A 48,847-nucleotide genomic window follows, 5' to 3' on the forward strand; every position below is an offset into this window, starting at 1 on the left:
TATCCTGGCTGGTTTCCCGCCAGAGCTGGTTGATCGTGCGAAATCCAGTCTCGAAAAACGTGGCGTTAACTTCATCGTTGGCGTAGCGATTACAGAGATGAAAGAAAACGAAGTTCTGTTGAAAGACGGCAGCTCCATCCCTACGAACACACTCGTATGGACTGGTGGCGTTCAAGGTAACGCGGTTGTTGCTAACAGCGGAATTGAAGTGGATCGTGGCCGAGCTAAAGTTACGGAAGTTCTGCAATCCACATCCCACAAAGATGTGTTCGTTGCTGGTGACAGCGCAGTGGTCTTCCCTAGCGAAGGCGCTCGTCCATACCCTCCAACAGCACAACTCGCTTGGCAAATGGGTGAGACTATTGGTCACAACTTGGGCGTAATGTTCAAAGGTGGCGCAATGGAATCCTTCTCACCAATCTTCTCAGGAACACTGGGAAGCCTTGGACGTAAAGATGCTGTCGGCATGATCGGTGGCAACCAAACTCGTCTTAAAGGTCTGCCTGCAACAATGATGAAAGAAGCAAGTAACATCCGTTACCTGTCTCATATTCATGGTTTGTTCGCACTGGCTTACTAATCAACATATCTTTAAAATGCAAAAGGACGCTCCTACGGGAGCGTCCTTTTTGACATATTTGTTCGTGGTGCTTAAGGAAGAACCTTCATTTTGATATAGTGAACTTTGGGATACGCTGTGGTATCGGCAATCTGTTCAGGAACAATGCCGATGCTAATAGATGCATCTGAATAGGCCGAAGCGGAAATAATATATTCTTTCTCAGACAGGGTCTGTTCAAATACTTTAACGAGCCCTTTATGGGCAACGGTTTTCCTTTGAGGTAACGGACGGTATATAGACTTTTTCGAAATGACCCCTCCATTTGAATACAAGAACGTATAATAAGCATTCCCTCGATCTACATCGCTAAGAACGTTAATAACCATGTAGGGGGAAATACCGTCCGCATTGTCCACGATCTTATATCTACCCAAATCCTCCTGATGCGTAAGCTCTCCATAAGTGTACTCTTCAAATGAAAGCTCAACGGATTGATTAACACTGCTGAACTCAATGATAGAGTGGTTATCCGTCGTATTACTTAAAATCTGATTGACTGAATCCTGCGAAGAAATGTATGCCGTATCATCTGGTTTGAAAGAACATCCCTGTTGCAGTATCAACACTAGAGTAAAGATGATAAGCATAATTAACTTTCGATCAATTCTTTTTACCATAATTATGTACCCCGTCTGTTTGAAGAATGTAGAAAGTCAGATACTTAGAAAAATATTACATCTACTTACTAATTTTACATGAAATATATGCTAAGCAAAAGTGATTTTGAATCTTTTGTATCTTTTTATTATCTGGAGATGTGTGGAGAATATTAATATCCGAAGTGTGGCTTGTGTCCAGTGAGCTTCCAATCTAATCACTGATAACGTGTAACTTGGAATGACGTAGAAATTATAAGGGTACGTATGCAGCAGGTTAAATTTTTCGACTTTCGTTTAAATTAGAGATATATCGTATGACTGACAAATTACTAAAGGAGCGTGTGACATTATGAACGTATTAGTGATTGGAGCAAATGGACAGATTGGTAAGCAGTTGGTGGAACAGCTGGTGCAGGAAGGCAAGCATCAAGTCACGGCGATGATCCGCAAGCCAGAGCAGGCAGATGCACTGAAGGAGATCGGTGCGAGTGTCGTAATGGGCGACCTAGAGGGAAGTGTTGATGATCTGGCTGAGGCGATGAAGGATCAGAACGCGATTGTGTTTACAGCGGGATCAGGCGGCTCCACGGGACCAGACAAAACACTGCTGATTGACCTTGATGGTGCGGTAAAAACGATGGAGGCTGCTGAGCAACAAGGAATCTCCAGATACATTCTGGTCAGTGCATATGGCGCGGATCAGCGTGATAAATGGCCAGATGAGATCAAGCCGTATTACGTGGCGAAGCACTATGCGGATCGTGCGTTGTTCGCAAGTGAGCTGAATTACACCATTATCCGCCCTGGTGGTCTGAAGAACGAATCAGGTACAGGTCAAGTTGCTGTTGGCACAGATCTCAAACCGGGAAGCATTGCGCGTGAAGATGTAGCTCGTGTCATTGCCGCTTCCTTGCAGGAAGAAAAGACATACCGCAGAGCTTTTGATCTGATTGCAGGGAATGAATCTGTTCAGGATGCGTTAAGTGCGTTATAAAGCGATAAGGAAGGTTATTCTGTCATCGGAGTGGTAAGTGTAACTATTCTTTAGCTGAACGTGAATATGTTGTATTATACGGGAAAAGGAATGTGGGAAGTGAGGGGGAGCTCTGCATGAATGAAGCTGTATTGGTGATTGAGGATGAACCCAAAATATCGCGCCTGCTTGAACTGGAACTGAAATACGAGGGGTACCAGGTAGGTAAGGCGGGCAGTGGAACAGAGGGACTCGAAATGTATGCGGACAGGCAGTGGGATCTTATTCTCCTGGATATTATGTTGCCTGGTCTGAGTGGAATTGAAGTGCTGCGTCGTATTCGTGCGAAGGATGCGAGAATTCCAATCCTCATGCTTACCGCTAAAGATTCGGTGGAGGATAAAGTGTCGGGTCTAGATCTCGGGGCCAATGACTACATCACCAAACCATTTCGAATTGAAGAACTGCTTGCTCGTGTGCGGGCAGCACTGCGATTAAGTGCGGCGGCATCAACCGTCTCATCTACCTCTGCATCGACATCATCGGACATGAATCATAAATCTCCTGCGAGCTCCTCTGATCTCACTTCAGGTTGGCTTACTGCGGCTGGACTGAAATTAAATGAAGGTACACGGGAGGTATCCCGGGATGGCACACAGATTGAACTTACGCCACGTGAGTTTGATCTGCTTGTATATTTACTTCAGAATCAGCGTCAGGTACTGAGTCGGGAGCAGATTGTACAGGCGGTCTGGGGATATGATTATTATGGAGATACAAATGTGGTAGATGTATATATCCGATATGTGCGCAAAAAAGTAGATAACGGCTTCACGCCGCCATTAATACATACCGTTCGGGGCGTCGGGTACGTCCTGAAGGAACAGTTATGAGCTTGAAAAGTAAGATTTACGGATATTCTTCTGTACTGTTTGCTGTGCTTTTAATCGCTGTTAATTTGTCCGTATATATTGTATTTGAGCGAATGTCGATTAATAACGAGATTAAGCGGATTGAAGGAGAAGCCGAGTCTATTGTAAAAGGAGTGCGTCAGTCTGCCGGATCGATTCCGCCGGACGACTTGTTACGTGCCTACGCGCCGCTGGACGGCATGCTGCGGATCGTAAATGAAGACGGCACCAGCTCCGCACCGGTAACGGCAGAGTCAGGAGAGCAGCTAAGCAAGCTCTCCTATACGTATGAAAGTGAGAAGAGATCCGAGTACCTCCAGATCGGAAAGATCGGGTATGTCTGGGTATCACTACCTGTCATTTGGCCGGATGGTGAAGTGGTGAATGTGCAAGTAACCGAGAGCATCGCCGAGACGGAGCGTGGTTTATCTGTGCTTCGAACTGTTCTGGTTGCTGTGACAATCATTGCGTTGATTCCCGCTATCATCTCCAGCCGGATTCTAGCGAACCGGATGACTAGGCCAATCCAACAAATGACACGTACGATGGGAGACATCCAGTCTAGTGGTCAGTTTAAGCGTCTTCCACTGGATGCCAAATCCAAGGATGAATTGAACACGATGGGACAGACATTTAATCGCATGATGGATCTGCTGGAATCGAACTTTGAGCGGCAAGAACGCTTCGTTTCCGATGCCTCTCATGAATTGAAAACACCGCTGACCATTATCGAGAGCTACGCGAGTTTGCTCCAGAGGAGAGGGAAGGAACGCCCTGAGGTATTTGACGAAGCCGTTGAAGCCATTCTGTCCGAGTCGATCCGTATGCGGGAGATGACGGAGCAGCTGTTATTGCTAGCGAAGCAGCCAGAGCAGTGGAATGTGCAACTAGAGCGAGTGGATATTAACCGACTCGTGCAGGATTCCACGAGAGCATTCCGTGAAGCCTACCATCGTGAGGTGATCTGTCACGATGCAGGACATATATGGGCTATCAGCGATGAGAGTAAGCTGAAGCAACTCTTGTTTATTTTGCTGGATAACGCCCGAAAGTATAGTGAGGAACAGATTGAAGTTTATGTTAAGACACATCATCAGGAGAGCTGGATACAGATTGTGGACACAGGGATCGGCATGAGTGAAGCGGATCTAGCCAAAGTATTTGATCGATTCTACCGCGTTGATCCAGCGAGAACGCGTGGTAGCGGAGAGAGCGGATCGGGTCTCGGCTTGTCTTTGGCCAAGGATCTAGCCGGGGCGGTTGGTGCACGTATTGAGTTGACCAGCACAGAGGGTGTTGGGACGACGGCTACAATTATTTTGCCATCTTCTGTACAGCGTGGCTCACTCTCATGAAATTCTCATTCTTCTCTTATATACTGATGACAGGATAACGTCTCGGATAAATAGAGCGTATTGAAGGAGGGAAGAGCATGGAGGAATATCGTGAGGAGCCTGAAATGAAGCGAGAGGAACATCGTCTTTCAAATAAATCGAGGTTCCAGCGTCCGGTATGGTGGAGCCTGGCGGCACTCGTGCTGTTGTTGATATTAGCAGTTAGTTGGTGGAAGCCGTGGCAATCTGGCCGTGTAATGTTGACGGCAGAGGCTGCCGAGCAATCGGTGCTGGCTCAATATCCTGGGGGAGAGATTGTGAACTCTACGTTGAAGGATGGGACGTATCTCATGCAGCTTCGAACCGAAACGGGGTTATATGACGTTCAACTTGATGCGGTAACCTCTACGGTGAATTCCATTAAACGACTGGAGTCTAACCCACAAGCCGAAGAGAAAACCTTGTGGAGCCGCGAGCAAATTAAGACCGAATTACAGAAACAAACAGATGGTGAATTGGACTCACTTGAACTGGTTGAACAACAAGGTAGCCCGGTATATAACGCTATATTGATTATGAAGGACAACAGTCGTGAGCAATGGACGGTGGATCCCTATAACGGGCAGAAGCAGTCTTCAAAAGTATTGGATGCTCCTGCGGTAAACGAGCCGGCTCAAGAAAACAACAAGCCGCAGTTCTTGAGCGAGAAACAGGCTGAGCAGAAGGCACTTGCCAGAGTGCCAGGGGAAGTGGATGATATTGAACTCCGTGGCACGAATAGCGGTAATCCATATTATCTGGTTGAAATTGACCTGGAGGATGGCAGGGAAGCCATTGTTCAGGTGAATGCAATCTCTGGGGCAATCCGTTCTGTAACATGGGACGAGGATGAAGATTAACGGGTTCTCCTCATTTTCTCATCAAATTCTAATGTGTCTCTCGCTGAACTCTCATTCGCACAGGTTATTCTATAACTGTAGACGAGAACGAGAACAACACAACCGAGGAGATGAATGATGATGAACAAAACTAAACTATGGATTGGAAGCTTATCAGCAGCTGTATTATTGGGAGGATCAGCGGTAGCCGCGAGTGGAAGTGTGAACGGGCAATCCGTACAGACGACACCAACATCTACTTCACAATCAACAACCCAGAACCAGAGCAATACTGGAAAATTACTTACGGTGACACAAGCCAAAGCAGCGGCTCTAAAAGCAGCCGATGGCAATGGCAAAGTGGACGATGTGGATCTGGAACGTCGCAATGGACAGATTATCTATGAAGTAGAGATCGACAGACGAGGAAGCAATGACGTTATCGTTCGTTTAGATGCTTACACAGGTAAAGTTCTTGCGGTGGTAAATGACGACGACGATGATGACGATGATTATAACGGTGCTGTAACCAACAATTCATCCAGCACATCTGCATCGAATCAGGTTAAATTAACGGTAGCTCAGGCTTCCGACATCGCATTAAAACAAGTGACAGGTGCCAAAGTAACCAAAGTCGAGCTGGATCATGACGATGGTCGTTATGTCTATGAAATCGAGTTGAGAACTGCACAAGGTGAAGCTGATGTGGATATCGATGCAAACACAGGTAAAGTGCTATCATTCGATCAAGACTTTGATGATGAAGATTAAGAACTTTGATTCACTTTGATTTTTAGTTTAAATTAAATGCTGTGCAACAGAAGATACACTTGCAGAGGGCGCTTCGCATGAAGCGTCTTTTTGTTGTGTAGCGGCAGTAGCGTATGTTCACTCGCATTATGTAGCATGTTGTGCGATAAGATATTGGGTTCGCGGTGAGTTACTACCTGTCTATACATTATAGTATCGAGTATGTAGTGCAAACGCACATCGGTCTGATCATTTTTGTAATTTAATGTGCATTCGTACATATTCCGCAGAATTGTTCACTATTCAGCAATAAGAAATATGGATACAATTGGAAACTGGAGGTGAGCGCTAAACCCAACATATGGAGTAAGCTACGACATACTGAATTGAGGAATTGCAAAGGAAGAGGTGGCATCTTAATCTCTTTTGTAAGCGCTTCACTAAAATCATTGGAGGTGTAGCTGTATGCAAATTGCTCATCATCAACATAGTGATCATATGAATAAGAACGGTCGTCGTTTCTCCCATCATTTATGTTATCTACTTGCTCTAATTCTAGCATTCCAGGCATTAGGTGCTCTCCTTGTCCCGGGATCGTCTGCTTCAGCCGCTTCAGTCAGTATAACGAATGGGGTACAGTTCAAGGATACCAATGGTAACGTGATCCATGCTCATGGTGGCGGGATGATCCAAGCAGATGGCTTTTATTATTGGTTCGGAGAAAATCGCAATCCTAATGGAACATTTAAGGCCGTGTCCGTCTATCGTTCATCGGATCTGAAAAACTGGGAATATCGTAACGATGTGCTAACAAGTCAATCGGCAACAGAGCTGAACATATCCAACATTGAACGTCCCAAAGTGATTTACAATAGTGCGACAGGAAAATACGTGCTCTGGATGCACAAAGAAAATGGTCTCGATTACGGCGAAGCCAAGGTGGCTGTTGCCACCTCAAGCACAGTGGATGGGGAATACACGTATATAGGAAGCTACCGTCCACTTGGTTATGATTCCAGAGACATGACCGTATATAACGATAATGGAACAGCGTATCTCATCTCAGCTACTCGTGTGAATGCAGATCTAAATATATACAAGCTCACCCCCGATTTCCTCGGTGTGGAGTCATTAGTGACCACATTATGGCCTGGGCAATATCGGGAGGCACCAGCCATTTTTAAGAAAGATGGGGTGTATTTCCTCATTACGTCGGGAGCAACCGGCTGGAATCCGAATCAGGCTAAATATGCAACAGCCACAAGCATTACCGGTACATGGAGCGGGCTGAGTAACTTTGGGGATAGTACCACTTACGGATCTCAATCCACTTATGTGCTTCCAGTGGAAGGTTCGCAAGGAACGTCATATCTCTATATGGGTGATCGTTGGGCTGGTGCTTGGAGCGGCCCTGTGCAGGATTCTAAATATGTGTGGTTGCCGTTATCCTTTCCAAGCACAACGAGTCTAACGATGAATTGGGCAAGTAGCATTACGATTGATACAGCCGCAGGAACGATTACAGGTGCTAATAATCCCGACGTATGGGATGCGAATGCTTCCTACCAGTTCGTCAGTCGGAAGAGCAATAAATTGCTGAATGTCATCGGTGGATCATCTGATAATGGTGCTGATCTAGAGCAGCGTGCAGATCAAGGCAGCACAAGTCAGCAGTGGCAGATCACGGATGCGGGAGGTGGATATGTCAAAATCATCAATCGTGCCAGTGGCAAACTCATTGGTGTTGAGAATGGCTCTACAGCCGATGGTGCTGTCATTGAGCAATGGAATGACGGAGGCTGGGCGAGTCAGCAGTGGCAGCTCGTCAGCGTTGGTGGAGGATATTATAAATTGAAAAACCGGAGCACAGGCAAGCTGCTCGACATCTCAGGGCAATCGCTCGCTGATGGTGCAGCCGCAATCCAGTGGACTGATAATGGCGGTACGAATCAACATTTCCAAATTATCAAGGTTCAATAAATCATTACATCTTTAAATTGCCCAATCGCCAAATGAAAATTAACCAATGCCAGCCTCCGCATCCTATTCATATGCAGGATACGGAGGCTGGCATACAAGCATAACTATGTTATTAACGCACGATCACTTCCGCTATGGTGAGGTAGAATGACCGCGATTATATTAGATGGCACCGCACCTCTGCGATGACCATTCACTTGCGCTCTCTGCGAATCCAGAACTGGAATACATCACTTCTCAAGTAATCAAAGGAATACAATACTTCTCGATTTTGCTGATCATAATGCAATTGCTTCATGAGAAGCACAGGAGTCTCTTCCATATGATTCTGCAACCGTCCTACATACTTGTCTTTCTTCGGGGGAACCACCAGCTCCGTGTCTGCTCTAGCGATATGAATCCTGCGCGTATCCTCTAGAAACTTGAATAATGACCCCGAGAAGTCCGCACGTTCAAAAGCATCTCCTACCAATTCCTTAGGCATAATATTAATGGAGTAGGTTACAGCCTCCCCATCTGCATATCGGACTCGCTCAACCTTGATTACTGTAGAGCCTTCTTCGATATTTAGCGCCTCAGCCCATTCTTTCGTGCACGTTACTTCTCCGATCATTTCCTTCGTATCCGTTTCGGTTAAACCTGCCAGCTTAATCATCGTACCGATGCTCTGTAAGAACTCCAGCCGGCTAGGAATGCCCGGGAGTGGTTTAATGACAAAGGTACCTACACCATGCCTCACCAGCAGCTTTCCCTCTTGCTCTAATAGCTTGATTGCTGCACGAAGGGTCTCTCTGCTGACGCTGAAATGTTTAGCCAGTTCATACTCGGAAGGCAATTTTTCTCCAACATGCCATACCTTGTTCTCGATCATCATTTCCAGTTCATGCTTGATGTGCTGGTAACCACTCAATGAATCAAACCTCATCTCCTATAGTTTTATGCCGCCCGCTGCTTCTACTTAACAAGCTCTATCGTTCCTTCCATCACGTCTACTCGAATGATCCGATGCTCCGTGGATAGCCTCTCCGTGTAAAATAGTTGTGCATCGGAATGCTCGCAAATTAACGGCTCCATCGCTGCATGAGGAAGCTGATAAGTCCCCTGATCATCTGCGCTGATAACGACAGCGTGTGGTGACCATGCCCGAAGGTTATCTTCGGAGAGGTGGCTCGCGTCACCATGATGCGGGGCTTGCAGGGTGTGAACCGATCCGATCTCATCGGCATAAGGCTCCCAATAATCTAATCCTACATCCGAGGTGAGCAGTGCTACGGAGTCGCATTTGTTTTTGATGAGTACCGCTAATGATGCATGGTTGAGCATCCGGTCAATGGTGGTTAATCGCTCTTCCTGTTGATCCAGTTGGGTGAAATTTAATTGATCTAATTCCTCGGTGAGCTGTGTCCATTTGTGCTGGCTAGGCGTAAGGATTCGGAACTCCATATCCTGTTCAACAATCGTATGACGTTTCTTGATTTCCGTTTTCTTGATGCCCAGTTCATCTATGCGATTCAAAATGGCAGCATATAGCGTGAACGAGCCTAGAATTGGTGTGGAATAATCGTTTAATGCACTTTGTTGAACGTGCCCAGGCAGAGGTAGATGCAGAATGACCTCCTCGATAGGGACATGACCTAGAATAGGGAGTACACCGCCAACATGATCTCTGTGAAAATGCGTTAGAACGAGCACATCAATCTTCGTAATTTCATATTCTTGAAGATACTGTTCCAGACTACAACGACGCGGATTGGTCATCGGGTTCACATCTCCACCGTCTACTACGAGGCAGTAGGTGCAGTGTTCCTCCATCCGCCGAATAACCGTGGCTTCACCGAAGCCAACATTAAGGAAATCAATGAACCATTTCATGCTGTTCCTCCCATCGAACGTTTGATATAGAACACGGAGAACACCAGTACCAGCATCACCATAATCACCGATGCAGCCGCGCCATATCCAATTTGGAGATTGTACACGCCCTGCTTGTAGATATATTGAGTAATGGTCGTTGTTGAATTGGCTGGTCCACCACCAGTCAGAATGTTGACTTTATCGAATAACCGGAACGTATCAATAGTGCGAAGCAAAATAACCATGAATAAGGTCGGCATAATGTTCGGCAGTGTAATGTGGAAAAAGATGCGCAGCTTACCTGCCCCGTCTACTTTGGCTGCCTCGAATTGTGATCGAGGAATGGATTGTAGTCCTGCATATAACAATAGGAAGGCAAACGGTGTCCATTGCCAAATATCAATGAACAAGATGGCATTGAAGGCAATGTTGATGTCCATCAGGAAGTTAAATGGCCCCACACCGAACCAGTGAAGCAGATGGTTGACGATGCCGTTGTGATTGCTGAGCATCATTTGCCAGATCAAGGCCACCGTAACCGGAGGTAATAATGATGGAATAAGCATCGTGATCCGCAATACTTTCTGCCCGCGTCTCATGCTCTCGATGAGCACGGCAATGCCAAGCCCCAGAGCCGTTTCGATTGAAACGGCCAGGAACATGAATTTGAGCGTATTCCAGACGGCTTGACGGAACTGTTCGTCCTGAATGATTTTGACATAATTGCTGAATCCAATGAACTGCTTCGCATCACTTGCCAAATAATAATAGTCCGTGAAGCTGTTGGTCACGGTATAGATAAATGGGAATACGGTCACGCAGATTAACAACAACGTTACAGGAGCCAGCATCGCCCATTGAAAGCCTCGTTTACTTGCCAAGTTCATTGCACTCCTTTCCGATGAATGAACCTTATTGCATAATGTCATCCATTGCCTTATTGGCGTCTGTTAGAGCTTGCTCCACTGTCTTTGTTCCAGCAATAGCTGCGGACAATTCAGCACCGAGTGCTTCTTCAACTTGAGACCATTTGGCTGTTCTTGGTCTTGCTACTGAGTTTTGCAATGCTTCTAACATGACAGGGAAATGTTTATATTTTGCAGCAAGCTCTGCGTCCTGATAGACACTTTTGCGAGTAGGCACACCGCCGTGCTCAACCATCTGCTTCTGAGTGTCACTGCTGGTGATGAACGTCAAGAACTCAGCAGCCAGCTCTGGGCTGTGTGAATTGGCTGTTACGCCCATCATCCAGTTACCAATCATCCCTGTGGAGACAGATTCAGCGTCAGATGAAGCTTTGGATGGAATCGCAGTATAATCTGCACTAGCTGTTTCACCTTTGATGAACCAAGACGGCCATCCGAGTGCCATTGCAGCACGACCTTCCGATACGGAGCCGACAATATCGGTATTTTCATAGTTTTCTCCAACAGCAAGCAGTCCAACATAGGTGTCTAACGCTTTGCGGCCTGCCTCAGAGTTAATCTGTGCTTTCCAATTATCGTCGAAGATCTGTCCGCCATATGCCCAGAACAGAGGCAAGAAGTCAGAAACGATAGGATTACCCTGTTGACCACGGATCACGTAGCCTGCAGAACCATCTTCTGCTTTGATTGCTTTTGCGGTCTCAAGTACATCTGTCCAGTTCGTTGGAACTTCATGGTTATGACGTTCAAACAGCTCTTTGTTATAGAAGAACAACTGCACATTACCTGAGAAAGGCAAGGCATATAGATCTCCTGTCGCATATGGAGACTTACCAAGAGCAAGAGAGGACTCTTCAAAGTCGGAATCTTCTTGGACTCCAAGGTCGGATAGCTTAGCGAAAATTCCTGCTTCACTGAATTGAGGCATCCATGGATCGTCGGCCATAATCAGGTCATATGCACCTTTGCTGTTCTTCGCATCAAGAGAGATTTTCTGCTTCAAATCTGCCGCTTCCAGTCCAATAATATCTACTTTCACATTGTGTTCCTTCTCAAAGGACTCCTTCACGGCATTCATTGCATCCACATGAGAACCACCTCTAGCGGCAATGACCAGCTTGTCTGTCCCCTGACTAGAACCTTGTCCCGAAGCCTGCCCTTGAGACTGACATCCAGTGAACAATACCGCGGTTGTTAACAACATGCTCAGCATATACGACATCTTTTTTCTCATTTTCTCTCATCTCCTATTCTTTAACTGCACCGGCGGTTAAGCCGCTAATTAGATGTTTCTGTAGAAAGATCGCTGTGAGTAGTACAGGCAGTACGGATACGAGACCGCCACCCGCAACCTTACCCCACTCCGTTAACTCTTGCTCACTGTTCAGGGTGGCGAGTTTGAGTGGAATGGTGAAGCTGTCAGGGCTCTGAATGAAGATTACGCTGTACAGGTATTCGTTCCATGAAGCCATGAAGGATAAGATGGTTACGGCAGCAATGCCCGGTACAACCAGCGGCAACATTACTTTGGTGAAAATCATGAACTCGGATGCGCCATCCATACGGGCACTTTCCTCAATCTCACCCGGCACACCGTAGAAGAATGCCATCATGAACCAGATGACGAGCGGCAAATTCACCAGGACATGCGCGACAATAATCGGAATCTTGGTGTTCAGCAGTCCAGCATCGTTCATCATGATGTATAACGGTAGTGCAAATGTGATCGGTGGTAGGACACGAACTAACAAAATCCAGATCATCAGCGAGCTTTTGAATATTCGGTAATGGCTTCTGAACGTTCTGCGACCAAGCACATACGCCGAGGACAATCCGAACACAAGAACAATTAACAACGAGCTGACGGTAATGATAAAGCTATTGATTAACGGCCCCAGGTAATTGTCTTGCACAAAAATGTTAAATATATGTTCCAAGGTTAATGATCTCGGAAATATGGATACCTCTGTGAACAAATCAGACGATTCTTGCGTAGCAATGACGAGCATCCAATAGATTGGAAACAGCGTCCATAGGAGTAGAGTGATGAAAGTTCCATATTTTAGACCTGCGCTTAATCTGTTCAATCTGTTCTCCTTCCCCCTTATATGTCTAGACGTCTATACGACTACTATAAATTTGATTTATTTGCTGAATATCATCGAAATATTAAGCAGTGTTAATTTACGGTGGATTTCTTGCGCATCTGTGCCATAATCCAAACTGTGGTAAACTAGTAGAATTGTAGAAACTAATGATATAGATGATACCAATCAAGATGGGAGTGAGTAACAAGATGAGAGAAGAACAAGTGCTATCCATTGAAGGGTTACGAATGAGATATAATGGACGATATGTGTTGAATGGGATTGACCTTGAAGTGAAGCGTGGCGAGATGATTGGATACATAGGTCCGAATGGTGCAGGTAAAAGTACAACCGTTAAGATTTTGCTCGGTCTGGTCGAAGGGTATGTGGGCACGGTGCGTATTTTTGGCAAAGATATCGAAGATAGTGGTGTGGAGTATAAACGTAGAATAGGGTATGTCCCAGAAGTTGCTGAGTTATATGAACAGCTTACACCAGCAGAATATCTGACTTTTACAGGGGAATTGTACGGGTTGTCCTATGAAGATGCGGATTACAAAGCGAAGCAGTTAATGGAATGTTTCGGTCTAGCCCAGTCCTACAATGCTCGTATTGCCTCATTCTCCAAAGGAATGCGTCAGAAGGTGCTGCTTATTTCGGCATTATTGCATGATCCGGATCTATTATTCCTCGATGAACCGCTTAGCGGACTTGATGCGAATAGTGTGATGGTGGTGAAGGAGATTTTGTCTCAATTATCGGCAAAAGGGACAACCATTTTCTATTCATCACACATTATGGATGTCGTCGAGAAGATCAGTAGCCGCATTGTCCTCATTGCGGAAGGCCGCGTGATGGCAGATGGCACATTCCAGCAATTGCAGCAGCAGTCGATGGAGGGGTCACTGGAGGAAGTATTCAATCAACTGACTGGTTTCAATGAGCATAAGGCGATTGCAGAGCGGTTCGTCTCGATCGTACAGGAGGTGTATTGAGATGGCGGAATCCTCCGATTTCCGCTCGCTCAAGGTTCTGGATCGTTTCCGGCATGTGATCGCGCGAACCGGGGCGGATTACGATGTATTGCGACTCATTTTGCGAGTAAAGTTCCAGATGGATCAGCGCCGTGTACCTACAGTTTTGTCGTCTAGTTATGGGAACAAGAAACAAAAGGAGGGGAATCTATACCTTCGCTCGCTATGGTTATATGCCTTAATGGGATTGATTATGGTGCCTTTTATTGTCTGGGATACGGGACATTACATGCTTCAGATGAGTATTGTTACGGCGATGCTGATGTTCATGATTATGACATCTATGGTCTCTGATTTCTCTTCCGTGCTACTGGATATCCGTGATCGGAATATCATCATGACCAAGCCAGTCAACGCCCGTACCATCGGCATGGCTCGCGCCATTCACGCCGGAATCTACCTTTTGCTATTAACAGGCTCGCTATCCATTCTTCCACTGGCGGCAACGCTCATTCGTTATGGGATTGGATTCTTCTTATTATTTGCGGTGGCGCTTATTCTGATCAATATGTTAATTCTGGTGACCACCTCGCTGGTCTATCTGTTCATGATGAAGTTCCTGGATGGGGAGAAGCTGAAGGATATGATCAACATGGTGCAGATTCTATTATCTGTCGGCATTGCCGTGGGGTATCAACTGGTCATCCGTTCATTTAGCATCGTAGACTTCAACATGGTATTTACTCCGGAATGGTGGCAGTTATTCCTTCCTCCAGTATGGTATGCGGCTCTGTTCGAGTGGATCTTTGGCGGGGGTGGAAACGCATGGCTGTATATCTTCTCGGCGCTAGCCATTGTCGTTCCAATCATCAGTCTGATGATCTACGTGAAGCTTATGCCGTCCTTTGAATTGTATTTGGAGAAAATGGCTCACGCCGGTCAGACCTCAGGTCGCAGACGTGGAGGCTGGGATCGGATCATGGCTAGAATATTCTGTAGGACGCGGGAGGAGCAAGCGTGCTTCCGATTGTCTGCCAACATGATGCGTAACGAGCGTGAGTTCAAGCTTAAAGTGTATCCTAGCATTGGCTTGTCTCTCGTATTGCCATATATATTTTGGTTTACGTTTATGCAGGACTCCTCATGGGCTGAATTACGGGAGAGTGCACTCTTTTATACCTTATATATTATGTTGTTTGTCGTAGTAACTGTGGTGATGATGCTGAAATTTTCAGGACATTACAAGGCGTTCTGGACGTTCCGCGCGGCTCCACTTGCTAATGACCATGTACTTTATAGTGGGACGTTAAAAGCCTTTTTGTGCAATATGTTTATGCCTGTCTTTATGATCAATGCGGTTGTGTTCCTCTGGGCGTTTGGTTTGCGAATTGTACCGGACATTGTGATCATCCTATTGATAGGTACAGCGCTCATTCCGTTAACCAGCAAACTGTTATTACGTAAGCCACCGTTCTCGGAATCGTTCAGTATGGCACAGCAAAGTGATGGGTGGCTTGTGTTGCTGGCTTTGCCGGTACTGGGTTTGTTTGCGGGGATACATTTTTACGTTCAATCAATACCGGCGGGAATCTGGATATACATTACGTTGCTCGTTATAGCAAATGTGATGCTCTGGACGATGTTATATCCGGTGAAGAGTGCTCGTAAAGTGACAGCTCATTGAGATCACATTCGTAAAGAAAGAGAAGCCAAGGATGGATTGTTCGAATCCGCTTGGCTTCTTTTTGTTATATGGTGCGCTCAACGTATCATGTGTGCTGAAATTCCGATGGATAAAAATTGATGTAATATTACGGTTTGCGTTGGAACGCAAAAACTCTGATTCCACCGTCTCACCCTGAGTTCCACGATTCCCTCAGCAGTAACTCACCGAGCTGTAGATGTGATATGAAAACAAAGTAAATGAAATGATAGATACGGAATGCTTTGTGTTTGTGAATTTATCTCTGATCATGTGATCGAGCATTCGTTGAACTTCAAGCGTTTTATACGTCGTGTCCTCAGTAATGGGAGCATGGGGCTGCTACGCACGACGTGCCTACAACTTTCTGATTGAGTCTGTCTGGAACGTATTTTTTTCAAGCCAATGATATCTTTGGGTAGAAGTGCAACAGTCCGCTTTACATTTATCCGATCCCCATAGTTGGACGAACCTCACACACCTTATTCAACCTAATGTAGCCTCTTTTAAAATCTAACGAATCTCACACACCCTATCGAATAAAAAACAGACGTTTCTCGCCATTCTCAAGGTGATTTTAGTAAAATAACGTGCCTAGGATTCGTTAGATTTCAACGGGGAGCTATTCGCTCCATATAAGAGGTCTCAGGTTCGTTAGAGTTGTAGTAAAATTCTGAAGCTGTAATGCAAAACTACAACTCTAATGCAAAACTTACAACAGTAATGCAAACCTACGACACTAATGCAACCAAACTACTGTCATGCTACTGCTGTGATGTTACTAACTGTAATGCTACTACTATAATGAAAATATTACTAATTTAAGATCTCAGGTCAGCTGGAGTCGAGCAAAATAGGAGTGCTGATGAGCTCAATTCTGTTTTCACTTGATCCTGTATTAACAAAAGGAATGCGGAGATTATTTCCGAATGAGGAAGCTTCACGGAATTGGTTGGATGATGGCAGGGATAGGGGATGCCATGATTAGTAAAAGAACAAGAGAAGCCCGTCGACAATTCGTTGGAATCGATTGGCTTCTCAGTATTATGAAATTTATGGCTTGTGAAGGGTACCCGCCACAACGTATCTGAATCAACTTCTATTTATAGACTCAACATTGCGGGTTACAGACACAACGTTGCAGGATTTTTCTGACACATACCACTCTTGCCAAAGGAAGCTACACACATTAGAGGGATGGCTGCCGTGAACAGAGCCTTGAACCGGCGACCACTTTTAATATGCACCAAAGCGCCGTGTGCTGGTGTTTCACTTAGATTATGAACAGGGAGTTTTGCCGCTCAGTCTGGCTTCAGCCAGTTGATCTGCTGCATCAACAGTGGATATACCACTTGTTGCTGCGGCGCGGTATACGGCGGAGAGCGTATCCGCAATACCCGCCACCTTCTGGCGGATCATATCCGGCTGCGCGCCTTCCAGCTCGTAAGCAGTGCTGATGATGCCTCCGGCATTCAGCACATAGTCAGGCGCGTACAGGATGCCGCGCGCCTGCATCCGGCCAATAACCAGTTGCCGCTGGCTAAGCTGGTTATTGGCCGCCCCGGCAACGATGGAGCAGCGCAGCTCCTCCACCGATGCCGGGGTTAACACGCCCCCTAGGGCACAGGGGGCGAACACCTTGCAGTCAGCGGCGTGAATATGGGCCGGATCGGCCGAGGTGGCGCTGCTGAACTGCACAAGGGCACGTTGTACACGTTCCGGTACAACGTCTGCCACGATGAGCCGTGCCCCGGCTGCATGCAGGTGACGGCACAGGGCATACCCGACCTTGCCCAGTCCCTGGACAGCAATGGGAATGCCCTGCAATGTGGCGATGCCTTGATGGCGCAGCGAGGTCAAGATGCCGGTGTACACACCGTAAGCGGTCATCTCGGCGGTGAAGTCATCCTGCGCGCCCAGTGATCCAGTCATATCAGTCACATAGGCAGTCTCCAATCGGATCTGATCCATGTCAGTGGACGTGGTGCCTAGATCAAGACCGGTAATATAGCGACCGTTCAGTCGTTCAAGAAAACGTCCAAGGGCTCGGAAGATGTGGGCTCGCCCTGTGTTGTTGTTGGGAAGGGTGAGTTGATCGGAATCGGAATTTGGGACGTTCTTGACGGGGAAAGAAGGAATAGCTTGGGATTGAGACTGTGCAGGGGAACTGCCCACCTTCCACTCCGTAGGGATATTCCAGACCACCGCTTTCCCGCCGCCATAAGGCAGACCGGAAACGGCTGATTTATAGGTCATACCTCTAGCAAGCTGGATGGCGTCGCGAATTGCATCGTCTTCTGAGGCGTATGTCCAGCAGCGACATCCTCCGAGTGCTGGCCCGAGTGCCGTGCTATGAATCGCGACCACTGCTTTCAGCCCGCTACCTGGGTCGTGACAAAATAGGAGTTCTTCCATCCCTTCCTTCTCCATCTCCTGCCATAGCTGCATGGATGCTCCCCCCTTTGATTTATCGTTGATGGGTATCGATTGTTCGCATGATGTGTCCCATTGTATTCGGCGATTACTGATGCTTCAGCATATTCAACGATAGAGCCTTTCGCCCCTAGGTCTGTTGCCGGGTTGATAATCGCAGTAAACAATTCTATAATGGCAGTTCTGGCACTGTACAGATTGAAAGTAGACCGTTTAAAATGACCCCATAAAGTCCAATGATGAAGATAAGAGATAATAATACTTGGCTAGCATGAGAGTAAATGTTGGATCAGGAACTTAGGCTGGTAGCAATAGGTCTGATCATTAGGACGTGTCTCAAAACTCGCTGAAGTGCATCTTTCACCGCCTTTTCGCCCCCTGTTGTGTCAGTTTCCCTTGATGTGCCCCGGCACGCCTGCGGAAAACTTCCTGACTTGGAACGAAAATTCGGCAAAGTCTGTGTCCTTCGAAGCTTTCGAACACGCCCTAGGAAAGAGGGATGCAAATTGTTCAAAATACTCGTTTTTATTTTTCTGATTCAAATTGTATACGTATCGGCATACACGCTGCGTATGATACTGACGCTTAAGGGTCAGAAATACATCGCCGCACTGATCAGTACAGGAGAGATTGTGATCTATGTACTCGGATTGAATCTAGTGCTCAATTATCTGGATCAGACGATTGCACTCATTGTTTATGCGGTGGGATATGGGCTTGGTGTGTTACTAGGTGCTTGGATTGAGGAGAAGATTGCGCTTGGCTATGTTACCGTGAAGGTGATCTGTAATCAAATGGGCGGAGATGTAGCGAATGCGCTGAGAGACAAGGGATATGGTGTTACCGCTTGGGTAGGTAGTGGTCGTGATGGGGACAGGCTAGTTATGGAGATTTTGGCGAAACGCAAAAACCAAAAACTGCTCTACCAGACGATTCTCGGGTTAGACCCCAAAGCCTTCGTCATTACGGTCGAGCCGAAACAATTCCATGGCGGCTTCTGGACACGTTCTATCAAAAGGTGAATTAAAAAATGTAAAATTGAGCAGGTCTGCAGCAGATGCAGTCCTGCTTTTTAGTCATTCATTTTGCATTCCCCATCAACGGTAAGTCGATGTTACTCGTGTGGAATGATCAGGTTAACTAAGTACGATTCAAAGTTGCTTCTAGTACAGTTGGCACTACATCAAGCTGTATAACCTGAATGTGATGTAGAGATTATTGTTGTAATCGCTTTCAAAATATACAGTGAGGACATGTCCTTCATGACACGGTATGGCAGCGGGGGGGACGAGCCTTATCACTTATAAAATGGGAGGAATGAATGGGATGAGAACAAAATTAAGAAGCTGGTGCAGTACAGCCTTGGCTGTAACGTTGGGGCTCACGCTAATATCGGGTCCTGCGAGTGTGCAGGCAGCAGGGAATGCAGACTACAATCTCACGGGATTCTCCCAAGGTAACACGGGCGGTGGCATCATCAGTGATTCGAATACGTCCACGTATAAGAAGGTATACAATGCGACTGACCTTGCACTGGCGTTGAAGAAGAACTCCGGCGTCAAAGTCGTGGAGATCATGAATGACTTGAATCTAGGGTGGAACGAAATTCCGAGTGCAGCGCAGACATCACCTTTTGCCAAACACAATGATGCCTTAACGCATCCTGTATTGAAACAGACCGGCGTAAGTAAGCTTACGATTGACGGTTTTAACGGGCTCACTATTTTCTCTGCCAACGGCTCCAAAATCAAACATGCTGCGATCAGCGTGAAACGAAGCTCCAACGTTATTATCCGTAACCTCGAATTTGATGAGCTCTGGGAATGGGATGAGTCCACCAAGGGTGACTACGACAAGAACGACTGGGATTACATCACCCTGGAGGAGAGTAGCGGTGTATGGATTGATCACTGTACATTTAACAAAGCCTATGACGGACTCGTTGATTCGAAAAAAGGAACCAGCGGCGTGACCATCTCCTGGTCTACCTTCAAGGGCGATGACGGCAGCGCAAACAGTTGGGTTACGCAGCAGATCAATGAGCTGGAAGCCAATAAAGCTTCCTATCCAATGTACAATTACCTGCGCAGCAGTGCAGTGGGTCTTAGTAAAGCGGACATTATCGCTATCTCCGGCCCACAGAAAAAGGGGCATCTTGTTGGTTCAACGAGGTTTGAATCGGCGAACGCTAATCTGTCCATGACGCTGCATCATAATCTGTACAAGGATATTCAGGATCGGATGCCGCGTCTGCGCGGAGGCAATGCGCATGCCTATAACATTGTAATGGATGCTACGGCAGCGCGGGCTGCCAAAGCCAAAATTACGTCTGCGATGGCAACTGCCATTGCTTCCAAAGGGTATAAATTTGATATCATCAGCAATGGTGCCATCTCGACTGAAAGCGGAGCGGTTCTCGTTGAGAAATCGGTCATCAGAGATGTTCAGTTCCCCGTTCGCAACAATCAGACCAATCCAGCAGATGCAACATATACGGGCAAAATTCGTGTAACGGATACGATATATGCGCTGGATGGAGGCTTGTTCCGTGGCAACAGTGATACTTCTGGAAGTCCACTCGCGCCAATTCCAGCTGTAGTGAAACCATTCTCCTGGAACGGCTTCTCAGCTCTTCCATACAGTTATCAGGTGGATGATCCCTCCACGCTGAATGCACGCCTCACGGCCTCCAACGGCGCAGGTGCAGGCAAGCTCACCTGGTCCAAAGATAATTGGCTGAAGACAAGCTATTAAGCTTCAGGCTTATGGTGAGCAGCAAACAAGCTACCCCGCAGTTCTTGGCGAGGTAGCTTGTTTATTCTTATGACCGTTGCACGTATGAATCTGACTCATGGCGAAATTACACCTTAATTTAGACTTGCCGCAATGATTAGTCAATGTGATATTTAGAATTCCAAATTACAAATCGAAGGTATCTGTGTGCGTTAATTAAGAGAATATATGAACCCACTAAAAAAGTGCTCCCAGCCACTATGGCCGGAAGCACTTTTTATCTTTTATAACGAAGATGGAGATTGAATTTCCAAAGGTTCAGGCGCAGCACTAACGGAATCCCGATAGATGATGTTGCCCTTTACATGTACACGGCCGAAATTGCGGTTCGGGTTGTCGACTTTCTTCAGCATCGACTGAACAGCAGTACGTGCCATCTGTTCTACATCCACCTCAACGGTTGTCAGTTTTGGTTCGGAGAGCAGGGCATAGATATCGTTATCGAATCCAACAACAGAGCATTGCTGAGGCACCTGAATGCCCAACGATGTCAGCTTCTGAACAAGCAGATGAGCGACCTGATCACAGTTGCAGACAAAAGCTGTAGGCAATGACTCAGGCAGATCGATCTCGATGAACGTCCCGCGTTCGTCCCGATCATTCAGGATGAGGTCAGGGTTCATCGGCATGCGATGCTCCAAGAGTGATTTGTAATACCCAAGGAAACGATCTTGAATACTGCTGGTGGAGTATAGATTACCCACATAAGCAATACTGCGATGTCCTTGTTGTACCAGAACATTCGTCAGTTCGTAAGCTGCATAGAAGTTATCGGTTACAACAGAGTCGATATCAGAATGCTCATCATAGAAGTCGAGGAACATTTTGGGAACATCCATTGAACGCACCAGTTCAATGTAATCTTTGCTGATCTGACCGAGCACGATGAAACCATCGACCTTATTGTCACTGTACAGCTTCGGCAACGTTAATCCTTCTTCATCCTCTTCATTGAGAATGTGCAGAATGCCGTAGTAGCCCTGATCCTCTAAGTGCCTTGTGATACGTTGGAACACGCGTACATAGAACGATTGCGTAGGCCCGGTAAACCGTTCGGGGATAATTACCCCGATATTATGAGTTAGGCCTTCCTTCATGGAGCGGGCAGTGGCATTATACCGATAGCCCATCTCTACGGCAAGCACCTTAATCTTTTCTTTTAATTCGTCACTGACACCATCTTTATCATTCAACGCTTTCGAGACGGTCACACTGCTGACCCCGAGCCTGTCGGCGATATCCCGCATGGTGATATTGTTCTTCAGCTTTGGTCGCCTCCTTCAAGCTGGTCTAAGTACAATGTGCTGTCATTATGAGGTTTTGCTTTTATAACATAATAACAATCCATACTAGTATACCTTGTTACTTCCTTCGAATAAAGCAATTCCGGCTGTTCTTTTATGAATTTTAGCATAAAATGAGTTCCGATGAAGACGGTTGCACTCAATTGAAGTTTATTGCTTCTGTAGAAGTGCTGGAATCCAAAGCTTACTTTTGAACAACGTGTAGAAGCTTCTCATTCTGTTCGATCAGATCAGCACGCTGGATAGCACAGTCCAGAGAACGATACGGATCAGCAGGTGTGTTGAAGGTGTAATCGACCAGTTGTTCCAGCGTTGTTGTTGCCACATGACAACGGGTATCGCTGGACGCGTAATAGATAAAGACTTCGTTCTTCTCATTCACGACAGCACCATTACAGAAAATGACATTGGATACATCGCCTACACGCTCGTCGTCATAAGGTGCGATAAAATGTCCGCCTGGCTTAGCGATAATTTTAGCTGGATCAGCTAGATCTGTGGCAAAAGTGTACAACACATAACGTAAGCCAGCTGCCGTATTACGCACACCATGTGCAATATGAATCCAGCCACGATCTGTTTTGATTGGGGCAGGACCCTGTCCGTTTTTGACTTCATACACGGTGTGATACTTACGCTCATCAATGATGGTTTCTTCATCAATAACAGGATTCAAGATGTCATCACATAGACCGAAGGCAATACCGCCACCGCTGCCTGTCGAGATGAATCCGTCCTGTGGACGAGTGTAGAAGGCATATTTGCCACCAACGAACTCGGGATGGAGCACGACATTTCGCTGCTGAGGGGAGTTCGTTGTAATGTTAGGTAGGCGTTCCCAGCTTACCAGATCACGAGTACGTACAAGCCCAGCTTGAGCGACCGCACTGGATGTGTCGAAGGCAGGGGCATCCGGGTCTTTGCGTTCTGAGCAATAGATTCCATAAATCCAGCCATCCTCATGCTGAACGAGTCGCATATCGTATTGATTGGTCTCGTCCTTATCGATGTCTTCCCAAACTAACGGCTTACCCGTAAACCGAAAACCATCAATCCCGTTATCACTTTCGGCAAGCGCGAAGATCGACTTGCGATCAAGCCCTTCTGTCCGAATCACCATAACGTATTTGCCATTGAAATAGATGGCTCCCGGATTCAGTGTTGCATTGATGCCCAGTCGCTCCATGAAATGTGGATTGGTCGCTTCATTCAGATCAAATCTCCAGTGCAAAGGCACATGATGGCGGGTGATTACGGGGTAAAGGTACCGATCATATACGCCGTTATAGAAGGACGAATCGATTTCATTAGAACGTGACAGAAGCTGCTCCTGTTTCTCCAATAGCTCATTGTATTTCGGGTGTATCATGCTTATCCCATCCTCTCAATTAATTCAATGCAAAATCGGCTGTTGTGATACGGGCATTTCCATGGCCCAGCAACCTCGTGCTGATCGGGTGTGCCGTTTCCGTCAACCGACCAGTGCCATTCCCCACCTGCGCGATGGTCAACGATGTGTTCTTTGGTGTAGGCCCACAGCCGTTCGACTCTTTCTAGAAACTGTGGATCACCCGTGCGCTGATATGCGTTATAGAAACCAACCATAGCTTCGGCCTGAACCCACCAGATTCGCGTCTCATCGACATGCTCGCCCTCTTGTTCGTTCATCAGTGAGCCATCCGCTTGCACAGCGATGTTCGAGATATTGTAGGCGATGTCTGTAACCATCCCGGCATATGCAGGATGTTGTTCAAGTCCCAGCACGTTCAGGGCATCGTCAATCAGCCAGCTTGCTTCGATGTCGTGTCCGAACGAGCGAAGGTCGATGATGGATTCCCACTGTTTGTTGAAAAAGACCCCGAGAAATTTCGTATCCTGGTCATATACACGTTCATACAGAATAGCGAGTAGGCGCTCCAACGCCGCCTTCACTTGTGCATCCGGCCACACCCTGTAGAGGGTGGTATAGGCTTCTAACACATGGATATGTGTATTCATCGTGTAATCCGCAATGACCCCATTTTCGCTTAACATTTCATTCGGTTGTTCGTTCCAGAATCGATCGAATTGCTCCCTGTAGGCAGGTGTATCGGTGTGCAATCCCTTCGTCTCAATTAGAGAAAAAAGCGTTTTCGAAAGTTCCAGTGCTGAATTATCTCCGGTTGCTCGGTAGTACTCACTTAATGCGTATACACCGAACGATTGCGTATAGACATGTTTGCTTGTGTCCAGTGGATTTCCTACAGCATCAACCATCCAATACATCCCGCCATACTCCGTATCTATCACATGGTCTGCGAGAAAACGATAAGCGTGTTCGGCGTGATCGCGCCAGATGTCTTGCCCAGTTACACGATAGGCTGCGGCAAACGACCAGAGCTGCCGTGCCGTAGCAATCCCACCCTTCGGTGCTTGACGATCGACTTGAAGGTCGTTACCCACCCAACCGTAGAACCCACCGTTCGTTGTATCCTTCAGACTAGACCAAAAAGGTAGAATCTTCTGTTCCCAATGCTCCGTTATCTCGGATTGAAGCTGAATCATATTTACAGTCATTCAGAGCGCTCCTTCAATAGCATACATAATATAAAAATAAATGAATTAAGTTATCGTTAACTTTATACGTTAATATTAGTGCGCTTAAATTTGCTTGTCAACGGATGAGGGTTTAAATTTTTTATAAAAGATATGAAATAAATCAATTGACAGGTAAGCGTTACCATAATAGAATCGAACTTGTAACCTTAACGATAACTTAACATATTCATGAAAGGGGTCGAAACAATTGAGAAAAAACAAAGGCTGGATGATGCTGCTGACAATGCTGCTCATTACTTCGCTACTTGCTGCATGTTCATCGGGAGGTGGATCTCCACAAGCGGGAGAGGAGATTAGTACAGATCCGGCGGATATCAAAGGCGAAATCACCGTGCTGACGCAACGTACAGATATTGTCGATACCGTATTCAAGGATTACGCAGCTGAGTTCAATAAGGAGTATCCGGATGTAAAAGTAAACTTCCAGGCTCTGGCGGACTATGAGGGACAAGTGAAGATTCGGATGAGCACCAAGGATTACGGTGACGTACTGATGATTCCGACAAGTGTTCCTATTGCTGATATCCCAGACTTTTTTGAGCCGCTCGGTACTTACGATGAATTGAAAGATAAATACACAGCGATCGAAGAGCGTATGGTGGATGGTCAAGTGTATGGTATTCCTACGGTCATCACCTTCTCCGGCATTATATATAACAAACAAGTGTTCAAAGATGCAGGTATCGCTGAAGTACCAAAAACACCTGAGCAATTCCAAGCAGCGCTTCAATTGGTGAAAGATAATACGGATGCAGTTCCGCTCTATACCAACTACGCTTCTGGCTGGGCACTGACACAATGGGAATCTGATCTGCCAACGGTTGCTGGTAGTGTAGATTACGTCAATGTGGATCAACCGAATACGGATGATAACTTTGTTGCTGGGCAGCCGCACTATGAGTTGTACAAAGTACTCTATGATGCAGCGAAGAGTGGTCTGATTGAGAAAGATCCAACGACGACAGACTGGGAAAGTTCCAAAGCAGACTTGGCTAATGGCAAAATCGCAACGATGGCGCTGGGTTCATGGGCAATTACACAGATTCAAGGGTTGACGGATACACCGGATAACATCGGATTCTTGCCTTTCCCTACGAATGCTAGTGATGTCATTGTTCCGTTGTCAGCGGATTACAACATCGGTATGAACGTGAACAGCGAGAACAAACCTGCTGCCAAAGCATGGATTGACTGGTTCCTTGAGAAGTCCAATTATGCAGTTGAACAAGGTGGAGGTATGAGTGCAGACAAGAGCGCTGAACTACCACCAATCTTGGATCAATACAAAGATGTACAATTCTCTACGTTGACTCCTGCCAAAGAGGGTCAAGAAGGTCTGATGGACAAAATCGACAACGAAGCTGAGATCGGTCTCTGGCAGCCTGACTTCAAGAAACGCATTATCGAAGCAGCCATCGGCAACCGTAGTGAATCGTATGACGACATTATGAAAGACCTCAATGATAAGTGGGTAAAAGCACGTGCAGAAGTCGCGCAATAATTAAAGAGGTTCACGCACTTAGACGGAGGCAAGTGTAAGAACAGCAGATGTGCTGTGGGGAGTATACGGTTAAGGATTGGCACCGAGAAACTTGAAGGTTGTTTTTTCTATAAACCGCTCCCCGCAGTTATTCCGCATATTATAGAGAGTTTTTGATACAAAGCGGTAGAACCGCTTGGAGGTGTGGAGAGCATGAAATACTTGAAGTTATCCAACTGGGGCTACTCAGCGCAACGCATATTTATTATATGTGCCTTCTCGATCATTCCGCTGGCACTGTTGTTCACGTTTGCTTACTTGCCTGTAATTAACATGTTCAAGTACAGCTTTACGGACTGGAATGGATACAGTAAACGATTCGACTATGTCGGTTTTGAGAACTATACCCGAATCTTCAAAGACCCCGAGTACTTTAAAGTATTTATTGTCAGCCTGTACTATTTCGTAGCCACGTTTGTACAGATGGGTCTGGCGCTTTATTTTGCAACGATACTAAGTTTCAAAGTCCGTGGTAAGAACTTCTTCAAAGGTATTTTATTCTTCCCTTACTTATTAAATGGTGTTGCGATCGGATTCATCTTCCTGTTCTTCTTCAAACCGGACGGTACACTCGATACCATCATGCAAGCCGTTGGACTTGGGCAATACACCCAGCTATGGCTCGGTAATCCGAACATCATTAACGTATCTCTCGCAGGTGCATCCGTATGGAGATACATGGGATTCAACTTTATTATTTTCCTGGGTGCCATCTCTTCCATCCCGAAAGATGTATACGAAGCATCGGATATTGACGGTGCCAACCGTTGGCAACAGTTCCGCCATATTATCCTGCCGAGTATTACTCGCATCCTGCAGCTCAATCTGATTTTGGCGATTAGCGGCGCAATCAGTGCGTTCGATATTCCATATATTATGACTGACGGTTCCAACGGCAGTATGACCTTTGTGATCCAGACGGTTCATCTGGCCTTTAAGTACGGCAAACTGGGACTCGCATCAGCCATGGCCGTTGTGCTGCTTCTGATCGTTATTCTCGTTACGCTCGTTCAGCGTGTCACCATGAAAGGAGATGAATAAACGTGCACCAATTCAAATACACACTTGCAAGCATCGTTAAGTATGCTTCGCTAATTCTCGCAGCGTTTATTGCGCTTCTGCCCATCGTGGTGATCCTGTTCGCATCCCTCAAGACCAATGCTGAATATGCGACTACCAGCCCGCTTACACCGCCAGCTGACTGGCTGAACTTTGCCAACTATTCCAGAGCGTTTGTGGACGGCAATATGCTCGTTGGTTTCAAAAATACAATTATTATCCTTCTCATCTCGATCGTGGGTGCAACCTTGACCGGCTCCATGATTGCGTATGTACTGGATCGATTCAAATTCAAAGGCAAAAAAATTATGGTTGCTGCATTCCTGCTGGCTACCCTGATTCCAAGCGTAACGACACAAGTCGCCACGTTCCAGATCATTAACGCCCTCGACCTGTTCAATACACGCTGGGCAGCTATTGTGATGTATCTGGGTACAGATATCATTGCCGTATACATCTTCCTGCAATTCCTGGGCTCCATCTCCAACTCACTCGATGAATCCGCGATGCTGGACGGGGCTTCATACTTCACAATCTATTGGAAGATTATCCTGCCATTGCTGAAGCCAGCAATCGTAACGGTAATTATCGTCAAAGGCGTGAACATCTACAATGACTTCTATACACCGTTCCTGTATATGCCGAAGGACAGTTTGCAAGTTATATCCACCGCCTTGTTCAAGTTCAAGGGGCCCTTCGGATCACAGTGGGAGGTTATTAGCGCCGGTATTATGATCGCCATTGTTCCAACCATGATCATCTTCCTGATGCTCCAGAAATACATCTACAACGGCTTCGCGCAAGGTTCAGTTAAATAAAATTCGAAGGGAGAAATGAGAAATGACAGTTGCTGAAACGAAAAAGGTACACATTGTTGGGGACGCTTTGCCAAACATGCCGTGGGAAGATAAACCGGAGGGTCTGGATGCACCGGTGTGGAGACACTCGGCGAATCCGGTTATACCACGGAATCCGGTGAAGGGTGTTGCCCGTATTTTCAACAGTGCCGTGGTTCCATATGAAGGGAAGTTCATCGGCGTATTCCGCGCTGAGACCATTAATGGTCGCCCGCATCTGCACATGGGCTCCAGCGAAGACGGATTGTCATGGACAATTGAAGAGGAACGCATTGCTTTTGTCGATGAGGACGGTAATCCGTTCATGCCGAACTATGCCTACGACCCGCGTCTGGTGAAGGTAGAGGATACGTATTACATCATCTGGTGTACAGATTTCTACGGCGCTGCTCTGGGACTCGCGAAGACTGACGATTTCAAAACGTTTGTACGTCTGGAAAACCCGATGCTGCCGTTCAACCGCAATGGTGTGTTGTTCCCGCGGAAAATCAATGATAACTATGTGATGCTGTCCAGACCAAGTGATAGTGGACATACACCGTTCGGAGATATTTTCCTTAGCGAAAGTCCGGATCTCGTATATTGGGGCAAACATCGTCACGTCATGAGCAAAGGCGGCCAAGGTTGGTGGCAATCAGTCAAGATCGGCGGCGGGCCTGCACCGATTGAGACGTCTGAAGGCTGGCTGATGTTCTACCATGGTGTAACGGGAACTTGCAATGGTTTTGTATATAGCATGGGTGCGGTGATTCTGGATCTGGATGAGCCGTCCAAAGTTAAATATCGTTCATCTAACTTCGTGTTAACGCCAGAGAAATGGTATGAGGAGCAAGGTTTTGTTGATAACGTTGTCTTCCCGTGCGCAACATTGCATGACGCCGAGACTGGACGTATCGCAATCTATTATGGCGCAGCCGATACATATGTTGGCGTAGCTTACACAACTGTCGATGAGATTGTGAATTATGTGATTGAGACGGATGAGGTTATCGCTGGAGATCGTGAGGAAGGCAAGCTGTAATTGACATGAGAGGGGCTTTACCTTAGCAATGCATATGGATTACATCAAGGGATTTACATTTGGTTGGATGAGTGGCAAGGGAGCCTTCCGTAAGCCGGAAGCGAAAGAATCCTTGCGTCTACTGGCTGAGCGAACAGGCAGTTCACATGTTATTTTTGCACTGGCGGCACATCAGGATCATCCACAAGCTGTGGAAGTGAAGTATCGAGGTGACCATCTGGTCGAGGATGACGAATTAGTCGATATGATTCGATATGCCCGCACCCTAGGGTTGCAGGTCATTCTGAAGCCAACGGTTAACTGTACGGATGGTACATGGCGTGCGCATATTAATTTTTTTGATATCGATGTGCCCTGTGAGCCGAAATGGAAGGATTGGTTCCGTAGTTACACCGCATTTCAGCAGCACTATGCAGCCATTGCAGAGCAGGAGAAATGTGAGATGTTCATCGTTGGCTGCGAGATGGTGCAGTCTGAGCGTCGAGATCAGGAGTGGCGTGATGTCATTGCGGCTGTACGCGAGGTGTATACAGGCCTAGTGTCGTACAACACGGACAAATATCAGGAAGGCCATGTGAAATGGTGGGATGCCGTGGACGTGATCTCCTCCAGTGGTTACTATCCCATCGGGGATTGGGAGGCACAGCTCGATCGTATCGAACGGGAGATTGCTCCTTATGGCAAACCTTTCTTCTTCGCAGAAGCTGGATGCCCCAGCCGCAGTGGCTCGGCACAGGTGCCGAATGATTGGGGACTTGAAGGTGAAGTGAGTAGCGAAGAACAGTCGCGATTCTATGAGACTATGTTCCGGCATGTGAGTCAGCGCCATTGGGTACGCGGATTCGGACTGTGGGATTGGAGTGCACATTTATACGCAGAGAAGGACGCCTTAACTGATGATGGTTATGGCGTGTATGGCAAGCCTGCAGAGCGGGTAATCCAGCAGTTTTATCAAGGAATTCCCACGCAGGTGTGAGCGTGTGAATAGGAACATGTTCAATGCTCGTTCAATGTGCTGAACGAGCATGACAGATTTACAGAATGGAAGTATAGGTTAGAGCGCAAGTCGAAGGCGTATGTGAAGATGAATCTCAGCGATATCCTCATATGCGTCTTTTCTTTACGCTAATAGAGGTATTTCAAGAAGTTTGCTTATGAACATGTACTTATATGAATGGAGAGGGACAGATGGGTGAGACAACGTTAGAACAATTGAAAAAATACAACGGAAGCAGTCCGAAACCGGATGATTTCGATACTTATTGGAGCCGTGCGCTCGCGGAGCTAGATTCGCAATCGCTCGAATATGAACTGGTGCCCGCGGACATTACATCACCGCTTGCAGAGTGCTTCCACCTGTATTTCACAGGTGTAGGTGGCGCACGCATACATGGTAAGCTGGTTCGGCCTATGGCTGCATCCGCTGATGCCAAAGGGCAAGCCATGGCTATGTTTCACGGATATTCCAGTGATAGCGGCGATTGGTTCGACAAGATTGCTTACGCTGCCCATGGCATCACGGTACTCGCTTTGGATTGCCGTGGACAGGGCGGGCTTTCCGAGGACAACCTGCAAGTGAAGGGCACAACCATTCGTGGACACATCATCCGGGGCATCGATGATCCTAATCCGGATAAGCTGTATTTCCGTAATGTTTTCCTCGATACCGTGCAGACGGTACGCATTCTGATGTCCATGGAACACGTTGATGAAGAACGTGTAGGGGTGTATGGCTGTTCTCAAGGTGGGGCATTAGCCACAGCTTGTGCATCCCTTGAACCGCGCGTGAAGCTGGCGGTGCCAGTATATCCTTTTTTATCGGATTATCGACATGCCTGGGAGCTAGGTGCCGCAAGTTCAGCCTATGAAGAGCTGGTGTATTATTTCCGGTTATTTGACCCCAATCATGAGCGGGAGGACGCTATCTTCTCCAGACTCGGGTATATCGACATCTCTAATCTGGCAGATCGAATTCAGGCTAAGGTGCTGTTCGTAACTGGGCTTGCGGACACGATCTGTCCACCGTCCACTCAGTTTGCCGTGTACAACCGGATTCAGTCATCCAAGGAGCTGCTTGTTTATCACGAGTATGGTCATGAGTATATCCCGCGTTTATCTGATCGAACGTTGCAGGCGTTCCTGAACCTGTAGGTGATTGTTCTGTTGTCTGGAGAATAGAAGGGATCTAAGTTCTAGAAGGTATTGCTCGATTTCCGATGTGTCTCTCCAGACCGGCAGAACAGAGGAGTTTTTCATAATAAGATCAGCAGTATTCGTGCACCACAACCGAGGAGGAGATAGAGCGATGAAGAAGGCACAGGTCGTTATGCGTACAGCACTTAGTGTAGTATTACTTGGATCAACAGCATTACCTGCATTTGCAGATGCGAACGTAGAGGGTGAGGCGGTTGGTGGTAACCGTGTAAATACAGTGCAGTCCGCTGCGGAATGGTCAGGACATTGGGCTGAGCCGCTAATCAATAAATGGTTAACCGCAGGATGGATCAGTGGGTACCCGGATGGTTCATTTCGACCGGATCAGCATGTTAGCAGGAGTGAATTTGTAAACGCTATCAATACCATCTTCGGGTATTACGTCTTGGATCAAGAAGAGCCCTTTGCGGATGTGCAAGCAGGTAACTGGTATGCTTCCGCTCTGTCTATCGCCCGTGAAGCAGGATATTACCAGGGATACCCTAATAATACAGCCAAGCCTGACAAGGAGATTACCCGTGAAGATGCAGCGGTGTTACTTGTTCGTGCCTTTGGACTGGAGAAGGTAGCAGAAGGAACAGACTCATCTACGTCTTTCTTGGATGAGTCGGATATCCGCAGTTATGCCCGTGAATCGGTTCGTGTCTTATCCGGTGTTATTGAAGGATATCCGGATGGATCATTTAAACCAGAAGGTGCGCTGACCCGAGCTGAAATGCTGTCCTGGTTGGATGAGTTGGCACCCGTGATTAATTCGATGGATACATCAGCAGGTCGAGTGATCCAAGGTAATGTGGTTATCAACCAAAATGGGATCAAACTGAGTGATGTCGTCATTAACGGCAATCTATATATTGCTCCGGGCGTTCGTGAAGGAGATGTTGATCTATCCGAGGTTACAGTCAAGGGTGCCACGTACATTCAGGGTGGAGGTACGCACTCTGTAACCGTTACGGATTCCGCTTTGGACAATATTCTCGTTGATCGTCGTGAGGGTGAGGTGCGACTTGAGCTTACAGGTACCACGACAACAGGACAACTTCATGTGGAGCGTCCAGCAACCGTTGCGTTAGGTTCGGGAACGGTAGTACGCTCCGCTAAGCTATCGGCACGTACTACATTACAACTGGATAGTGGTTCCAGTGTGGGAGAGTTGCATATGACCAAGGACGCGAAGGGTACCTCTGTAACGGGAACAGGCAAGGTAAGTAAGGTGGATATCCAGGCTGACGGCGTGCTTCTGAATGGGAAGGCTGTCACGCAAGATACATGGCTGGCACAGGCCGGTTCGGATACAGGGGCAGCTTCAGGAACCGTGAATAACAGCAGCGATGGTGGTAGTAGTACTGGGAATAATAGTGGAAATGGTAGTGGTGGCGTAAGTAACCCTGGCAATGGGGGTGGAAGTGGCGGCGGCTCGGATGGTAATACTGGTGGCAATTCAGGCGGTGGCACAACGACGCCGACCAATCCAACGAACCCGTCTAATCCAGGTTCGGGTGTCACGCCTGATCATAATCAAACGCCGATTGATACATCTGCTTTTGACCTGAGCCCAGTGAAGTTGGTGGATGAACAGGCTTCCCCAGCCACCAAATCATTGTTTGCATACTTGAACAATGTGCGCGGCGAAGCCATTTTATTCGGACAACAACATGCTACAACAGAAGGGGTAACCATTACAGCGAATGATGGTACACAATCGGATGTGTTTAACGATGTAGGTGCGTTTCCTGCGGTATTCGGTTGGGATACATTAAGTTTGGAAGGGAATGAGAAGCCGGGATCATTGGACGCCAGCCCAGAAGAGAACACAGCCAAGCTTGCGGCAGTTATGAAGAAGGCATATGAGCGGGGTGGTATTGTAACCCTCAGTGCACATATGAAAAATTTTGTGACAGGTAATGACTTCTATGATACGAGCGGTTCGATGGTATCTCACATTTTACCTGGCGGGGATAAAAATGCTGAATATAACATCTATCTCGATCAGATTGCGGATCTAGCTCATCAGTTATCGGATAACCAGGGCAATGACATTCCGGTTATCTTCCGTCCATTCCATGAGAATAACGGGAACTGGTTCTGGTGGGGGGCTGCATTTACGTCGAAGGAGCAGTATGTGCAGCTATATCGCTATACCGTGGAGTATCTAAGAGATACCAAAGGCGTGGATAACTTCCTGTACGCGTTCTCGCCAAATGGGTTTTTCAGTAGCAACGAGAGCGAATACCTGAAGACATATCCGGGTGATGACTATGTGGATATTCTTGGGTTCGATATCTACGGTTCAGCAGAGGGCTCAGAAGGATGGTTTACTAAATTGGTGCAGGATGCAGCGATGATCTCAAGGATTGCCGATAGTAAAAATAAAGTGGCAACCCTCAGTGAGTTCGGGTATAGCACCAAAGGCATGAAAATTTCCGGCAACCATGATAAAGCTTGGTTTACGAACCTGCTCAAGGCACTAGAGTCCGATCCCGATGCCAAACGGATGGCGTACATGTTAACATGGGTTAACTTTGAGGCGGATCAGGTCTTCGTGCCGTATCGCAATGCACCAGGCGGGCTTGGTAATCACGAGCTGTTAGATGACTTTGTGAAGTTGTACAATGCACCGTATACAGCATTCAATGACCGACTGCAAGCCGTCTATAGCCTGAATGTGTCTACTCAGCCGAACGCGCCGAGGTTGAATATTGTCTCCCCGTTGAACCAACAGCAGATCAAGGAGAACGAGGTGACGGTACGTGCACGGGTGCTTGGACAATCAGCAGATCGAGTGGTCTACACCGTGGGGCAGGAGACGGAAGAGCATGAGATGATATTGTCGACGCAAGACAACTATTATACGGCTGCATGGCATCCGGATTCAGAGCTGGATCAACAGAGTGTGAAACTGCACGTGAAGGCATATGTAGGCGATAAGATTGTGATGCAAGATGAGGTTGTCGTTAACTTTAATTTTGATGCGAGCAGATTATATACGTATACCTTCGATAGTGATACGAATGGGGTATCCAGTGGCGGGGCTTTCCAGGCGGAAATTAACTCTGTGGAGCAGGCTGAATTCAATGGTAGCGGCATGTTGAAGATCAACGCCAAGTTTGAGGATGGAACACATACCTGGCAGGAACTGAAGCTGACGCTGGATGCCATCGCACAGAAGGTGAAGCTGGCTGATGTCAGCAAAGTGACGCTAGATATGTATGTTCCGCTGAGTGCTGGTGTGAGCGGTGCGCCATCAATCTATGCAACAGCCACGTTGCCGGATGATTGGGATACGAAGTATAACATCAGTAATGCCGTGGCATTAGGCGATCTAGAGAAGGTAACGGTGGATGGTGTAGATTACGGGAAATATACCGGCGAAATTGTGCTGGATAATCCCGAGAAGTCAGCCGCAGCTACATCCATGATGCTGTCGATTGTAGGCAGTGGTTTGCAATACACAGGCTCAATCTATGTGGATAATATTCAATTGATTCATGTGAAACCAGAGCCTATCTTCGATAAAGATCTGGTGGATGATTTTGAGAGTTATGCAGGCAATACCACCACGCTCAGCAATGCCTACACCCCTAATGCACAGGGGGATATGATTACAATTAAGCTAACTCCGGATCAGAAGGGTGCAGGAGAGTATGGTTTACAGTATGACTATGCGCTGAGTAGTTCCGGGTATGGCGGGATAACTCGTGTGATGGACGGCGCGGACTGGTCGGATCGGGACACATTGAGACTGTGGCTTGCACCAGACGGCAAAGGGCAGAAGCTCGTATTGCAGGTGAAAGCAAGCGGTGTATCGTTCGAGGCTTATCCTTCACTTGCTGGGACAGAGGCTGGGTGGGTCGAGATTCCGTTCAGTCAATTCAAGCCTGCGCCGTGGGATACGGCCAATGCGGGTGCTGCATTTGATGCGGTTAAGGCCAAGAACATTCAGGAGTTCTCTATCTATATTAATGCCACTGATCCAAACCAGCCTGTTTCGGGTACGTTGTACATGGATGATATCCGGGCGATAAGTAAGAAATAACAGCCCAATGTACAGGTTCTTTCGGGTAAAAATAACTGGGTTCAGACCAAGAAACTCTTCCTCTTGCAGGAAGGGTTTCTTTGGCATGTTTGGGGATATGCTGATGGATGTCGAATTTTGTTGACAAAAAGAAGGCGCCTGCCTATTCTTAATGAATGAATATGATAATCATTATCATAAAATAGAGAAAAGGGGTTCTCCAACTATGTTTGTACAACATCGCAAATTTTCTACCCTCATGCTGGCAACAACATTATTGTTGCTGCTGGTTATCGTGGGTTGCAGTAATACTGGAAGTGGCTCGGACTCCTCTTCTACCGGTTCGGATCAAGCCGCTTCTGCGAACGAGATTACGATGTCATGGCCACGTGATATCGGTACGATGAATCCGCATACGTATAACCCATCGCAATTGTTTGCCCAATCCATGCTGTATGAGCCACTGGTCAGTTACCAGAAAGACGGTAAACTGGCACCTGCTCTCGCGGAGTCATGGACGATCTCAGATGACGGCAAAGAGTATACATTCAAGCTTCGCCAAGGTGTGAAGTTCTCAGATGGTACGCCATTTAATGCTGAGATCGTGAAGAAGAATTTTGATGCGATTATGAAACATAAAGATACCCATAGCTGGTTAGGTATTGTCGGTGTCTTGGACAAAACAGAGGTCGTAGATGACAACACCTTCCGCATGACTCTGACTGAGCCGTACTATCCTGTACTACAGGACTTGTCTGTGGTTCGTCCGTTCCGCTTCCTAGGCGAAGCCGGATTCCCGGATGATGGTGATACGTCCGTAGGCATCAAAGAGCCTGTAGGTACTGGCCCGTGGATGCTGGCTGATTACAAGCAGGATGAATATGCCGTCTTCAAGCGCAACCCGAATTATTGGGGAACAGCACCGAAGGTAGAGCAGATTACAGTCAAAATTATTCCTGACGGTGAAACGCGTGTACTTGCTTTTGAAAAAGGCGATCTCGACCTGATCTACGGTGAAGGTGTAATCAGTCTGGATGCGTTCCAACAGCTACGTGACAACGATAAGTATGTAACGCAATTGTCTGATCCGGTAGGGACGCGCAGCATGTTGCTGAACTCTTCCAATCCGAAGCTATCTGATGTCAGAGTACGGATGGCGCTACAGCAAGGCTTTAACAAGAAAGCGATGGTTGAAGGAGTCACTTCCGGTTTGGAAGAGCCAGCCGACACAGTACTTTCCAAAAACTATCCATACACCAATGTAGACCTGGAACCAATCACATATGACGTGGAGAAATCCAAAGCATTGCTCGATGAAGCCGGCTGGAAGCTGCCAGCAGGAGGTACAGTACGGGAGAAAGATGGTCAGCCGCTTGAATTTGAGATGATTTTTGACAAAACAGACCCGATTCAGAAAGCAATGGGAGAAACGATTCAGGCTGAATGGAGCGAGCTTGGGGTGAAAGTTAACCTTACTGGGCTGGAACTGACCGTACAGATCAAGCGTCTGAAAGCTAACGATTTCGACCTGTATTTCTGGTACAACTACGGGGCGCCGTATGATCCACATTCCTTCATTAACGTTGTGGCGAGCCCTGGATTCGGAATTTCCGAGACCCTGAGTGCATTGCCGATGAAAAAGGAATTGGACGACCAAGTGCATGCAGCACTGTCATCTACAGACGAGACAAAACGCCAGGAGCTCTATGGCTCCATCCTGAAAACACTTCAGGAGCAATCGGCAATTGTTCCGATCTCTTATATTAAGAAAACAGCGGTGTATCAGAAGAAGATCTCCAACTTTATTTTCCCGGCTAACCGGGATGAGAATCCATTTGTAGGAATCGAATTGAACGGGAAGTAATTGGGGAACAACATGTAGCTTGATAAAAGGGAGGAAGGTTTGGTGATCGGCTATATCGGGAAACGAATGATCGCGATCATTCCTATCGTTATTATCGCTACACTTGTTACATTTGCGCTAATTCATATCTCGCCGGTTGATCCAGCGGAGGCGTACCTAACGGCAGCACATATCTATCCAACGCCGGAATTACTCGCGGAGAAGCGGCATGAATTCGGCTTGGATCAGCCTTTGCTCACGCAATATATCAACACGCTTCAGCGAATCGTGCAGTTAGACTTCGGCACTTCATATCTAACGAACAAACCTGTCTGGGATGAGGTGAAACTGAGGCTTCCAGCGACGGCTGAATTAGCCTTATGGAGCATGTTGTTCTCAGCAGTAGTGAGTATACCGCTAGGGATTCTGGCTGCGGTGTACAAGAATAGCTGGATTGACATGGTCAGCCGAGCGATTTCCTATTTCGGTGCGTCGATCCCGCAATTCTGGCTCGGCTATCTACTGATTTTCTTTTTCTCTGTGAAGCTGGATTGGCTGCCTGTGGAGGGACGGGGATCGTGGGAGAATCTAGTATTGCCTACGGTTACGCTCTCCTTGGTACTGATCGCCGTGTATACCCGGTTGTTGCGTTCAAGCGTGCTGGAGCAATTGGGGGAGACGTATGTGCAGTATGCGCGAACACGCGGTATTCGTGAACGGGTTATTATGCTGAAGCATGTGCTGAAGATTGCCATATCGCCACTTATTACGGGGATGGGAATGAATATGGGCAAGCTGCTCACAGGAACGATTATTGTGGAGCAGGTGTTTTCTTGGCCTGGATTCGGACGATATTTCGTGGAAGCTATATTTAACCGGGACATTCCCGTTATCCAATGTTATGTCTTCTTTGCGGCATGTCTGTTCATCGTATGCAATTTGCTCGTTGATCTGGTACAGCTCTATATGGATCCACGGATTTCGGCGAAAGGACGGGCAGAACATTGATAAACAAATGGCGTGCGGTGTTCAGAGGACAAAGAGCCATCATGATATGCTCGGTGGTTGTGTTATTTTTCTTCGGAGTGGCGTTATTGGCGCCTTGGATTGCTCCCCATGATCCAGTGAAGGTGAATCTGCTGCAAAAGCTGGCGAGTCCTTCGCTTGAGCACTGGCTGGGAACAGATCACCTCGGAAGGGACAATCTATCCAGGCTAATCTATGGGGCGCGGGTATCTTTAGGTTTTGCAACGCTTATCTTCCTGTCTTCTTTAATCATTGGTGTGATTGTAGGTTCAATCTCTGGGTACCTCGGCGGCTGGGTGGATAGTGTGTTAATGCGCTTCTGCGAAGGTATTATGGCTTTTCCAAACCTGGTGCTGGTGCTTGGTATTGTAGGTATCTTCGGCCCTGGTCTAATGCAGGTTCTACTCGCACTAATGATGGTACAGTGGGTGTATTATGCACGCATATGTCGGAATATGGTTGTCAGTCTCAAGGAACGGAATTTCATCGCGGCGGCGCGTATTAGCGGGTCATCTTCGTGGACTATTATCCGTAAACATATTATCCCTAACGTGCAACGTCCCATTGTTGTCATGGGTACACTCGAGATGGGCTGGGCGATTATGGATATATCTGCGCTGTCCTTTCTAGGACTTGGTATTCAACCACCCAACGCAGAATGGGGCGCTATGATCCATGAGGGAACAAGCTATATTCGTAGCCACCCAGAGCTAATGATCTACCCTGGCGCACTGATTTTGTTGGTGGTCATCACCTTTAACATGCTAGGAGAATCATTATCTGAGAAATATGGTGTTTCAAAACGGTAGTTTTGAATGCTTCATGAAGGTCGAGGAAAATGAAGGCAAAGGCAAGCGGGACAAGGGGTGAACAATAACGATGGTTGATACAGCGAAGGTGCTCGAGGTTCGGAATCTGCAAGTGAACCTACGAACAGCGGATGGCTCTGTTCCACTACTGGAGCCCATTCATTTTGAACTGGAGAGGGGGCGTGTCTTCGGGCTTGTCGGCGAGAGTGGCAGCGGCAAGACAGTTACATGCAACGCACTACTCCATATGCTGGATCAGCGCAGGATGGAAGTGACCGGCAGCATTCGGCTTAATGGTAGGGAGTTGAACTCATTATCGGGTGAGGAGATGCGGCGCATCCGAGGCAAGGAAATCGGATTTATTATGCAGAATCCGATGAATGCTTTTACACCTGTATTTACGATTGGTTCACAGTTCATTGAGACTTTGCGTACACATACGCAAATGACCAAAGCACAAGCCAAAGAGCAGGCTATGTCTGCCTTAGCAGAAATGAATCTGCCCGAACCTGCCAAGCTGATGAAACGATATCCATTCCAACTGAGCGGAGGCATGCTGCAACGGGTCATGATTGCGATCTCGATGTGTCTGCGACCTGCCGTGGTTATTGCCGATGAGCCAACGACTGCGCTAGATGTCGTTAACCAGTTGAAGGTGCTGCAAGAGCTGGATCGACTTCGCACCGAATACGGAACGGCCATTTTGCTCATATCACATGATCTGGGCGTGATCTCACAGATGGCTGATGAAGTTGCAGTAATGCAGAAGGGGCGAATTGTCGAGCAGGCAGGAGTACACCAGTTATTTGATCAACCGCAGCATGAATATACACGGATGCTGCTTCATGCTCGCCCGAGAATGTCTTTGGGACGATGAGCGTGACTGATCCGTTCCGTGGGTGAACTGGATTGACATGATACGTGAACGGTGGGTGACTTCGGGTTTCATCGGTTTCATATCATGAGAGAGCTTATGCCGAGGATAAGAGAGGATGGTGACCTGATGCTTCAGGTACGTGAAGTAAGCCATAGCTATGGCAAACGCAACTGGCTGGATCGTTCGGGGGCACGTCCTCCTGTGCTGGCAGACATTTCACTTGTGATCGAAAAGGGTGAGTGCCTTGGGCTGTTAGGTACGAGTGGAGCGGGTAAAAGTACGCTCGGCAAAATCATATTGGGGCTGGAGAAGCCTACCGAGGGGCAGGTTTTGTTTCAAGGTCAGGATATGTACCGTGCGAGCAAATCAGCAATGAAGGGGTTACGGCGAGATCTGCAGGTCGTATTTCAGGACTGTTACTCTGCTGTGAATCCGCTGATGACCGCCGCCCAGATCATTGGAGAACCGCTGGACAATTATGAGCGGCTATCCGCAACGGATCAGCGACGTGTGGTTGGAGAATTGCTTGAACAAGTGGGGCTTAAACCCGAGGATGCTAGCAAGTATCCACATCAGTTCAGCGGAGGACAGTTACAACGCGTCAACATTGCACGGGCAATTGCGCTCAAGCCCAAGTTAATTGTACTGGATGAATCGATAAGCAGTCTGGATATGGTGCACCAGACACAGATATTATCCCTGCTTGCTGAGTTAAGGGCGTCTTATGGGTTATCGTACTTGTTCATTACCCATGACATTCGAGCCGCTATGACGATCTGTGATCGCATCGCCGTGATGGATCAGGGATTGCTGGTGTATAACGGCAGTGGCAATGAAGGGATCGTGCAATCGGAACATCCGGCTGTGCGGCAGTTAGTATCATCGATTTTGCCTGAACATCCATCCGATCGCATTCCATTCGGTTGAAAGCTTTCAGAGCTTATAGGAGAACGGCTATGCCCAGCATCTCAAGGAAATTCGTTCTCGGGAAGTGTTCGGTTCCAGTCTTACCTCAATGTTGCACTTCGTGATAATTACCAGTCCACGGATCAAAAACGTATGAATTTACTTTTGAGTTTTTTTCCACAGAAAACATATAACCTTTTTTTATTTCATTAGATTCATTTTTTATGAATGTATTTTTTTGCTTACTAACCACATAAGGTTCGTCTAAGTTCTGAGTGACCTTATCTATCGCACTTTCATACGTGTATTGAGGAAGTGTTGATGTTACATAAATTGGAACGAAAATTAAAGAGAGTATTTGTAGAAAAAGTGCTATGTTCTTACGTTTTTTGTTTAATTGATCTTTTAAGAAATAACTCAACACCATGAAAAAAACGAACATTCCAATAAAAGCAATCACATCCAAAACATTATTGTAACGATATTGTAAAAAAAACAAAAAAGCAACTTCTACCAGACAAGCCATAATTATTATTTGTATATACATCTTGTCTCCTTAGAATAAGTAGTTGAAGCTAACCATCAATTGGCGCTAACTTAACTGAAATATATATTGACTGAATTGTTCTACATAGCCTTAGTTAAGAAGCCAAGCAATGTATGCTCCGATTATGCATAAATCAGTGTCACTTTTCCCATCTCCTCCAACTCTTATTTTCCAATATAATGCATAAATAACTAATAAGTAAATAACTAGATTTTTGTTATTAATGGCGGCATGTCTTGTTAAAGTGTCAATCGTAAGGAGCCTTCCTCTTATGTTAGCGTGCGCCCTAACTGCTCAATTTTCTCCAACCATTTCTTTCGCTGTGCCTCAGTCTGTTTACCTACTTGATCTACTGTTGTGGTTCGCACAGGTTTGATACCCGTGAGTCTGAAGGTGGAATATTTCATCATCTTGTGTGCGGGTTCTCCCTGGAACCATTTGAAATACCAACTCGGGCCATCCATCGTAGTGATCAAGCGAGCAGTGCGACCTTTAAGCAATTGATCTGGTAGGGGTTTGCCCTTTTGGTATTTGAAGGCATAACCAGGCATGAAGATCCGATCTATGAAACCTTTTAGCAGAGCTGGAGGTCCTCCCCACCAGATCGGGAATACCCATACGAGATGATCAGCCCATTTAATGGCTTCTTGTGCTTGCAGTAGGTCAGGCTCAAGAGGCAATTTATCACGGTATCCTCCTTCCAAATTCATGTTGAACTTCAACTCGTTTAAGGTGATCATACGTACTTCCGCGCCTGCGGCAACAGCACCTGTACGATAGGCTTCAGCGAGAGCACCATTGTAACTGGGTGAGACAGGGTTACCCTGAATAATTAATACTTTTTTCATTTGAAATAACACGTCCTCGCTATTTTAGTTAATGAACACTAACCTCATGTGCAAAAAAGAAAGGCCACGTATGACCCGTTAATCATTCACTCCACATATTTAAGTGGGAAGTTGACGTATTCTCTTTATTCTATGCAGCATTGCTATTATCCATGAAACATGGACAAGGTGTAGTAGCAGTCCTACCTAGCAGACGTAATGAGTAGGCTTCACCCGTCGTTATTCGTGAGATGCATCCCCCAGCATCGACATAAGACGATGAATCGTTTCTCCTGTGTAGGGGACAAGCTGCTCTGGGAGCTGTCCTTGCATACTGGTCACGGCCAAGTTTGTTATGGCACCGATAACCAGAACGGCAGTTAATTTTGAATCTTGAGCAGGCAGTTCGCCACGTACGATGCCTTGATCAATCAGATCCATTAACGCATCCAGCGGTTGACGGTAATCCTCGCTGCTTCCAACTTCAACGAATATTTCATGATTTTGCGAGATCAGCAGTAGTCCGTACGGATCTGTATCATGCATCTCTAATACTTCGGCAATTAATCGTTGAAAGCGCTCCTTGACCGTTCCTTCTTGACGAACATATCCATCAATTAAGGCTGTATAGTCAGCGCAGTATTGTGTAAAGGCTTCGAGCGCAACCGCATCCTTGTTCTTAAAATGTTTGTAGATCGCCGCATCCGTTACTCCAGCGGCGTCACCGATCTCTTTGACGGAAATGCCGTCAACGCCTTTGGTCGCAAACAAGCGCATGGCAGCTTGTAAAATGTCTTTCTTTTTGCTATCTGAATGAGGTTTGTTCTTCATGATTGAATAGTAAGTGATTACTAACCAAAAAGCAAGAGTAATGAAATTAGATCATGATCATTGCCTTTTGAATCCCTCTTAAACAATCCCTATATCCTACGCTTGCAGACCAGCAAGACGAAAGCGTATGATGGACAAAACATCGAACCTGTAGAACAGTTTGACGTATTAGCTTAAGGTGAATTCGTTGAACGGAATAGGCACGAGAGAGCGAATAGATCGCTGTGCGGGTGGATGCAAAATGGATGGTGGACATAATGAATAAAGACATACAAGTGCACGAATGGGTAAACCCCGAAGGTGTGCTGAATGAAGCCAATATTGTGGCTCGGGAGCAGTTGTACCAGGGGATGAATGGACGATATGTGGAGCGGTTCACCGTGCATACGGGCGAGAGTTATATTTTCAAACCTCTAACCCATGATACACAGTATGGACGTGAACAATGGGTGGCTCAGCATATATTTCCCGAGTTAGCTTTACTTGTTCCGCAACTGATCGCATTATCCGACGCAGGGACAGCCCCTGAACAGAGTTGGCTGATCTATGAGGATCTGGGACACCTGAGCCATGATTTGAGTGAGAGTGTGATGCTCGTTACTGCTGTAGCGATGGCCTATTGGCATACATTATCGACCTCGGCATGGAATGAATTGCCCCGTGTAGGGCAGAAGCCATCGATTCAGGACATGCTGAATGAATTGCTTGGTCATCAGCAGGAGACGGAGACATTGCTTTCTAGTCTAGGGATGAGGCTCTCGTCTGCAAACTGGGATGATCTTACGTTGCAGATTCGTATTGCAGAGAGTCGTCTTCCACTCGTACTGTGTCATGGTGATCTGCATCCAGGTAATATTGCCGAAGTGCAGGGAAGATTGGTCATTATTGATTGGGAGCATGTCCATCTGAATACACCGCTATGGGATATGTATCATCTGGTGGACTTATCCCATCCGTTGTTCCCCAGAACGATTACACCGCAGCTGCGGGAGCGGGTCATGACTGTTTATCTGGATCATTTACAGGAGTGTGGTGTAGAGATTGAACCGGATTCTTTTGCAACATGGTATCATGCGTACGCGTTCGTATTTTCGTTATGGATGCTGCGTTTAATTCATCAAGATCTGAATAATGTGGACTGTATATGGCCTGAGGAACAGCTTCGTGCGCAGTGGCATGAGACGGCAGCGACGCTCCACCAGTGCATGAACCAATTATTCACGGAATAGAAATGAGGGGTGTAGCACATGCGTAAAGTAGGACTTGTTATGCGTAAAATTCAATTCACAGAAGCTCAGGGACCACGCGTATTCGCAGATCGTCTGAAGCAGATTGGGCTGGAGCTGGGCGTAGATCTTGTCTTCATCTCCCCAGAGCGTCATGTTAGCGGATATGATTGGTTGCCAGGTTATGAGCATGAGAAAGGCGATCTGGTGAACTATGATGTCGTACTTGACCAGATTCATAGCCACAATATAGAGCATGTCATTTACACGGTGTCGGGATTTACATTTTTGAAGATGTTCTTGCCCAAAAGCGTACTGTTCCCGCACAGTTTCCCTGACCCTGCACTGACAGGATACGAGATGATGAAGCCGTTCTATACGATGGTAGATAAGGCGGTAGTTCAGACTGAGTTTTTGAAAAGAGAGCTGGGGCGCAATTTTGGTGTGCATGACGTAAATGTCATTCCAATTGGCTTCAATGAAGAGCTGGCGCACCGCCATTACGACCCGAACCAGGTCGTACATAACCGCGTGCTCTGGATTGGCCGAGATGAGGAGAATCGTCGACCGGATCTGGTGCTTGAGTATGCTAGACAGAACCCGGACAAGGAAGTATACATGGTGTTTGGCGGTCGGCGCTACGAGGAGAGCATGAAGAAATACAACATTCCTTCCAATGTGAAACTGCAATTTGCGCTGACGCAGGATGAGGTATTTGCACTGATGAATTCCGCTAAGGTGTATTGGAGCTGTTCCACATTTGATACGTTTGCGATGCCTCTGACCGAAGCGATGGCGATGGGCAAAATGGTTGTGAAGCCAGAGCATGCTTGTTATGGTCACATTCGATCCACACATGCATTTGCAGGGAATGAGGATAACTGGTTTGAATTGGTGAACATGGCTGCTGCCGCTCCGCGGAGTGTGTCTGAAGATAACCGAGAGTATGCGTTTGGAGCCTTTTCGCGAACGATCATGAAGGAAGGGTATCGGAACTTTTTTGCAGATTGGTTGAAATAAAGAATAAGAATATACGCGAAGTAGAGCGGTGTCATTAGAAGGAGGACTTTATGGACGTAGTCATCTTGTGGACACTCGGCATGTGGGTGGTGCAGCTGCTGATTGAATGGTTTGTTTACCTGGCGCAGAAGCGCCAATTGACGTGGATTCAGTCGATTCTGCCCTGTGTGGCTCTGCTGGGAGGTGCCATCGTCATCATGATTAGCATCGACATTGGTGGATGGCCAGGCATTGGCTATGCATTACTCGGCGCAGCACTGGGAACATCCGGACTGTTGACGCTGATTACGGTGGCGATTACAGCTCTGGTGATTCGACGTCGAGGCGGAAGTTAATCTAGGTTTTGGGTTTGCGTTCGCACAGCTGCAGTGATGAGAGTTAGGGTCTAGTCTCATACATGCGGAGAAATCGGGGGCTTTCGTGACCGTTATCGTATGGATCAGGAGACAACATAGGGGCAAAAGCCTGGTTGCAGAGATAATGCTGTCTGTGATATATTGACATTAATTATGAAAAGGGAGGTGAAGACAGGTGAATCACCAGATGCTTAACAACCGTATTAGCCAGCTACCGATTGCTATGGCTGGCATTGTTCATACTTTTTCCAACAACGGGAGAAGTCTGTCCAATTTTAAATATACGGAAGTTAACATTTGCGAGAAGATGCCTGCCTTGACCTCATTCGGACAATAAGCGTAATTGCTTGAAATTCGGAAGAGCCGCGGAGCTAACCTCTGCGGCTCTTTTTGTGTTGCGGTCAGGATCTTCCAATCCATAGGAGGAACCTTATTATGATGATCATTAGCGCGCAACAACTGACACAATACCACGGAGCACATCTGGTGCTGGACGGCATTACTTTTGAAATTATGGAGGGTGACAAGGTCGCTCTGATCGGCCGCAACGGAAGCGGCAAAACAACACTCATGCGCTTGATGGCCCGGTTAAACCAGCCGGATGAAGGGCAACTCATGATCAAGAAAGATACCCGGATCGGCTACGTAGCTCAAGTCCCGGAAGGGATGGATGACTACACAGTGCTAGATGTACTAAGTCTTGGGTTCAGGGAGCTCATGGAATGTCGCACACGAATGAAGGAATTGGAGCAGCAGATGTCCGATTCGGCATGTGCAGCAGATCCTGATCAATTAGACCGCTTGTTGAAACGATATGCTGCCCTACAAGAGCAGTTTGAACGTGAGGGTGGTTATGAGATGGACGCCCGAATCGATCAGGTGGCGGATGGTTTGGATCTGGCTAAGGCGCATTATGATTGGCGATTCGGTTCGTTGTCTGGTGGAGAGCAGACCCGGGTGGTGCTGGCTTCGCAGTTGATCGTAAGACCAGATCTGTTATTGCTAGATGAGCCGACGAACCATCTGGATCTGGAGCGGGTGGAGTGGCTGGAGGGATTTTTACGAGAATATCCCGGTACAGTGGTTCTCATCTCGCATGATCGTTATTTCCTTGATCGGGTGGTCACTCGAACACTGGAGCTAGAGGATGGTGAAGCCCAGACGTCTGCTGGAGGCTATACGGCGTATATGAAGGTGAAGGAGCAACGGCTGTTGCAGCAGTTCGAGGAGTTTAAGGAGCAGCAGAAGGTCATCAAAAAAATGAAAGAAACGATCCGCCAACTGGAGGAATGGGGCAGGGTTGGTGGTAACGAGAAGTTTTTTCGGCGAGCAGCTTCTATGCGCAAAGCGCTGGAGCGTATGGAGCAGGTGAAGCGACCTGTGCTGGAGCGGCGCAATGCTGACTTCGACGTCCGTCCTACAGATCGCACGGGCAAGCGAGTAGCCGTTCTGGAGCATGTTGAGAAGGGCTACGGTGGACGTGCAATTCTATGCGACGTTTCCGGTCTATTGGAGTATGGCGACAAGATTGCTCTGATCGGTCGGAACGGTTCGGGTAAGACCACGCTATTCAAGCTGTTGCTTGGTGAAGAACAACCAAATGCCGGGAAGCTGGAATGGGGCGCACGCGTGGACGTAGGGTACCTGGCTCAACAGGAGGAACCGACGAATCCGAAGCTAAACGTACTTGAATACTTCCGATTAGAAGCTGGAGTGGAGGAAGGAGAAGCACGAGGGATTTTAGCTCGTTATCTCTTCTATGGGGCAGACGTATTCCGCTCTGTCGGGCAGTTATCCGGTGGAGAGTGGACACGTCTCCGGTTAGCTCTGTTGGTTCAGCGCAAACCGAATGTGCTGCTCTTGGATGAACCGACGAACCATCTAGACATTGCCTCCAGAGAAGCGTTAGAGGAGTCGCTCGTGGATTATGAAGGAACAGTGCTTGCGATCTCACATGATCGGTATTTCGTGAATCGCCTGGCTTCCCGTGTGTGGGAATTGGAAAATGGACAGATGACCGCTTACCTTGGAGACTACGAGGCATACCGCGAGAAGAAGCTTGAACGGAAAGCTCATGCAGCTGACATGGCTCACCCAGCAACTGGAGCGTCCTCTCGCAGTACGGTCGCTTCGCACGGCTCTGGGAAGAAGTCGGATGCAGCTTCTACGGTGAGCGGAGCTGCTGATACGGCTAAGGTTGGGGGCGGTAATGATGAGGCAACTGCAGGGTTAAGCAAAATATCTACTTCTACCCTTACCTCCTCAGCCACTGCGGTTAACCGGGGTAAGAGCAATGACAGCATACGCTCTGCGGAGAAGCTGGAGCAGGCACTGGCTCGGCTTGAGGCGCAGATTCAGGAGTTGGATCAGCAGTTAGAGGCTGCGCAAGATAACCCACCTGAACTGGAGAGCCTATGGAATGAGCGCGAGCGGTTATCAGCTGAATATAATGAGCTATTGGCTCAATGGGCTGAGATGTAGGCTGGACTGTGCGTTTAGCTTAGCTAGCATAGCTGGTTTACGTAAGACAGCTAAGGTGAAGATACTTTTTAACGTTGCAGGAGTTAAGCTGCAGGTCAAAGGGGATATCCCATAAGTCATGAAAATGACGGGGACATCCCCTTTAGCGTTATTGTTAGAGGTTGTTCACAAAGTCCACTTGTGATTACGCAGGATGCCTGACGGCACCTCAGCGTTGAATATGGAATTCAGCTGATATAAGTGGAGCTTACAAAGCTTGTTTCCTTAGGAAACAATGTAGTTGCTCACGTCTTTTTGTCTACGCTCCGCTACTCCAATTCTAGCCTCATCCCATCTACTTGGTACGGAAAATCGCCCTGTTTGAGCACGCATTATTATCATTTAATGAATCTGACACACGCTAATCGCTCCCATTTCCCCGGATTTGAGATCTAACGAATCACAGAGGCGTTACTTCGTCGATTCATTCGATTTTTTGGGTTTTGACACGGTTTTATGAAGGAATAGCATTACTGAGGTTCGTTAAATCTTGCATACGTAGATGAACTGCCTATTAAGATGCGGTATGGATCTATGTCAAGAAAGTAGACACTTACGCGACGGATTTGTCCGTAAATTTCTTCGCAAAACGAGCAGGGGAAAGATAACCTAGCGCACCATGCATTCGCTTGCGG

At 47.1% G+C, this 48,847-nt stretch carries 42 protein-coding genes (1 of these 42 cut by a window edge); 28 read left to right on the forward strand and 14 right to left on the reverse strand.

Features of this window, described 5'->3' with window-relative positions; translation table 11 throughout:
• A protein-coding gene (locus ASD24_RS28460; RefSeq protein ID WP_056703437.1) for an NAD(P)/FAD-dependent oxidoreductase crosses the window boundary here: on the forward strand, nucleotides 1-580 show its final stretch. The gene continues 602 nt to the left of window position 1, outside the view; only the last 580 of its 1,182 coding nucleotides appear in the window; the start codon falls outside the window, past its left edge; its stop codon occupies nucleotides 578-580.
• 71 nt (nucleotides 581-651) lie between these two features.
• On the opposite strand, the gene ASD24_RS28465 is transcribed toward ASD24_RS28460, so the two are convergent.
• Nucleotides 652-1,239: a hypothetical protein gene (locus tag ASD24_RS28465; protein WP_056703440.1), complete on the reverse strand. Its 588-nt coding sequence runs from the start codon at nucleotides 1,237-1,239 to the stop codon at nucleotides 652-654.
• Nucleotides 1,240-1,570: 331 nt separating this feature from the next.
• On the opposite strand from ASD24_RS28465, the gene ASD24_RS28470 reads away from it, so the two are divergent.
• From ASD24_RS28470 to ASD24_RS28490, 5 genes are all read left to right on the forward strand, one after another.
• A complete protein-coding gene (locus tag ASD24_RS28470; protein WP_056703443.1) occupies nucleotides 1,571-2,215 on the forward strand; it encodes an SDR family oxidoreductase in 645 nt (214 codons plus the stop codon).
• Between the two features lie 116 nt (nucleotides 2,216-2,331).
• Nucleotides 2,332-3,087 carry a response regulator transcription factor gene (locus tag ASD24_RS28475; protein WP_056703445.1) on the forward strand — a complete coding sequence of 252 codons (756 nt, stop codon included), beginning with the start codon at nucleotides 2,332-2,334 and terminating at the stop codon, nucleotides 3,085-3,087.
• Nucleotides 3,084-4,460, forward strand: coding sequence for a sensor histidine kinase (locus tag ASD24_RS28480; RefSeq protein ID WP_056703448.1), 1,377 nt, complete (start codon nucleotides 3,084-3,086; stop codon nucleotides 4,458-4,460). Before ASD24_RS28475 ends, ASD24_RS28480 begins: the two co-directional genes overlap by 4 nt.
• 77 nt (nucleotides 4,461-4,537) lie before the next feature.
• Entirely contained in the window at nucleotides 4,538-5,338 is an 801-nt protein-coding gene (locus ASD24_RS28485) for a PepSY domain-containing protein (RefSeq protein ID WP_056703451.1), read from the forward strand.
• A gap of 120 nt (nucleotides 5,339-5,458) precedes the next feature.
• Complete coding sequence (locus ASD24_RS28490) at nucleotides 5,459-6,088, forward strand: PepSY domain-containing protein (protein WP_162248981.1); 630 nt, start codon at nucleotides 5,459-5,461, stop codon at nucleotides 6,086-6,088.
• Nucleotides 6,089-6,120: 32 nt separating this feature from the next.
• Here the strand turns inward: ASD24_RS28490 and ASD24_RS31240 are convergent, their stop codons facing one another.
• Nucleotides 6,121-6,276: a hypothetical protein gene (locus ASD24_RS31240; RefSeq protein WP_235540949.1), complete on the reverse strand. Its 156-nt coding sequence runs from the start codon at nucleotides 6,274-6,276 to the stop codon at nucleotides 6,121-6,123.
• Nucleotides 6,277-6,532: 256 nt separating this feature from the next.
• Here ASD24_RS31240 and ASD24_RS28495 point away from each other — a divergent pair, with 256 nt between their 5' ends.
• Complete coding sequence (locus ASD24_RS28495) at nucleotides 6,533-8,047, forward strand: RICIN domain-containing protein (protein ID WP_235540951.1); 1,515 nt, start codon at nucleotides 6,533-6,535, stop codon at nucleotides 8,045-8,047.
• A gap of 193 nt (nucleotides 8,048-8,240) precedes the next feature.
• Here the strand turns inward: ASD24_RS28495 and ASD24_RS28500 are convergent, their stop codons facing one another.
• From ASD24_RS28500 to ASD24_RS28520, 5 genes are read right to left on the reverse strand one after another with little or no spacing between them, the layout of a single operon-like run.
• Nucleotides 8,241-8,957 (reverse strand): GntR family transcriptional regulator, encoded by a 717-nt coding sequence (locus ASD24_RS28500; RefSeq protein ID WP_082560612.1) that lies wholly within the window; start codon nucleotides 8,955-8,957, stop codon nucleotides 8,241-8,243.
• Nucleotides 8,958-9,001: 44 nt separating this feature from the next.
• Complete coding sequence (locus ASD24_RS28505; protein WP_056703456.1) at nucleotides 9,002-9,919, reverse strand: ComEC/Rec2 family competence protein; 918 nt, start codon at nucleotides 9,917-9,919, stop codon at nucleotides 9,002-9,004.
• On the reverse strand, nucleotides 9,916-10,782 hold the full coding sequence (locus tag ASD24_RS28510; protein WP_056703460.1) for a carbohydrate ABC transporter permease: 867 nt from the start codon (nucleotides 10,780-10,782) through the stop codon (nucleotides 9,916-9,918). Before ASD24_RS28510 ends, ASD24_RS28505 begins: the two co-directional genes overlap by 4 nt.
• A gap of 31 nt (nucleotides 10,783-10,813) precedes the next feature.
• Nucleotides 10,814-12,061, reverse strand: a complete 1,248-nt coding sequence (locus ASD24_RS28515) for an extracellular solute-binding protein (RefSeq protein ID WP_056703463.1) — start codon at nucleotides 12,059-12,061, stop codon at nucleotides 10,814-10,816.
• A gap of 13 nt (nucleotides 12,062-12,074) precedes the next feature.
• Nucleotides 12,075-12,914, reverse strand: coding sequence for a carbohydrate ABC transporter permease (locus ASD24_RS28520; protein WP_056703466.1), 840 nt, complete (start codon nucleotides 12,912-12,914; stop codon nucleotides 12,075-12,077).
• A gap of 209 nt (nucleotides 12,915-13,123) precedes the next feature.
• Between ASD24_RS28520 and ASD24_RS28525 the strand changes: the two genes are divergently transcribed.
• The gene (locus ASD24_RS28525; protein ID WP_056703469.1) at nucleotides 13,124-13,909 is read left to right on the forward strand and encodes an ABC transporter ATP-binding protein; all 786 of its coding nucleotides are present in this window, start codon (nucleotides 13,124-13,126) and stop codon (nucleotides 13,907-13,909) included.
• Nucleotide 13,910: 1 nt separating this feature from the next.
• Nucleotides 13,911-15,572, forward strand: coding sequence for a hypothetical protein (locus ASD24_RS28530; RefSeq protein ID WP_056703472.1), 1,662 nt, complete (start codon nucleotides 13,911-13,913; stop codon nucleotides 15,570-15,572).
• A gap of 1,296 nt (nucleotides 15,573-16,868) precedes the next feature.
• On the opposite strand, the gene ASD24_RS31375 is transcribed toward ASD24_RS28530, so the two are convergent.
• Nucleotides 16,869-18,038 carry a Leu/Phe/Val dehydrogenase gene (locus tag ASD24_RS31375; protein WP_056703475.1) on the reverse strand — a complete coding sequence of 390 codons (1,170 nt, stop codon included), beginning with the start codon at nucleotides 18,036-18,038 and terminating at the stop codon, nucleotides 16,869-16,871.
• 491 nt (nucleotides 18,039-18,529) lie between these two features.
• On the opposite strand from ASD24_RS31375, the gene ASD24_RS28540 reads away from it, so the two are divergent.
• Nucleotides 18,530-19,045: a DUF2179 domain-containing protein gene (locus ASD24_RS28540; RefSeq protein WP_056703478.1), complete on the forward strand. Its 516-nt coding sequence runs from the start codon at nucleotides 18,530-18,532 to the stop codon at nucleotides 19,043-19,045.
• A gap of 304 nt (nucleotides 19,046-19,349) precedes the next feature.
• Nucleotides 19,350-20,777 (forward strand): pectate lyase family protein, encoded by a 1,428-nt coding sequence (locus ASD24_RS28545; RefSeq protein WP_056703481.1) that lies wholly within the window; start codon nucleotides 19,350-19,352, stop codon nucleotides 20,775-20,777.
• A 263-nt stretch (nucleotides 20,778-21,040) separates the two neighbouring features.
• On the opposite strand, the gene ASD24_RS28550 is transcribed toward ASD24_RS28545, so the two are convergent.
• The 3 genes from ASD24_RS28550 to ASD24_RS28560 all read right to left on the reverse strand — a co-directional run bounded on the left by ASD24_RS28550 (nucleotide 21,041) and on the right by ASD24_RS28560 (nucleotide 24,664).
• Nucleotides 21,041-22,063: a substrate-binding domain-containing protein gene (locus ASD24_RS28550; protein ID WP_056703483.1), complete on the reverse strand. Its 1,023-nt coding sequence runs from the start codon at nucleotides 22,061-22,063 to the stop codon at nucleotides 21,041-21,043.
• Between the two features lie 241 nt (nucleotides 22,064-22,304).
• A complete protein-coding gene (locus tag ASD24_RS28555) occupies nucleotides 22,305-23,489 on the reverse strand; it encodes a glycoside hydrolase family 130 protein (RefSeq protein WP_056703486.1) in 1,185 nt (394 codons plus the stop codon).
• A 2-nt stretch (nucleotides 23,490-23,491) separates the two neighbouring features.
• Complete coding sequence (locus ASD24_RS28560) at nucleotides 23,492-24,664, reverse strand: AGE family epimerase/isomerase (protein ID WP_056703591.1); 1,173 nt, start codon at nucleotides 24,662-24,664, stop codon at nucleotides 23,492-23,494.
• A 241-nt stretch (nucleotides 24,665-24,905) separates the two neighbouring features.
• Here ASD24_RS28560 and ASD24_RS28565 point away from each other — a divergent pair, with 241 nt between their 5' ends.
• The 12 genes from ASD24_RS28565 to nikE all read left to right on the forward strand — a co-directional run bounded on the left by ASD24_RS28565 (nucleotide 24,906) and on the right by nikE (nucleotide 40,906).
• Complete coding sequence (locus tag ASD24_RS28565; RefSeq protein WP_056703489.1) at nucleotides 24,906-26,219, forward strand: ABC transporter substrate-binding protein; 1,314 nt, start codon at nucleotides 24,906-24,908, stop codon at nucleotides 26,217-26,219.
• A 192-nt stretch (nucleotides 26,220-26,411) separates the two neighbouring features.
• Nucleotides 26,412-27,299 (forward strand): carbohydrate ABC transporter permease, encoded by an 888-nt coding sequence (locus tag ASD24_RS28570; RefSeq protein ID WP_056703492.1) that lies wholly within the window; start codon nucleotides 26,412-26,414, stop codon nucleotides 27,297-27,299.
• Between the two features lie 2 nt (nucleotides 27,300-27,301).
• Nucleotides 27,302-28,135: a carbohydrate ABC transporter permease gene (locus ASD24_RS28575; RefSeq protein WP_056703495.1), complete on the forward strand. Its 834-nt coding sequence runs from the start codon at nucleotides 27,302-27,304 to the stop codon at nucleotides 28,133-28,135.
• 22 nt (nucleotides 28,136-28,157) lie between these two features.
• The gene (locus ASD24_RS28580) at nucleotides 28,158-29,195 is read left to right on the forward strand and encodes a glycoside hydrolase family 130 protein (RefSeq protein ID WP_056703497.1); all 1,038 of its coding nucleotides are present in this window, start codon (nucleotides 28,158-28,160) and stop codon (nucleotides 29,193-29,195) included.
• A 34-nt stretch (nucleotides 29,196-29,229) separates the two neighbouring features.
• Nucleotides 29,230-30,171 (forward strand): glycoside hydrolase family 113, encoded by a 942-nt coding sequence (locus tag ASD24_RS28585; RefSeq protein ID WP_056703594.1) that lies wholly within the window; start codon nucleotides 29,230-29,232, stop codon nucleotides 30,169-30,171.
• A 212-nt stretch (nucleotides 30,172-30,383) separates the two neighbouring features.
• On the forward strand, nucleotides 30,384-31,346 hold the full coding sequence (locus ASD24_RS28590; protein ID WP_056703499.1) for an acetylxylan esterase: 963 nt from the start codon (nucleotides 30,384-30,386) through the stop codon (nucleotides 31,344-31,346).
• A gap of 154 nt (nucleotides 31,347-31,500) precedes the next feature.
• Complete coding sequence (locus ASD24_RS28595) at nucleotides 31,501-35,445, forward strand: glycosyl hydrolase (protein ID WP_056703502.1); 3,945 nt, start codon at nucleotides 31,501-31,503, stop codon at nucleotides 35,443-35,445.
• A gap of 205 nt (nucleotides 35,446-35,650) precedes the next feature.
• On the forward strand, nucleotides 35,651-37,288 hold the full coding sequence (gene nikA, locus ASD24_RS28600) for a nickel ABC transporter substrate-binding protein (protein WP_056703507.1): 1,638 nt from the start codon (nucleotides 35,651-35,653) through the stop codon (nucleotides 37,286-37,288).
• Between the two features lie 42 nt (nucleotides 37,289-37,330).
• Nucleotides 37,331-38,275, forward strand: a complete 945-nt coding sequence (gene nikB / locus ASD24_RS28605; protein WP_056703510.1) for a nickel ABC transporter permease subunit NikB — start codon at nucleotides 37,331-37,333, stop codon at nucleotides 38,273-38,275.
• Entirely contained in the window at nucleotides 38,272-39,102 is an 831-nt protein-coding gene (nikC, locus tag ASD24_RS28610) for a nickel ABC transporter permease subunit NikC (protein ID WP_056703512.1), read from the forward strand. The genes nikB and nikC overlap by 4 nt, the downstream gene beginning before the upstream one ends.
• A gap of 70 nt (nucleotides 39,103-39,172) precedes the next feature.
• A complete protein-coding gene (nikD, locus tag ASD24_RS28615; protein ID WP_056703514.1) occupies nucleotides 39,173-39,979 on the forward strand; it encodes a nickel import ATP-binding protein NikD in 807 nt (268 codons plus the stop codon).
• A 126-nt stretch (nucleotides 39,980-40,105) separates the two neighbouring features.
• Nucleotides 40,106-40,906 (forward strand): nickel import ATP-binding protein NikE, encoded by an 801-nt coding sequence (gene nikE, locus ASD24_RS28620; protein WP_056703516.1) that lies wholly within the window; start codon nucleotides 40,106-40,108, stop codon nucleotides 40,904-40,906.
• An 85-nt stretch (nucleotides 40,907-40,991) separates the two neighbouring features.
• Here the strand turns inward: nikE and ASD24_RS28625 are convergent, their stop codons facing one another.
• The 3 genes from ASD24_RS28625 to ASD24_RS28635 form a co-directional block, all read right to left on the reverse strand.
• Entirely contained in the window at nucleotides 40,992-41,432 is a 441-nt protein-coding gene (locus tag ASD24_RS28625) for a hypothetical protein (protein ID WP_056703519.1), read from the reverse strand.
• Between the two features lie 269 nt (nucleotides 41,433-41,701).
• Nucleotides 41,702-42,280: an NAD(P)H-dependent oxidoreductase gene (locus tag ASD24_RS28630; protein ID WP_056703522.1), complete on the reverse strand. Its 579-nt coding sequence runs from the start codon at nucleotides 42,278-42,280 to the stop codon at nucleotides 41,702-41,704.
• A 219-nt stretch (nucleotides 42,281-42,499) separates the two neighbouring features.
• Nucleotides 42,500-43,090, reverse strand: a complete 591-nt coding sequence (locus ASD24_RS28635; RefSeq protein WP_056703525.1) for a TetR/AcrR family transcriptional regulator — start codon at nucleotides 43,088-43,090, stop codon at nucleotides 42,500-42,502.
• 257 nt (nucleotides 43,091-43,347) lie between these two features.
• Between ASD24_RS28635 and ASD24_RS28640 the strand changes: the two genes are divergently transcribed.
• From ASD24_RS28640 to abc-f, 5 genes are all read left to right on the forward strand, one after another.
• Nucleotides 43,348-44,319 (forward strand): phosphotransferase family protein, encoded by a 972-nt coding sequence (locus ASD24_RS28640; RefSeq protein WP_162248982.1) that lies wholly within the window; start codon nucleotides 43,348-43,350, stop codon nucleotides 44,317-44,319.
• An 18-nt stretch (nucleotides 44,320-44,337) separates the two neighbouring features.
• Entirely contained in the window at nucleotides 44,338-45,336 is a 999-nt protein-coding gene (locus ASD24_RS28645) for a glycosyltransferase (protein WP_056703530.1), read from the forward strand.
• Between the two features lie 50 nt (nucleotides 45,337-45,386).
• Nucleotides 45,387-45,671: a hypothetical protein gene (locus ASD24_RS28650; RefSeq protein ID WP_056703533.1), complete on the forward strand. Its 285-nt coding sequence runs from the start codon at nucleotides 45,387-45,389 to the stop codon at nucleotides 45,669-45,671.
• A 196-nt stretch (nucleotides 45,672-45,867) separates the two neighbouring features.
• Nucleotides 45,868-46,029 carry an RAxF-45 family protein gene (locus ASD24_RS30825; protein WP_200956213.1) on the forward strand — a complete coding sequence of 54 codons (162 nt, stop codon included), beginning with the start codon at nucleotides 45,868-45,870 and terminating at the stop codon, nucleotides 46,027-46,029.
• A 98-nt stretch (nucleotides 46,030-46,127) separates the two neighbouring features.
• Nucleotides 46,128-48,173 (forward strand): ribosomal protection-like ABC-F family protein, encoded by a 2,046-nt coding sequence (abc-f, locus tag ASD24_RS28655; protein ID WP_056703536.1) that lies wholly within the window; start codon nucleotides 46,128-46,130, stop codon nucleotides 48,171-48,173.
• Nucleotides 48,174-48,847: the final 674 nt, after the last annotated feature.

Source organism: Paenibacillus sp. Root52 (assembly GCF_001426865.1).
GTDB lineage: Bacteria > Bacillota > Bacilli > Paenibacillales > Paenibacillaceae > Paenibacillus.

Coding starts and splice junctions, on each gene's coding strand:
- ASD24_RS28505 (WP_056703456.1), bottom strand. CDS start 9,919: ATGAAATGGTTCATTGATTTCCTTAATGTTGGCTTCGGTGAAGCCACG.
- nikA (WP_056703507.1), top strand. CDS start 35,651: ATGTTTGTACAACATCGCAAATTTTCTACCCTCATGCTGGCAACAACA.
- nikD (WP_056703514.1), top strand. CDS start 39,173: ATGGTTGATACAGCGAAGGTGCTCGAGGTTCGGAATCTGCAAGTGAAC.
- ASD24_RS28595 (WP_056703502.1), top strand. CDS start 31,501: ATGAAGAAGGCACAGGTCGTTATGCGTACAGCACTTAGTGTAGTATTA.
- ASD24_RS28585 (WP_056703594.1), top strand. CDS start 29,230: ATGGATTACATCAAGGGATTTACATTTGGTTGGATGAGTGGCAAGGGA.
- ASD24_RS28550 (WP_056703483.1), bottom strand. CDS start 22,063: ATGCGGGATATCGCCGACAGGCTCGGGGTCAGCAGTGTGACCGTCTCG.
- ASD24_RS31375 (WP_056703475.1), bottom strand. CDS start 18,038: ATGCAGCTATGGCAGGAGATGGAGAAGGAAGGGATGGAAGAACTCCTA.
- ASD24_RS28490 (WP_162248981.1), top strand. CDS start 5,459: ATGAACAAAACTAAACTATGGATTGGAAGCTTATCAGCAGCTGTATTA.
- ASD24_RS28470 (WP_056703443.1), top strand. CDS start 1,571: ATGAACGTATTAGTGATTGGAGCAAATGGACAGATTGGTAAGCAGTTG.
- ASD24_RS28590 (WP_056703499.1), top strand. CDS start 30,384: ATGGGTGAGACAACGTTAGAACAATTGAAAAAATACAACGGAAGCAGT.
- ASD24_RS28465 (WP_056703440.1), bottom strand. CDS start 1,239: ATGGTAAAAAGAATTGATCGAAAGTTAATTATGCTTATCATCTTTACT.
- ASD24_RS31240 (WP_235540949.1), bottom strand. CDS start 6,276: ATGTATAGACAGGTAGTAACTCACCGCGAACCCAATATCTTATCGCAC.
- ASD24_RS28495 (WP_235540951.1), top strand. CDS start 6,533: ATGCAAATTGCTCATCATCAACATAGTGATCATATGAATAAGAACGGT.
- ASD24_RS28525 (WP_056703469.1), top strand. CDS start 13,124: ATGAGAGAAGAACAAGTGCTATCCATTGAAGGGTTACGAATGAGATAT.
- ASD24_RS28580 (WP_056703497.1), top strand. CDS start 28,158: ATGACAGTTGCTGAAACGAAAAAGGTACACATTGTTGGGGACGCTTTG.
- ASD24_RS28640 (WP_162248982.1), top strand. CDS start 43,348: ATGAATAAAGACATACAAGTGCACGAATGGGTAAACCCCGAAGGTGTG.
- ASD24_RS28560 (WP_056703591.1), bottom strand. CDS start 24,664: ATGATTCAGCTTCAATCCGAGATAACGGAGCATTGGGAACAGAAGATT.
- ASD24_RS28555 (WP_056703486.1), bottom strand. CDS start 23,489: ATGATACACCCGAAATACAATGAGCTATTGGAGAAACAGGAGCAGCTT.
- ASD24_RS28635 (WP_056703525.1), bottom strand. CDS start 43,090: ATGAAGAACAAACCTCATTCAGATAGCAAAAAGAAAGACATTTTACAA.
- ASD24_RS28570 (WP_056703492.1), top strand. CDS start 26,412: ATGAAATACTTGAAGTTATCCAACTGGGGCTACTCAGCGCAACGCATA.
- ASD24_RS28650 (WP_056703533.1), top strand. CDS start 45,387: ATGGACGTAGTCATCTTGTGGACACTCGGCATGTGGGTGGTGCAGCTG.
- ASD24_RS28480 (WP_056703448.1), top strand. CDS start 3,084: ATGAGCTTGAAAAGTAAGATTTACGGATATTCTTCTGTACTGTTTGCT.
- ASD24_RS28545 (WP_056703481.1), top strand. CDS start 19,350: ATGAGAACAAAATTAAGAAGCTGGTGCAGTACAGCCTTGGCTGTAACG.
- ASD24_RS28630 (WP_056703522.1), bottom strand. CDS start 42,280: ATGAAAAAAGTATTAATTATTCAGGGTAACCCTGTCTCACCCAGTTAC.
- ASD24_RS28530 (WP_056703472.1), top strand. CDS start 13,911: ATGGCGGAATCCTCCGATTTCCGCTCGCTCAAGGTTCTGGATCGTTTC.
- abc-f (WP_056703536.1), top strand. CDS start 46,128: ATGATGATCATTAGCGCGCAACAACTGACACAATACCACGGAGCACAT.
- ASD24_RS28515 (WP_056703463.1), bottom strand. CDS start 12,061: ATGAGAAAAAAGATGTCGTATATGCTGAGCATGTTGTTAACAACCGCG.
- ASD24_RS28625 (WP_056703519.1), bottom strand. CDS start 41,432: ATGTATATACAAATAATAATTATGGCTTGTCTGGTAGAAGTTGCTTTT.
- ASD24_RS28485 (WP_056703451.1), top strand. CDS start 4,538: ATGGAGGAATATCGTGAGGAGCCTGAAATGAAGCGAGAGGAACATCGT.
- ASD24_RS28475 (WP_056703445.1), top strand. CDS start 2,332: ATGAATGAAGCTGTATTGGTGATTGAGGATGAACCCAAAATATCGCGC.
- ASD24_RS28645 (WP_056703530.1), top strand. CDS start 44,338: ATGCGTAAAGTAGGACTTGTTATGCGTAAAATTCAATTCACAGAAGCT.
- nikE (WP_056703516.1), top strand. CDS start 40,106: ATGCTTCAGGTACGTGAAGTAAGCCATAGCTATGGCAAACGCAACTGG.